Below are 57,305 nucleotides of genomic sequence, written 5' to 3' on the forward strand. Positions count from 1 at the left end.
TTCAGGCCGGGCTTGAGGGTGTTGGTGTAGCGTCCGAAACGTTCGACGGTCCATTGGTAGCCCTGGGGCACCACTTTGAAACCCATGAACAGGATGGCGATGGCCAAGCCCACAAAAAGAAGCAGTACGGTTCCGATCTGCATAGCGATTCCTTATCTGAAGATGTCAGTGAACGACGTTGGGCCGATTGTAGCGGTCTGGTCACCGATAAGGACGGTTTCACGGCCCGACAAACAAAGGATTTGTTTCTGAATCCCCAGGCGTGACCCGTAATATTTCCGTCATCGTGGTCACGCCGGCGTTCACTTTATCGATGCCGGCCATGCGCAAGCTGTTCATGCCCTGCGCGAGCGCCTCACGGCGTAGCGCCTGTATGTCCGTACCGGGAGTCACCAGCGCCTTGAGCGCTGGGTCTAACGGCATGATTTCATACAGCCCGGCTCGGCCTCGATAACCGCTGTCACGGCATTCCACACAACCGACGGCCTCGTAGCAGCCTATGTTCTCCACACCCGTCACACGCTTGCAGTGGGTGCACAAAACCCTCACCAGACGCTGCGCCATGACGCCTATGAGTGTGGCCTTGATCAAATAATGAGCAATGCCAAGCTCCTGCAGTCGGCTGATGGCGCTGGGCGCATCGTTGGTATGCAGGGTCGAGAACACCAGGTGCCCGGTCAGTGCGGCCTGTATGGCCATCTCGGCGGTTTCCCGGTCACGGATTTCACCGATCATGATGATGTCCGGGTCCTGGCGCAGCAGGGCGCGGACGCCGCTGGCAAAGCTGAGGTCGATGTTGTGTTGGACCTGCATCTGATTGAACGCCGGCTCGACCATTTCAATCGGGTCTTCTACCGTGCACAGGTTGACCTCTCGGGTCGCCAGTTGCTTGAGGGTGGTGTAGAGGGTGCTGGTCTTGCCCGAGCCGGTCGGGCCTGTGACCAGGATGATGCCATTGGCTTGCCGAGTCATGGCGTGCCAGCGCTGCTGATCGGCGCTCGACAAGCCCAGCTGGTCGAAGTCCTTGAGCAGCACCTGAGGGTCAAAAATCCGCATCACCAGCTTTTCGCCAAACGCGGTCGGCAGGGTCGAAAGGCGCAATTCCACTTCCGCGCCTGCCGGGTTCCTGGTCTTGACGCGACCATCCTGGGGTTTGCGTTTCTCGGCCACATTCATTCGCCCAAGACTTTTCAAGCGGCTGACCACTGCGGTGGTGACCTGAGGCGGAAATTGATAGACGTCATGCAACAGCCCGTCGATGCGAAAACGCACCCGGCCCTGATCGCGACAGGGTTCGATATGAATATCGCTGGCCCGTTGGGCAAAGGCGTATTGCAACAGCCAGTCGACGATATTGACGATATGCGCGTCATTGGCATCGGGCTCCTTGTCGCTGGCGCCGAGGCTGAGCAGTTCGACGTTGCCGGGTATCGCCATTTTCTGATCGGCGCCGCTGACTGACTTGGCCAAGCGGTAAAACTCGTGGAGGCAGCGCTGGATATCGCGGGGGTTGGCCACCACGCGCTTGATGGTGCGTTTGAGCACTTGAGCGAGCCCGGCTTCCCAGGCGCTGATGTACGGCTGGGCGCTGGCGATCGTGACGCTTTGGGCATCCACGGCGACCGCAAGAATGCCGTGGCGCTGGGCGAAGGCATGGGACATCAACGGCACCACGCTCGCCACGTCGATCTTCAACGGGTCGATGCGCAGGTAAGGCTGACCTGCATGTTGTGCCAGCCATTGGGTCAGGGTCTCAAGACAAGGGCCTTGGGCTGCGATGCATTCCAGGGGATGTTGAGTGCAAGATGCTGCCTGAATGCTATGGGCCGCCTGTGCGGTAATCAGCCCTTGCTCGATCAATGCCGGCAATAATTGTTGCAGTTCCAAGGGTTGGTCGAGGGAGGCAGCGGTCATGCAGGTTTCCTGGGCGGTTTGGGGTGTAATCCCAGACTAGTCAGCCGCTGGAAATCCTCGTTCCCAGGTGTATTGCAGGTTTTTACCGCGCCGTCGCCGCCAGTGCCTGAGGCCGCTCGGCATCAGCCGGCCACAACTCCAGGTCGCAGACACTGATCAGGTTTCGAATCTTTTCACCGATGACTTGGGCACGGTGCCAGCTAAGGCCGTCGATCACGATATCGATATTCAGCAGGTCGGCGTCCCGGCTCATATTGACGTGGGCTGGCGTCAGGAACTGCAGCGCAAAGTAGTTCAGCACCCGGCACAGCACGTCGGGCTCAGCCTCGGCGACGATCCGATAGTGCGCCTGACAGTGGGCGCTGTTGACGGCCCACGCATCGACGCGGGTGACAGGGTGGGCGGTTTCGACGGCGTGCATACTGACTCTCCAAAATCGACTGGAGGAATTTTCACATTCGCCTAGGGAGATTTCTTATCTAAGATGAGCCTTATTGGCGCATTATCGAATCAATCAATTCAAAAAATACACTTTCATAGGTATTTCTATGCACAGCGAGTTGGACGTCTACGATCGCCGCATTCTGGCCCTGCTGCAAGAGGACGCCTCGCTCTCCAGCGCACAGATCGCCGAGCAGGTCGGCCTGTCGCAGTCTCCGTGCTGGCGACGCATTCAGCGGCTCAAGGAAGAGGGCGTGATCCGGGGCCAGGTCACCCTCTTGGACCGCAAGAAAATCGGGCTCAACACGCAGATTTTCGCCGAGATCAAACTCAACGCTCACGGCCGCTCCAACTTCACTGAGTTCACCGAAGCGATTCGCGGATTTGCGGAGGTGTTGGAGTGTTATGTGCTGATGGGGTCGGTGGATTTTCTGCTGCGCATCGTCACTTCGGACATCGAGGCGTATGAGCGGTTTTTCTTCGAGAAGTTATCGATGGTGCCGGGGATCCAGGAGGTCAACTCCATCGTGGCGTTGTCGGAGATCAAGTCCACTACCAGCCTGCCAGTATTGCGCTGACAGGGCGGGCCTCATCGGGAGCAAGCCCCCTCCCACACGATGTGGGAGGGGGCTTGCTCCCGATGGCGATTTTACAGGCGCAGGAGGGTCTTCCAGGCCCGGTTCTGATACACCGCAATCGCCTGGTGCATACGCGCATCCAGCGATTCATCGGTGATCGGCTGGTTAGCCAGTTGCGCAAGCTTGTTCAGCTCGCCATACAAACGGTCCAGTTCCGCAATGTCTACTACATGGCGCGCATGGTGCAGCCAGGCCTGGATGCGTTCGATGCGCGGCAGTTGCTCGGCCAGGTCTTCGGGCTGTTGCTGGTAGCGCGGCAGTTGCAGGGCGACGGCGTCGTCGGCCAGCAGGCGTGGCAGCCAGTTGGTGATTTGCGCAGCGCCCTGGCGGTTGCCGCGCACGTTACGCTCAGCGGTCCAGGTGCGAGCCAGCAGCCAGCGCGAGGTATTCAGTGAGAACAGGCCCCAGCGTACATCTTGCAATTCTTCGATGAACTGCTCCGGCGCGGCTTTGCGAATGTCTTCATCGTCGTCACCGGCCTGGACCAGCGGGCGCCAGTCTTCCAGCAGTGCATCCAGGGCGCTGCGCAGTTCGCTGGTGGATTGGCGCGGCGCGGCCTGGCCGAGGCTGCCGATCAGCGCGCGCAACTCACCCAGGTTCTCGACCCAGTCCTGCAGCAAGCGCCAGTGGCCGTTGAAACGGTATTGCTCGGCCAGGCGCTGGCTGCTGCCCAACAGGTGCCACATGATTGCGGCGAAAGCATCATCCAAAGGCATTTCGGCGTGGATCTGCGGTGCCGGCAGGCTCAATGAGTAGCTGCTCGCGTCATACAGGCGGTAGCCGCGCTCGGCTTTGCTGATGTCACAGGGCATCAGCGCCAGGGTCGTAGCCAGTTCGGCGGCCAGCTCCAGCAGGGCGGCGGGTTCGCCTTCGCGCAATTCCAGTTCCAGCTCGCAGATTTCTTCCTTCTGCTTGCCAACCACCACATGGCCCAGGTCCAGGGCGGCTTCGATCACCACCTTGGCCTTGCCACGGCCCCAGGCGATTTCGGCGCGTTCACGCACGAAGTCGGTGGTGAAGATCGGCTTGAGGGTCTTTTTGTCCAACTCGGCCAGTTGCTCGGGCCAGCACTCGCCGTCGAGTTTCTTCACATCGAGCTTGGCTTTGGGCAGGTCCCAGTTGTACTCGTTGCGTTCCGACAAGCCAGCGACGCTTTGGCCACGGGTCTTGAGGGTCTGAATGATGTCGTCACCGTCCTTGCGCAGGCGCAGGGCGACCTTGGCCTGCGCCAGGTCGCGCTCGGGGGTGTCGAAGTACTGATTCATCAACTCACGGCGTTCCCAGCCACTTTTGTTGCGTTTTTTCAGTAGCGGGTGCTCACGTAGCGCGGCGAGTGTTTCGCGGCTGACGCGGAGCTTGATTTCGGTTTCTTTCTGCATGGCCGGAAAATCCAGGATCGGGAGCGCAGCCGGGGAAAAGTGTGGCTGCCAAGGTCGTGCAGTGTACAGGACTGAGCCCGGCAACGTGCCGCAACGGTTTATTGTGTTGGGCAGATGCCTCTATAGTGAGGTTCATCCGGGAAGTTGGGAGACCGCGCATGCCGTTACCGTCCATGAAAGAGCAGTTCGCCGCCTTGATCGCCGCGCCGTCGGTGAGTTGCACCCAAGCGTCTCTCGACCAGACCAACCGCCCGGTGATCGATCTGCTCGCCGCGTGGCTGGGCGACCTGGGTTTCGCTATCGACATCCAGCAAGTCAGCCCTGGCAAGTTCAACCTGCTCGCCAGTTTCGGCAGCGGCCCCGGTGGCTTGGTGTTGGCGGGCCATAGCGATACGGTTCCTTATGATGCGGCACTGTGGAAGACCGATCCGCTCAAGCTGACGGAAGTCGATGGTCGTTGGGTGGGGCTGGGCAGTTGCGACATGAAAGGATTTTTTGCCCTGGCCATTGAAGCGGTGTTGCCGTTGCTCGACCAGCCGTTCAAGCAGCCGCTGCTGATCCTCGCCACCTGTGACGAGGAAAGCTCCATGTCCGGCGCGCGTGCGCTGGCCGAGGCGGGGAGGCCGCTGGGACGGGCGGCGGTGATCGGTGAGCCAACTGGGCTCAAGCCGATCCGCCTGCACAAAGGCGTGATGATGGAACGTATCGACATCCTTGGCCGCAGCGGCCACTCGTCGGACCCAAGCCTGGGCCACAGCGCCCTCGAAGCCATGCACGATGCCATCGGCGAACTGCGCGGCCTGCGCCTGGCCTGGCAGCGCGAATACCGCAACGCGCAATTCAGCGTGCCGCAGCCGACCATGAATTTCGGCTGTATCCACGGCGGCGACAACCCTAATCGCATCTGCGGCCAGTGCTCCCTGGAGTTCGACCTGCGACCCTTGCCGGGCATGGACCCTGAAGTGCTGCGTGCGGCGATCCGGCAGAAGCTCGAACCCTTGGCCGAGCGTCATAAGGTCAAGATCGACTACGCGCCGCTATTCCCCGAAGTGCCGCCTTTCGAGCAGCCCGAAGACACCGAGTTGGTGCGGGTGGCGGAACGTTTGACCGGTCATCGTGCCGAAGCAGTAGCGTTCGGCACCGAAGCGCCTTATCTTCAGCGCCTTGGTTGTGAAACCCTGGTGCTTGGCCCCGGCGACATCGCCTGCGCCCACCAGCCGGGCGAGTACCTCGAAATGTCACGCTTGACGCCTACAGTGCGTCTATTGCGGGAACTGATCGAACATTACTGCCTGAAACCTGCATAAATTAACCCTTGCCCATTCGTACATAAGGAGAGCGAGCGTGTCGCCAAGCCTGTTCCGACGATAACCATCAGCCCGCTGTGCGTTTTTGCGACTCATCCTTTTTCGGCTGCTTTTTATTACAGGCCCAGGTGTTATGCCCGAATACGTTAATTGGCTTCGTCACGCTTCGCCCTATATCAACGCCCACCGCGACTGCACCTTTGTGGTCATGCTGCCTGGCGACGGTGTGGAACATCCCAACTTCGGCAATATCGTCCACGACCTGGTGCTGCTCCACAGCCTGGGTGTGCGGCTGGTGCTGGTGCACGGTTCGCGTCCGCAGATTGAAACCCGCCTTGAAGCACGCGGCCTGACCCCGGCTTACCACGAAGGCTTGCGCATCACCGATGCGGCGACGCTGGAGTGCGTGATCGACGCTGTCGGCCATCTGCGTATCGCCATCGAAGCGCGCCTGTCCATGGACATGGCCTCGTCGCCCATGCAGGGCTCGCGCCTGCGCGTGGCCAGCGGCAACCTGGTGACGGCGCGCCCGATTGGCGTGCTTGAGGGCGTTGACTATCACCACACCGGCGAAGTCCGCCGGGTCGACCGCAAAGGCATCAACCGCCTGCTGGACGAGCGCTCTATCGTGCTGTTGTCGCCGTTGGGCTACTCGCCTACCGGTGAAATCTTCAACCTGGCCTGCGAAGATGTCGCCACCCGTGCCGCCATCGACCTGGGTGCCGACAAATTGCTGCTGTTCGGTGCCGATCCCGGCCTGATCGATGAGAACGGCCGTCTGGTACGTGAATTGCGCCCGCAGCAAGTGCCTGCGCACCTGCAACGCCTGGGCAGCAACTATCAGGCCGAGCTGCTCGATGCCGCTGCCGAAGCCTGTCGGGGTGGAGTAGGGCGCAGCCATATCGTCAGCTACGCCGAAGACGGCGCCTTGCTCACCGAGCTGTTTACCCGCGACGGCGGCGGTACGCTGGTGGCCCAGGAGCAATTCGAACTGGTGCGCGAAGCGGCGATTGAAGACGTCGGCGGTTTGCTGGACCTGATCAGCCCGCTGGAAGAGCAGGGCATTCTGGTGCGTCGTTCGCGGGAAGTGCTGGAGCGGGAAATCGAACAGTTCAGCGTGGTCGAGCGCGAAGGAATGATCATCGCGTGCGCAGCGCTGTATCAGATTGCGGATTCGGATGCGGGCGAGCTGGCGTGCCTGGCGGTGAACCCGGAGTACCGCCACGGCGCACGCGGCGATGTGTTGCTCGAACGCATCCAGACCCGTGCACGTGCGCAGGGGTTGAAGACCTTGTTCGTGCTCACCACGCGCACGGCCCACTGGTTCCGTGAGCGCGGTTTTGTGCCGAGCAGCGTGGACCGCCTGCCGTCGGCGCGTGCGTCGCTGTACAACTATCAGCGCAACTCCAAGATCTTTGAAAAGGCCCTGTAAAAGAGTACGGCTCTGTGTGGGAGCTGGCTTGCCTGCGATAGCAGCGCCTCGGTTTATCTGAACGACCGAGATGCTGGCATCGCAGGCAAGCCAGCTCCCACCGAAGACTGTATTTATTGTGTGATGAATTTGTCGGTCACATAGGCCGAATAGTCCGGCAACACCGTCTCCACCTTGCCTTGCTCCTTCAAGAACTTCGCCGTCTCCCCAATCGCCTTCGCCGTGCCGCCCTTGAGCAGCGCTTCGGTCTGTTGTGCCTGCGCATCGGGAAACGTCGTGCCCGCCAGCAACTCTGGAATATCGTCGGCATTGGAGCCTGTCAATTTGGCGATCTTCTGCACCGGTTCCGAATCCACCGTCCAACTGTCTTTATGCGCGGCATAGTCGGCGAATGAATCGAGGGTGACCTTGGCAAACCTGGCCACTACCTCAGGATGTTTTTCGGCGAAATCCTTGCGTGCTACCCACACTTCAAACGTCGGTGCGCCCCATTGGTCCACCTGCGCCGCATCGGTCAGGGTTTTGCCGGTCTTGCGGATTTCGCCCAGGGCCGGTGACCACACGAATGCGCCGTCGATATCGCCGCGCTTCCAGGCGGCGGCGATTTCGGCCGGTTGCAGGTTCACCACTTTGACTTGTTTAGTGTCCAGCCCCCAATGCTTCAGGGCGCCGAGCAGGCTGTAATGGGAGGTTGAGACGAAGGGTGTGGCGATGGTTTTGCCGATCAGGTCTTCGGGTTTGTCGATGCCACTGCCATTACGCACTACCAGGGCTTCAGAAGCGTTGATCTGTGCCGATACGATAAACGCGACGATGGGTAGATTGCGCGAAGCGGCTGCGGCGAGGGGGCTGGAACCGAGGTTGCCGATTTGTACATCACCCGAGGCAATGGCCGTGACCACCTCCGGGCCACTGTTGAACCGGCGCCAGGCGATTTTCTCACCAATGGTTTTTTCGTAGAGGCCGTCAGCCTGGGGGACTTTGCTGGGATCGATGCCGGTCTGGTAGCCGACCGTCAAATCGGCCGCGCTGACACCAAAAGAAAGTAATACCGATACAAAAACTGTAACAAATTGACGGGAGGATGTGCGTTTGGCCATGATGGCGTCGCCTTTTTGATCGTGAGTGACGTATGCAACCGTACGGTCACACTAATCGATCTAAAAAAGCACTGGTAAATACCCTTTAGGAATTAGCTTATGGAGCGGTTCGTGTCACTCGACCCACCCGCTTCACGCATCCGCTTATTCCCGAATCGTATGAAAAAGAATGAAACAATTCTTTTTGGGTGTATGAAAAACTCATTACCCTGCAGGGACCAAATCAACTGCGATTAGACGAAGGTAGTAGACACACAAGGTTACGATTGACTTGCTAGTCACTATCTGGCGCTAATCGCGCATCTGTGGATCCAGGGCGTCAGACCCGGGGCCAAAGAAATACAAAAATTAGAAACGAGAGGAGCGGTACATGAAGAAGTCCACCTTGGCTGTGGCTGTAGCTTTGGGCGCAATCGCCCAGCAAGCAGGCGCCGCCGGTTTCATCGAAGACAGCAAGGCCACACTGGGCCTGCGTAACTTCTACATCAACACCGACAACCGTGAAGGTGCTGGTGCGAACAAGAACGAAGAGTGGGGCCAAGGCTTCGATCTGCGTTTCATCTCCGGTTACACCCAAGGCACCGTCGGCTTCGGTCTTGACGCTATCGGCCTGCTGGGTGTTCGCCTGGATTCCGGCGGCGGCACCAACGGCGCGACCGCCAGCTCGTATGGCGGCACCATCTTCCCGAGCAAGTCCAATGGCGAAGCCGTTGATAACTACTCCAGCCTGGGCCTGACCGCCAAAGCGAAGATCTCCCAGACCGAACTGAAGCTGGGTACCTTGCAACCCAAGCTGCCGGTCATCGTCACCAACGATGGTCGTATGCTGCCGCAGACCTTCCAGGGTGGCCAGATCACCTCCAGCGACATCAAGGACCTGACCCTGGTTGCCGGCCAGATCGAAAAAGCCAAGGGCCGTAACTCCAGCAACAACGAAAGCCTGTCCATCTCCGGCGCCAACAGCCGTGGCGTGAACTGGCGTTCGAGCAACAAGTTCTACTACGCCGGTGGTGACTACAAGATCACCAAGGACCTGACCGCCCAGTACTACTACGGCAACCTGGAAGATTTCTACAAGCAACACTTCCTGGGCCTGACCCACAACTGGGCTATCGGCCCTGGCGTGCTGAAGTCTGATCTGCGTTACTTCAACAGCTCCGACGACGGTAACAACGGCAACCAGTCTGCCTACTTCTCCACAGGCAACTACGGTGGCGTCAACTCCGGTCGTGGCAAAGTCGACAACAACCTGTACAGCGGCCTGTTCCTGTACTCGGTTGCCGGCCACACCTTCGGTGGCGGTTACCAGGTCAGCAACGGCAGCAGCGACTTCCCTTGGTTGAACCAGGGTGACGGCTCGTCGGCTTACATCACCACCGACATGCAGATCCAGAAGTTCGCCCGTGCCGGCGAGCGCACTTGGCAAGCTCGCTACTCCTACGACTTCGCCAAGGTGGGCGTACCTGGCCTGACCGCTGGTGTGGTTTACCTGAAGGGTGATCATATCGACACCGTTGCCAGCAACCGTGCCGAGTTCACCGGCCAGTCCGAGTGGGAACGTGACATCACTGTTGCCTACGTCGTACCGGAAGGTCCGCTGAAAAACGTCGGCGTGGCGTGGAAAAACGCTATGTGGCGCAGCGACATCGCCAACGCACGTAACCAGGACGAAAACCGCCTGATCGTCAGCTACTCGATCCCGCTGTTGTAAGACTGTAAAGCCTTGCCCGGCGCAATGCCGGGCAAGGTGTACTGCTTTCAAGTCGGGCTCAACCCCCGCAAGCCCTTCCTGAAACCCTCTTTACTACAGCGACTCAAGGCCTTCTCGAACCTTGAAAACAATGTTGATCTTCGCCTGTGCCCAAGTCCAATGAACACATTTTTAATATTCCTTTATCGTCTAGATAAATCGATATTTATTCTTTTTAAATAAATCCAAATCCATGCACAGTGGGCTCCATAAGCACTCATCAGGAGCCACACCATGAGCCTAAGACTGGGCGACATCGCCCCCGACTTCGAACAGGATTCCAGCGCCGGCAAGATTCGCTTCCACGAATGGCTGGGCGACAGCTGGGGTGTGTTGTTTTCCCACCCGGCAGACTTCACCCCGGTGTGCACCACCGAGCTGGGCTTCACCGCCAAGCTCAAGGACGAATTCGCAAAACGTGGCGTCAAGGCCATCGCCCTGTCGGTAGACCCGGTGGACTCGCATCACAAGTGGATTGAAGACATCAATGAGACCCAGAACACCGTGGTCAACTTCCCGATCCTGGCCGACGCCGACCGCAAGGTCTCGGACCTCTACGACCTGATCCACCCCAACGCCAGTGACACCCTCACCGTGCGCTCTTTGTTCGTGATCGACCCGAACAAGAAGATCCGCCTGACTATCACCTACCCGGCCAGTACCGGGCGCAACTTCCATGAAATCCTGCGGGTGATCGACTCGCTGCAACTGACCGACAACCACAAGGTCGCCACGCCGGCCAACTGGCAGGATGGGGATGAGGTGGTGATCGTGCCGTCGCTCAAGGACGAGGAAGAGATCAAGAAGCGCTTTCCCAAGGGCTATCGCGCGGTGAAGCCGTACCTGCGGCTTACCCCACAACCCAATCGTTAAGGCGGATATCGCCATCGCAGGCAAGCCCGGCTCCCACAGTTGACCGCATTCCCCTGTGGGAGCCGGGCTTGCCCGCGATGGCGGCCTCATGAACAGCAAAGGCATCAAGTTGCAAACCGTCTCACACAGCAGGGGTTTTCAGGCCGTTTTCACGGCCTTTTTTTTCGCCTGGCGATTGATAAACGGCTTATGTATTTATGGAATAAACAAATGAATAAATAAGATTTATAGATATATAAATCTGCTGATAAGGTCTATCCCATCTTGGCGCCATCGCCGCACAGCGAACCGCCGACACTTGCTCAAGGAATCTCCTGCATGCTGGTCGTAACACTTGGAGGCAGTCCCAGCCAGCGTTCGCGCTCCGGGGTGTTGCTGGATAAAACCCGTCAATGGCTGCAACAGCAGGGCGTGGAAGTGGTGAGTTACCAGATACGTGACTTCCCGGCTGAAGACTTGCTGCACGCACGGTTCGACAGCCCCAAGGTCATCGACCTGTTGCAACAGGTGGCCAATGCCGACGGCCTGGTGATCGCCACGCCGGTGTACAAGGCATCGTTCTCCGGTGCGCTGAAAACCGTGCTGGACCTGCTGCCCGAACGTGCCTTGGCCCATAAGGTGGTATTGCCGATGGCTACCGGCGGCAGCATCGCCCACATGCTGGCGGTGGACTACGCCCTGAAGCCGGTGCTGTCGGCTCTCAAGGCCCAGGAATTGCTCCACGGCATTTTCGCCGAAGACAGCCAGATCGCCTATGGCGAAGGCAGCGTCCAGGCGCAACTGGTGCCGGTACTTGAACGACGCTTGCACGAAGCCCTGGAGCAGCTCTACAGCGCCATGGCCCGGCGCCCCAAGCCGCTGGACCCCGATGTGTTGAATGAACGCTTGTTGAGTGCTCGCTGGAGCATCTGAGCCTTACCCCCGAATCGAGAAACACTCACCTTACTCAGCCGCCAACGGCCAAGCAGGTGCAGCCAAAACCCTAATCGCAACTGTGGAGAGAGCGCCATGCGCACTGTCATCTTGCGTCGTGGTCTGGTCGCACTGTTTGCTGCGGCTGTGTCCTTCGGCGCCATTGTTCAAGCCCAAGCCGCCGAGACCCTGCGGATCGGTTATCAGAAGTACGGCACCCTGGTGCTGCTCAAGGCCAAGGGCACGCTGGAAAAACGCCTGGCCGCCCAAGGCGTGCAGGTGCAGTGGACCGAGTTTCCCGGCGGCCCGCAGTTGCTTGAGGGCCTGAATGTCGGCTCCATCGACTTTGGCGTCACCGGTGAAACGCCACCGGTGTTTGCTCAGGCGGCCGGCGCCGACTTGCTTTACGTCGCCTACGAACCGCCTGCGCCTACCAGTGAAGCGATCCTGGTGCCCAAAGACTCACCGATCAAATCGGTCGCCGAGCTCAAAGGCAAAAAGGTTGTGCTCAACAAAGGCTCCAACGTGCATTACCTGCTGGTGCGAGCCCTGGAAGATGCCGGCCTCAACTACACCGACGTGAAAACCGTATTCCTGCCACCTGCCGATGCCCGTGCCGCCTTCGAGCGCGGCAGTGTGGATGCCTGGGTGATCTGGGACCCGTACCAGGCCGCCGCCGAGAAACAACTGCAAGCCCGTACCCTGCGTGACGGCACCGGCATTGCCGACAACCATCAGTTCTACCTGGCCACCAAACCCTACGCCGAGCAACACCCTGAAGTGATCAGGGCGCTGGTGGAAGAAGTGCGCGCGGTGGGCGAGTGGTCCAAGGCCAACCCGCAGGAAGTCACCGAACAAGTCGCACCGCTGCTGGGCCTGCCCGCCGACATCACCCTGACCTCGGTGAAACGCCAGGGCTACGGTGCGCTGTTCCTGACCCCGGAAGTGGTCGCGGCCCAGCAGAAAATCGCCGACAGCTTCTACCAGCTCAAACTGATCCCCAAGCCCTTGAGCATCAAGGACGTGATCTGGACGCCACCCGCCGCGGTTGCCAAAGCGCCGTAATCCGATTCCTTCAGGAGACAACTCCATGAGCCTCAATATTTTCTGGTTCCTGCCTACCCACGGCGACGGCCATTACCTTGGCACCGCCGAAGGCGCCCGCGCCGTCGATCACGGTTATTTGCAACAAGTGGCCCAGGCCGCTGACCGCCTGGGTTTCGGCGGGGTGTTGATCCCTACCGGTCGCTCCTGCGAAGACTCGTGGCTGGTGGCTGCCTCGCTGATTCCAGTGACCCAGCGTTTGAAATTCCTGGTTGCTCTGCGCCCCGGGATCATTTCCCCGACGGTGGCCGCACGCCAGGCCGCCACCCTGGACCGGTTGTCCGGTGGTCGTGCGTTATTCAACCTGGTGACTGGCGGTGACCCGGAAGAGTTGGCTGGCGATGGCTTGTTCCTCAGCCACGAAGAACGCTATCAGGCATCGGTGGAGTTCACGCGCATCTGGCGCCGCGTGCTCGAAGGCGAAACCGTGGACTACGACGGCGAGCACATCAGCGTCAAAGGCGCCAAGCTGCTCTACCCACCGGTCCAGCAACCGCGCCCGCCGCTGTACTTCGGCGGTTCCTCCGAAGCGGCCCAGGACCTGGCGGCCGAGCAGGTGGAAATGGTCCTGACCTGGGGCGAGCCGCCGGCTGCTGTCGCGGAAAAAATCGCCCAGGTTCGCGCCAAGGCCGAGAAACTCGGGCGTACCCTGCGCTTCGGCATTCGCCTGCATGTGATTGTGCGCGAGACCAACGAAGAGGCCTGGAAAGCCGCCGACAAACTCATCTCCCATCTGGACGACGACACCATTGCCCGCGCCCAGGCGTCGCTGGCGCGTTTCGATTCGGTCGGTCAGCAACGCATGGCCGCTTTGCATGGCGGCAGCCGTGACAACCTGGAGGTCAGCCCCAACCTGTGGGCCGGCGTCGGCCTGGTGCGTGGCGGGGCAGGCACGGCGCTGGTCGGCGATGGCCCAACGGTTGCGGCGCGGGTCAAGGAATACGCGGACCTGGGTATCGACACCTTTATCTTCTCCGGTTATCCACACCTGGAAGAGTCGTATCGGGTCGCCGAACTGTTGTTTCCGCATCTGGATATCGAACGTCCCGAGTTGCCGAAAAGCGCCGGTTACGTCAGCCCGTTTGGCGAGATGGTCGCCAACGACATCCTTCCCAAAGCTGCGTCACAGAGTTGAGGCGCCGTTATGGACTTTGAAAAATTCAGCCATCGCGTGGCGCCCTGGGTGCTGCCGATCTTGTTGCTGGCGGTGTGGCAGTTGTCGGTGTCGGCGGGGTGGTTGTCGACGCGCATTTTGCCGGCGCCCAGTGCGGTGATCGAAGCCGGAGTCAACCTGGTGGTCAGCGGCGAAATCTGGACACACCTGGCCATCAGTGGCTGGCGTGCTGGCCTGGGCTTTGTGATCGGCGGCAGCATTGGTTTGGCCCTGGGCTTTATCACCGGGTTGTCGAAGTGGGGCGAGCGCTTGCTGGACAGCTCTGTGCAGATGATTCGTAACGTGCCGCACCTGGCGCTGATTCCACTGGTGATCCTGTGGTTCGGCATTGACGAGACCGCGAAGATTTTCCTGGTGGCACTCGGCACGTTGTTCCCGATCTACCTGAACACCTATCACGGTATCCGCAACGTCGACCCGGCGCTGGTGGAAATGTCGCGCAGCTATGGCCTGTCGGGGTTCAGCCTGTTCTGGCAAGTCATCCTGCCTGGCGCGCTGCCGTCGATCCTGGTGGGCGTGCGCTTTGCCCTGGGCTTTATGTGGCTGACGCTGATCGTGGCGGAAACCATCTCGGCCAGTTCCGGCATCGGTTACCTGGCGATGAATGCCCGTGAGTTCCTGCAAACCGATGTGGTGGTGCTGGCCATCGTGATGTACGCGATCCTCGGCAAACTCGCCGACCTGGCGGCGCGTGGCCTGGAACGGGTATGGCTGCGCTGGCACCCGGCGTATCAAGTCAAAGGAGGTGCGGCATGACAGCTCAACAACCCCCGCGCCTGCTCAAGGGCATTCCCCTGGCGGTGCGCAAGTTGCGCAAATCCTTCGGCACTCGCGAAGTGCTCAAGGACATCGACCTGCATATTCCGGCCGGTCAATTCGTGGCCGTGGTAGGTCGCAGCGGCTGCGGCAAGAGTACCTTGTTGCGCTTGCTGGCGGGGCTGGACAAGGCCAGTGGCGGCGAGCTGCTGGCCGGCTCCGCGCCGCTGCACGAGGCGATTGAAGACACACGATTGATGTTCCAGGAAGCGCGTTTGCTGCCGTGGAAAAAGATCATCGACAACGTCGGCCTCGGCCTTACGGGCAACTGGCGCCCCAGGGCGCTGGAGGCCCTGGAAGCGGTGGGCCTGGCCGAGCGCGCCAATGAATGGCCGGCGGCCTTGTCCGGTGGCCAGAAGCAGCGTGTGGCATTGGCGCGCGCGTTGATTCACCAACCGCGCCTGTTGCTGCTCGATGAGCCGCTGGGCGCACTGGACGCCCTGACCCGCATCGAGATGCAGCAACTGATCGAGAACCTCTGGCGCAAGCACGGTTTCACTGTGTTGCTGGTGACCCACGATGTCAGCGAAGCCGTGGCGATTGCCGACCGGGTGATTCTGATCGAAGACGGCGAAATCGGTCTCGACCTCGCCGTCGACCTGCCACGCCCACGGGCCCGTGGTTCACACCGCCTGGCCGCGTTGGAGGCCGAGGTGCTCAACCGCGTGCTGTCGCTGCCCGGTTCACCGCCGGAACCCGAACCTGTTTCACCGCTGCCGACGCAATTGCGTTGGGCTCAATAACCCACACAGGAAAAACATCATGACTATTAAAGCCATCAACGTGCGTAACCAGTTCAAAGGCACCATCAAGGAAATCGTGGTCGGTGACGTGCTGTCGGAAATCGACGTACAGACTGCGTCCGGCATCGTTACTTCGGTGATCACTACGCGTTCGGTCAAAGAGCTGGAGCTGGTGATTGGCAGTGAAGTGATTGCCTTTGTGAAATCCACTGAGGTGTCGATTGCCAAGTTGTGATTGCTTGAGATCGCTATCGGGGGCAAGCCCCCTCCCACACTAGACCGCGTTTATTCAGGAACAATAAGGTCAAAATGTGGGAGGGGGCTTGCCCCCGATAGGGCCGGCCCAGCCAACACAAGGCTTACCGCTTGGGCAGATACGCCGGCAAATAAAGCCCCACATAGGCATCAAACACGCGCATCCCTTCTTGCGCCATACGCGGCGTGATCAGCCCATGCTGATGCACTGAGCGCGCATACACGCGGTCGCTCAACTCCAGCGCCAGGGCAAATACATCCACATCCTTGGGCAAGCTCGGCACTTCGAAATGGCGGTTGAACACTTCCAGCATCAAGTCCCCCAATTCCAGATCATGCTGACGATCGGCCTGGGTCACCTCAGTCAACCCGTGCTGTGCCAGGATCAACTGACGTGCTGCAGCGTCTTGGTCGTAAACGTTGAGCATGCGCTGTTCAACGATGTAGGACAGGTCGCGCCAATGCTTGAGTGAGTCATGTTCGATGGGCGCCTGGATGGCGGCGCGGAAGGCGGCGTGTACCTGGGCGGTCAACGCCTCCAGCAAAGCCGGCACGCTGGCGAAGAAGTGATACACCGACGACGGTGGAATCTGCGCCCGGTCGGCCACGCTGTAGATCGACAAACTCGCCACGCCTTCGGTGGCCAGCAAGGTGCGGGCGGCGTCGAGGATCGCGTCGATCCGCGCCTGGCTGCGGGCGCGGGGTTTGCGAGGGGCGGCGGGGCGGGTGGTCATGGAAGTCTCCTACAAGGCAGCGGGCATTGTATGAGCAGGGAGGTGTGTTGTCTTCCAGACCGCCATCGGGAGCAAGCCCCCTCCCACAGTTGACCCCATTCCAAATCTGGAACTCGGTCAGTGTGTGAGGGGGCTTGCTCCCGATGAGACCAATTCGGTCTCCCGGAATAAGCCCATAAAAAAACGCCACAGACCCTAAGCCTGTGGCGCTTCTTCAATGCCGCAACCGCTTACACGGTATGCAGGTACCAGTTGTACTCAAGGTCGGAGATGGAGTGTTCAAACTCTTCCAGCTCACTTTCCTTACAGGCAACAAAGATATCGATGTATTTAGGATCGATGTACTTGGCCATCACCTCGCTGTCGTCCAACTCGCGCAGGGCATCGCGCAGGTTGTTCGGCAGGCTTTGCTCGTTCTGCTCGTAGCTGTTGCCTTCCACCGGAGCGCCCGGTTCGATCTTGTTGGTCAGACCGTGGTGTACACCCGCCAGGACCGAAGCCATCAGCAGATAAGGGTTGGCATCGGCACCGGCCACGCGGTGTTCGATACGCACGGCATCGGAAGAGCCGGTGGGTACGCGAATCGCTACGGTGCGGTTGTCCAGGCCCCAGCACGGCGAGTTCGGCACATAGAACTGTGCGCCGAAACGACGGTAGGAGTTGACGTTGGGGCACAGGAACGCCATTTGGGCGGGCAGGGTCTCCAGCACACCGCCGATCGCGTGACGCAATGCGGCGTTCTGCTCGGGATCCTCGCTGGCAAAGATGTTCTTGCCGTCCTTGTCCAGAATGGAGATGTGTACGTGCAACCCGTTGCCTGCCTGCCCTGGGTAAGGCTTGGCCATGAAGGTGGTGTCCATCTCATGGTCGTAGGCGATGTTCTTGATCAGGCGCTTGAGCAGTACTGCGTAGTCGCAGGCCTTGATCGGGTCGGCCACGTGGTGCAGGTTCACTTCGAACTGCGCCGGGGCACTTTCCTTGACGATGGCATCGGCCGGAATGCCTTGCTCCTTGGCACCTTCCAGAATGTCCTGGAGGCAGTCGACGTATTCGTCGAGGTCGTCGATCAGGTAGACCTGTGTCGAGTGCGGGCGTTTGCCGGAGATCGGCGAGCGGGGCGGTTGTGGGCGGCCGTTCACGTTCTCCTGGTCGATCAGGTAGAACTCAAGCTCGAAGGCGGCGCAGATGGTCAGACCGAGGTCGTCAAACTTGCTTACAACTTGGCGGAGCACTTCGCGCGGGTCGGCGAAGAAAGGTTCACCTTCAAGTTCGTGCATGGTCATCAGCAATTGCGCGGTAGGGCGCTTTTGCCAGGGTTCATTGCACAGGGTGTCGGGGATTGGATAACAGATTCGGTCAGCATCACCGATGTCCAGGCCCAGGCCGGTGCTTTCCACCGTCGAGCCATTGATATCCAGGGCAAATAAAGAGGCAGGCAGGTTAATGCCCTTCTCGTAAACCTTGTGGAGGCTGGTGCGTTCGATGCGCTTGCCGCGCACCACACCATTCATATCCGCAATTAGAAGGTCTACGTACAGAACCTCAGGATGATCCTTAAGGAACGCGTTCGCTTCGTTAAGCTGAACGGCACGCGGGGGTACCGACATGATGCAACACCTTTGTTGTTAAAAATATCAATCATTGATCTTTTCTGGTTTCAGTCAACCCGAACGGCTTGCCGAAGTCAAGCGAGGCATTTTTTGCCCTAAAAAAGCGCCATGAAGCCTTTTTTGGGGCTTTTTGGGGCGGTTTTTTGGGTTTAAAGGTCTTTGGACCTGCAGGCTTGAGCGGGCCGTGTTGTATTTTTTACGGGGGTGTTGTGTAAAAAAATGAACAAGGCTAAGCTCGATTCAAACCCATAACAGCAATAATACCGGGGTGCTTCATGTTTCACCTGCCGCCATTCGGCGTCTCTGCGTGCTTGCGCCACACATTGTGCGCAGTCCGTTCGTCCCGCGTGAATGCTCACGCACCGGCCAATATTCTTGACGGCCCGTCCGACCTCCTCTTTACCAACGCCTGCGCCACCCACCCGCCCATATTCGCCGTGCCGATCATGATTCTGCACAACTTTGGCGTGAGGAATGCAACCCTTGGGCAAATGGCAGGTAAGCTCCTACCCTGAATGAACAAACGACGCGGATGCTGCGTCAACCAACGCCTGGCTTTTAACGGATGCCAGGAAACCCAGCCCAGAGGCATTTATGAGTAACAACCTCGACCAGCTCACCGATTGGTTGAAAGACCACAAGATCACAGAAGTCGAATGCATGATTGGCGACCTCACCGGTATTACCCGGGGCAAGATCTCGCCGACCAACAAGTTCATCGCCGAAAAAGGCATGCGCCTGCCCGAAAGCGTTCTGTTGCAGACCGTGACCGGCGACTATGTCGAAGACGACATCTATTACGAATTGCTCGACCCGGCCGACATCGACATGATCTGCCGCCCCGACCAGAACGCGGTATTCCTGGTGCCCTGGGCCATCGAGCCCACTGCTCAGGTGATCCACGACACCTACGACAAGCAAGGCAACCCGATCGAGCTGTCGCCGCGCAACGTGCTCAAGAAAGTCCTCAAACTCTACTCCGACCGCGGCTGGCAGCCCATCGTGGCGCCGGAGATGGAGTTCTACCTGACCAAGCGTTGCGAAGACCCGGACTTTCCGCTGCAACCGCCGATTGGCCGTTCCGGGCGCCCGGAGACTGGCCGCCAGTCTTTCTCTATAGAAGCGGCCAACGAATTCGACCCGCTGTTCGAAGACGTCTACGACTGGTGCGAACTGCAGGAGCTGGACCTCGACACCCTGATCCACGAAGACGGCACCGCGCAGATGGAAATCAACTTCCGTCACGGCGATGCCCTGTCCCTGGCCGACCAGATCCTGGTGTTCAAGCGCACCATGCGTGAAGCCGCGCTCAAGCACGACGTGGCTGCCACCTTTATGGCCAAGCCGATGACCGGCGAGCCCGGCAGCGCGATGCACCTGCACCAGAGCATCATCGACATCGCCACCGGCAAGAACGTCTTCTCCAATGAAGACGGGACCATGAGCCAGCTGTTTCTCAACCACATTGGTGGCCTGCAGAAGTTCATCCCTGAATTGCTGCCGCTGTTCGCCCCGAACGTGAACTCGTTCCGCCGCTTCCTGCCCGACACCTCGGCGCCGGTGAACGTGGAGTGGGGCGAAGAGAACCGCACCGTCGGCCTGCGCGTTCCAGATGCCGGCCCACAGAACCGCCGCGTGGAGAACCGCCTGCCGGGCGCCGATGCCAACCCCTACCTGGCGATTGCCGCCAGCCTGCTGTGCGGCTACATCGGCATGGTCGAAGGCCACAACCCGAGCGCGCCAGTAGTCGGCCGTGGTTACGAGCGCCGCAATCTGCGTCTGCCGTTGACCATCGAAGATGCCCTTGAGCGTATGGAAAACAGCAAGACCATCGAGAAATACCTGGGGCAAAAGTTCATCACAGGCTACGTCGCGGTCAAGCGGGCCGAGCATGAAAACTTCAAGCGCGTGATCAGTTCGTGGGAGCGGGAATTCCTGCTCTTCGCCGTCTGATGCGCCGGGCGCGTCCTTCAAACGGCGCGCCCTTCACTGAAAAGTCTAGGAGATTGGTATGTCCAGCAACAACCCGCAAACCCGTGAATGGCAAGCCTTGAGCAATGATCACCACCTGGCGCCGTTCAGCGATTTCAAGCAATTGAAAGAGAAAGGCCCAAGGATCATCACCAAAGCCCACGGTGTTTACCTGTGGGACAGCGAAGGCAACAAGATCCTCGACGGCATGGCCGGCCTGTGGTGCGTGGCGATCGGCTATGGTCGCGACGAACTGGCTGACGCCGCCGCCAAACAGATGAAAGAGCTGCCGTACTACAACCTGTTCTTCCAGACCGCACACCCGCCGGTGCTTGAACTGGCCAAAGTCATTTCCGAAGTCGCGCCCGCCGGCATGAACCATGTGTTCTTCACCGGCTCCGGCTCCGAAGGCAACGACACCATGTTGCGCATGGTCCGCCACTACTGGGCGATCAAGGGCCAGCCGAACAAGAAAACCATCATTGCCCGCAAGAACGGCTACCACGGTTCCACCGTGGCCGGCGCCAGCCTGGGTGGCATGACTTATATGCATGAGCAGGGCGACCTGCCTATCCCGGGCATCACCCACATCGCTCAACCCTACTGGTTTGGCGAAGGCGGCGACATGAGCCCTGAAGAATTCGGGATCTGGGCCGCCAACCAGCTGGAAGAGAAGATTCTGGAGTTGGGCGTGGACAACGTCGGCGCCTTTATCGCCGAGCCGATCCAGGGAGCTGGTGGTGTGATCGTGCCACCCGCCACCTACTGGCCGCGCATCAAGGAAATTCTCGCCAAGTACGACATCCTGTTTGTCGCCGACGAAGTGATCTGCGGTTTCGGCCGTACCGGTGAGTGGTTCGGTAGCGATTTCTACGACCTCAAGCCACACATGATGACCATCGCCAAGGGCCTGACCTCAGGCTACGTGCCCATGGGCGGCCTGATCGTGCGCGACGAAGTGGTGGCGGTGCTCAACGAAGGGGGCGATTTCAACCACGGTTTTACCTACTCCGGCCACCCGGTCGCAGCGGCCGTGGCCCTGGAAAACATCCGTATCCTGCGCGATGAAAAAATCGTCAGCCGTGTACACGACGAAACGGCACCGTATTTGCAGAAACGTCTGAGGGAACTGGCTGACCACCCGCTGGTGGGCGAAGTGCGCGGCGTGGGTATGCTCGGTGCGATCGAGCTGGTGCAGGACAAGGTCACGCGCAAGCGTCATGAAGGCAAGGGCGCCGGCATGATCTGCCGAACCTTCTGCTTCGAGAATGGCCTGATCATGCGCGCCGTGGGCGACACCATGATCATTTCACCGCCGCTGGTGATCAGCCAGGCAGAAATCGACGAGCTGGTGACCAAGGCCCGTCATTGCCTGGACCTGACGTTGGCGGCATTGCAGGGCTGAGTAGATAAATGCGGGGGCCGGTTGAAAGCGGGCCCCTGAACTTGCCAGACTGTCGTCCTGTTTTGTTGCCCTTTGGCTGGGCCCGAAACATAAACAATGTGCGGCCCAAAAAAGAAAAATCGGAGCATCACCCAATGAAGGCATTAGGTTTGAAAAACGCTGGCAAGACCCTCCTCGCCTTGTCCCTGATGGGCGCAATGGCGGGCGCGGCCCAGGCAGACAATAAAGTGCTGCACGTGTACAACTGGTCTGACTACATTGCACCGGACACCATCGCCAACTTTGAAAAAGAGTCGGGCATCAAGGTGGTGTACGACGTGTTCGACAGCAACGAGACCCTGGAAGCCAAGTTGCTGGCAGGCAAGTCCGGCTACGACATCGTCGTGCCGTCGAACAACTTCCTGGCCAAGCAGATCAAGGCCGGCGTGTATCAGGAGCTGGACACGTCCAAGCTGCCTAACTACAGCAACCTGAACAAATCCCTGCTCAAGGCCGTGTCGGTCAGCGACCCGGACAACAAGCACGCGTTCCCGTACATGTGGGGTTCGATCGGCATCGGTTACAACCCGGAGAAGGTCAAGGCCGCGCTGGGCGTGGACAAGATCGATTCGTGGGATGTGCTGATGAAGCCGGAAAACATCGCCAAGCTGAAAAGCTGCGGCGTGAGCTTCCTCGACTCGCCAACCGAAATGCTGCCAATCGCGCTGCATTACCTGGGCCTGCCGACCGACAGCCAGAAGAAAGCCGATCTCAAGCAGGCTGAAGACCTGTTCTTGAAGATCCGTCCTTCGATCGGTTACTTCCACTCGTCCAAGTACATTTCCGACCTCGCCAACGGCAACATCTGCGTGGCCGTGGGTTACTCGGGTGACATCCAGCAGGCCAAGTCCCGTGCGGCTGAAGCCGGTGGCAAAGTCAAAGTCGCCTACGACATTCCGAAAGAAGGCGCCGGCAGCTTCTTCGACATGGTCGCTATCCCCAAGGATGCCGAAAACGTCGAGGCCGCCTACACCTTCATGAACTACCTGCTCAAGCCGGAAGTGATGGCGAGCATCACCAACAGCGTGCGCTTCCCGAACGGTAACGAGAAGGCCACCGCACTGGTAGACAAAGACATCACCAGCGACCCGGGCATCTACCCGTCGGCGGACGTGCAGGCCAAGCTCTACGCGATTGCCGACTTGCCGGCCGCGACCCAGCGTGAAATGACCCGTAGCTGGACCAAGATCAAGTCGGGCAAGTAAGCCCTGGCAGCTGTGGGAGGGGGGTAAGCCCCTCTCCCACAAATTAGATCAAAGAAAGTTTTGCCGGATCGGTTTATCGAGGGTAAGTTGCGCGCCGGTTTTGTTGCCGGGCAACAACTTTGGGCCCAACTATTTAAGAGGACCTCCACTTGCCAATTTCTTTATTTCGCAAAGCCTTGCTGGTGGGTGCAGGTATCACGCTGGCTGTCAGCGTGCAGGCCGCATCGACGGTGCATGTTTATAACTGGTCGGACTACATCGGCCCCGACACCCTGGCCAACTTTGAAAAGGCCACCGGCATCAAGCCCGTGTATGACGTGTTTGATTCCAACGAAACCCTGGAAGGCAAGTTGCTCGCCGGGCGTACCGGCTATGACGTGGTCGTGCCGTCCAACCATTTCCTCGGCAAGCAGATCAAGGCCGGGGCGTTCCAGAAGCTCGACAAGTCACTGCTGACAAACTACGCCAACCTCGACCCGGCCCTGCTCAAGCGCCTGGAAAAGAACGACCCGGGCAACCAGTACGCGGTGCCGTACCTGTGGGGCACCAATGGCATTGGCTACAACGTCGATAAGGTCAAGGAAGTGCTGGGCGTCGACCATATCGATTCCTGGGCGGTGTTGTTCGAACCGGAAAACATGAAGAAGCTCGCCACCTGCGGTGTGTCGTTCATGGATTCGGCCGATGAAATGCTGCCGGCAGTGCTCAACTACATGGGCCTGGACCCTAACAGCACCAACCCGGCCGACTACAAGAAGGCCGAAGAGAAGCTGCTCAAAGTGCGGCCCTACGTGACTTACTTCCACTCCTCCAAATACATCTCGGACCTGGCCAACGGCAACATCTGCGTGGCTGCCGGTTTCTCCGGTGATGTGTTCCAGGCCAAGGCCCGCGCGGCCGAGGCGGGCAAGGGCGTGAACATCGCCTACGCAATTCCCAAGGAAGGCGGCAACCTCTGGTTTGACGTACTGGCGATCCCCAAGGATGCGAGCAACGTTAAAGAGGCTCATGCCTTCATCAACTATTTGCTGCAACCTGAGGTGATCGCCCAGGTCAGTGATTACGTCGGTTACGCCAACCCTAACCCCGGGGCGGACAAGCTGATGGAACAATCGATACGCACCGACGCAGCGGTTTACCCACCGCAGGCGGTTCTCGAGCGGACATTCGTCAACTTCGAGCTACCCCCGAAAGTGCAGCGTTTAATGACCCGTAGCTGGACCAAGGTCAAGACGGGCAAGTAAGGCTCAAACTATCCAAGGCTGGCCCGTATTGGGCGAGCTGCACTCTTTTTTTGGGAGTTTCGTAAATGGCAGTTGCCTCCGGCGCCTATAAGAAAGCCCTCGAGGGCGACCAGACACCGAAAAAGGTGCTGGTCAAAATCGACCGGGTCACGAAGAAGTTCGACGAGACGATTGCGGTGGACGATGTGTCCCTGGAAATCAAGAAAGGCGAGATTTTCGCCTTGCTCGGCGGTTCGGGTTCGGGCAAGTCCACCTTGCTGCGTATGCTCGCAGGTTTCGAGCGCCCAACCGAAGGCCGTATCTACCTGGACGGCGTGGACATTACCGACATGCCGCCCTACGAGCGGCCGATCAACATGATGTTCCAGTCCTATGCGCTGTTCCCGCACATGACCGTGGCGCAGAACATCGCGTTCGGCCTGCAGCAGGACAAGATCCCCAAGGCCGAAGTCGACGCCCGCGTGGCCGAGATGCTCAAGCTGGTGCAGATGAGCCAATACGCCAAGCGCAAGCCGCACCAGCTGTCCGGCGGCCAGCGCCAGCGTGTAGCCCTGGCCCGTTCCCTGGCCAAGCGCCCCAAACTCTTGCTGCTCGATGAGCCAATGGGCGCCCTGGACAAGAAGCTGCGCTCGCAGATGCAGCTTGAGCTTGTAGAGATCATCGAGCGCGTCGGCGTGACGTGCGTGATGGTGACCCACGACCAGGAAGAGGCCATGACCATGGCCGAGCGTATTGCGATCATGCACCTGGGCTGGATCGCCCAGATCGGCAGCCCGATCGACATCTACGAAACCCCAACCAGCCGCCTGGTGTGCGAGTTCATCGGCAACGTGAACATCTTCGACACCCAGGTGGTGGACGACGCCGAAGGCCATGCGGTGCTCAAGTGCCCGGACCTGGATCGCGACATCTACGTGGGCTACGGCATCGCTACTTCGGTGGAAGACAAGTCGGTGACCTACGCGATTCGCCCGGAAAAACTGCTGGTCACCACCGAAATGCCAACCTGCGAGCACAACTGGTCCAGCGGCAAGGTGCACGATATCGCCTACCTGGGCGGTCACTCGGTGTTCTATGTGGAGCTGCCGAGTGGCAAGCTGGTGCAGTCCTTCGTCGCCAACGCCGAACGCCGTGGCCAGCGCCCAACCTGGGGTGATCAGGTTTACGTGTGGTGGGAAGACGACAGCGGCGTGGTACTTCGCTCATGAACATGAAGAAATTCAAGCGGCGCTTGGATCGCATAATCCCCAATGGCAAGCAGGTGGTCATCGGGATTCCATTCCTCTGGCTGTTTCTGTTTTTCGCACTGCCGTTTTTCATCGTATTGAAAATCAGCTTTGCCGAAGCCGATGTGGCGATCCCGCCCTATACCGAGATCTACACCTACGTTGAGCAAAAGCTGCAAGTGGTGCTGAACCTGGCCAACTACAGCCTGTTGGCGGGCGACGAGTTGTACATCGCCGCCTACCTGGGCTCGTTGAAGATGGCGTTCTTCAGCACGCTGCTGTGCCTGCTGATCGGCTACCCGATGGCCTACGCCATCGCCACGGCGCGCAAAGAGATGCAGACCGTGCTGGTGCTGCTGATCATGATGCCGACCTGGACCGCGATCCTGATCCGCGTGTATGCGTGGATGGGCATCCTCAGCAACAACGGTTTGCTCAACGGCTTCCTGATGTCCATGGGGCTGATCAGTGAACCGTTGCAGATCCTCAACACCAACATCGCGGTGTATATCGGCGTGGTCTACTCGTACCTGCCGTTCATGATCCTGCCGCTGTACGCAAATCTGGTCAAACACGACCAGAGCCTGCTCGAAGCTGCCTCCGACCTCGGTTCGAGCACCTTCAACAGCTTCTGGAAAATCACCGTGCCGCTGTCCAAGAACGGCATCATCGCCGGCTGCATGTTGGTGTTTATCCCAGTGGTGGGCGAGTTCGTGATCCCGGAACTGCTCGGCGGCCCGGAAACCCTGATGATCGGTAAAGTGTTGTGGCAGGAATTCTTCAACAACCGTGACTGGCCGGTGGCTTCTGCCTTGGCCGTGGTGATGCTGGCGATCCTGATCGTGCCGATCATTCTGTTCAACCGCAGCCAGGCCAAAGAGCTGGAGGGCAAGATATGAAGCGCTTTCGTTTCTCCAGCTTCATGCTGGTCGCAGGCTTGTTGTTTATCTACCTGCCGATGTTGATCCTGGTGATCTACTCGTTCAACGAATCCAAGCTGGTGACGGTGTGGGGCGGTTGGTCGATCAAGTGGTACGTGGGCCTGCTGGACAACACCCAGTTGATGGGCTCGGTGGCCCGTTCCCTGGAAATCGCCTGCTACACGGCGGTGGCCGCGGTGGCGCTGGGCACGTTGGCGGCATTTGTGCTCACGCGTATCAGCCAGTTCAAGGGCCGTACGCTGTTCGGCGGCCTGGTGACGGCGCCGTTGGTCATGCCTGAAGTGATCACCGGCCTGTCGCTGTTGCTGCTGTTCGTGGCCATGGCGCAGATGATCGGCTGGCCCCAGGAACGTGGCATCGTCACCATCTGGATCGCCCACACGACGTTCTGTGCGGCGTATGTGGCGGTGGTGGTGTCGGCGCGCTTGCGTGAGCTGGATTTGTCGATCGAAGAAGCCGCGATGGATTTGGGCGCGCGGCCGTGGAAGGTGTTCTTCCTGATCACCATCCCGATGATCGCGCCGTCGCTGGCGGCGGGCGGCATGATGTCGTTTGCGCTGTCCCTGGATGACCTGGTACTGGCCAGCTTTGTATCGGGCCCGGGTTCCACCACCTTGCCGATGGAAGTGTTCTCGGCGGTGCGCCTTGGGGTTAAACCCGAGATCAACGCGGTGGCGAGTCTGATCCTGTTGGCGGTGTCGTTGGTGACCTTCCTGGTGTGGTTCTTCAGCCGTCGGGCCGAAGAGCATCGCAAGAAGGCCATCCAGCAAGCCATCGAAGAAGCTGCAGCGGATGGCTGGCAACAACCGGACAAGCGCCGCGCTCCAGCCCCGGTTTAACTGCCGGAACTGGGCCAAAAATGTGGGAGGGGGCTTGCCCCCGATAGCGGTGTATCAGTATCAGATTTGCTGACTGACACACCGCCATCGGGGGCAAGCCCCCTCCCACATTTGATCGCATTTCAACTCAGCTACGCCAACCACGGCGACGTGCGAATCACCTCGACAAAATTCATCGGCCTGAACCCCGGCTCCTGATCCACCAGCACATCCGTCTTCACGTTGCCAAACGTGGTCTGCGGGCGATGGCGCAAGCCGTCGGCAAACGCGCAGATGATGCACTCCTTGAACCCTTCACCGCGTGGATGCGCATGCACCACCGCTTCGCGCTGCACCGTGGAAAATGCGGCGTAGTCCATGCCCAGCACGTCCATCTCCACCCCGGCGGTCACCAGCGCCACGGTGGGGCGCAGGTGTTGCGGCACACCCGGTGTGGTGTGCAGGGCGATGGACAACCACACTTGTTCGATATCGTCATCGCTCAGCCCGTAAGGCTTGAGGAACGCGGCGGCGGCATTGGCACCGTCCACTTCGAAACGCTGGTCGTCACTGCGATGACCTTCCACCAGGCCCAGGTCGTGGAACATTGCGCCGACATACAGCAGCTCCGGGTTGTAGGCCAGTTGCTTGCGCTCTCCGCTCAAGGCGCCGAACAGAAATACCCGGCGCGAGTGGTGGTACAGCAGGTCGGATTCGATGTCGCGGATGTATTCAGTGGTGGCTTTGGCCAAGGCGCTGTCGGGGATTTTGATGCCGGCGATGGTGGTGTTCATGGTGGTGCTCCTCTGGAAAGCATCCAGTCTGTTCGCGCTTGGGCGACGCAGCTATCGAGACGAGGGCGCGTTTTCGGCCAATGTGCTGCCACATCGCGCCAAGGCTGCGCGCGATCTAATGTGGGAGTTGGCTTGCCTGCGTTAGCATCACCTCGGTATACCTGATGAGCCCAGGTGTCTGCATCGCAGGCAAGCCAGCTCCCACAGGGTTTTGCGTCAGCCCAGAGATAAAGGTCTCCCATGCACAAAACCGTCGCGATCCTGATCTTCCCCGGCGTCCAGTCACTGGACGTGACCGGGCCCATGGATGTGTTCTGCGAGGCCAACCGCTTCCTGGCGCCTGACGATCACTACCGCCTGGAGGTGATCGGTTTCGGCCACGGCACTCTGGCTGCCTCCAATGGCCTGTCATTGCAGGCGCACAAGCACTACAGCGAAGCCCGGCAGCCCTACGACCTGTTGCTGGTAGCGGGCGGCCCGCAACTGCCTTTCGAAGATTTCGGCCCTCAGTTTGATGAGTGGCTGCGCGATGCCGCTGCCAGGGCACAGCGCTTCGGCTCGATCTGCAACGGCGCCTTCATGCTGGCCCGCGCCGGTCTGCTGGACGGTAAAACCGTCACTACCCACTGGAATGACGCCGCCAGCCTGGCGCGCCTGTGCCCTTCTGCCCAGGTCGAGGCCGACCGTCTCTATGTGCAGGACGGCAACCTCTACACCTCGGCCGGGGTCACGGCGGGTATCGATCTTTCGCTGTACCTGCTGGCCCAGGATCACGGCCCGGAAGTGGCGCTGAGCGTGGCCAAGCGCCTGGTGGTGTTCACCCAACGCTCGGGCGGGCAATCGCAGTTCAGCCCGTTTCTCACTCCCCATGCCGAGGCCACTTCGGCGGTGGCGCTGGTGCAGTTGTACGTGCTGGCCAACCTGACCGGGGATTTGACCATTGCCGATTTGGCCAGGGCGGCCAATATGAGTGCGCGCAATTTCTCCCGGGTGTTCGCCCGTGAAGCGCGGATCACGCCGGCGGAATTTGTCGAGAGAGCGCGGGTGGATGCGGCGCGGGTGATGCTCGAAAGCAGCCCGGCGCCACTCAAGACGGTGGCCTATCAATGCGGATTTCGCGACGCCCAGCACATGCGCAGCGTGTTCAATCGCCGCCTGGGCGTCACGCCGCAACAGTTCAGGCTTAACTTTGCGGCGCCGGTGTAGCGATAAACAGCTATCTGGCAGGCAACAGTTTCAAGGTGCCTCGGGTATTGGCCGTCACTTCCTCATCACTGAAATGCGCCTGCTCATACCCGCCTTCGATATAGCTTTGCGCCTGATCACCATAGTGAGCATCAAACGGTACGCCGCTTTGCCCCACTGGGTTGATGGTCAGTGCGTGGGCAGGGTCGGCGAAGTCGATCAGGCGCCGTGTCGAAGGCCCATAGGTCACTGGCCATGGCGCCGGGCCGATCGCGGCGGTCTGGTTATTCGGCACTTCGTGGCTGCCCGGTGCGGCGAACGGGCCGACGTTGAAGAGCTTATCCAGCGGTTTCTGCATGCCCAGCGGATGACCATGGGTCAAGGTGTGCGCCTTGCCCCACTGCCACTGCGCCGGGTCGTCGCCGAAGGTCGTCTTGAGGTGGGCCAGGCTGTTGTCCCAGGCGAGCTTGACGATATCCGCGCGCTTGCCATCCCACCAGGGTGAGTCCGCCGAGGCTGCCAGGCGTGGCAACGCGGCGTCGATAACACGGGTGGTGATCAGGGTCTTGAACAGTGCATCGCCCAGCTTCGGGTGGAAGGTCGCGTCGGCAAGGTTGAACAGGAACTGGTTGAACAGCGTGGCGCTGGTGGAGTCCAGCGGGTAGTCGCCTTTCCAGCTTGCGAGCTGTTCCACCAGCTTGAGCTGAGCCGGGTCCTTGATCCCTTCGCGCAGCACCGGCAGCAGCGGTGCGAGCAGGCGTGGGCCGTAGGCGGTGGTGGTGCCCAGTTGCAAAGCCTGGCTGTTGCTTACATCCCACTTCACGCTGTTGTCGCTCAACTGCGCGTTCAACTGCTGGCCACGGTCCGCGAGGTTGTAGTAGCCCGGGATCTCCATGCCGGTGGGTGATACCGGTTGGGCGTTGGCGGAGACCACATAGCCACGTGCCGGGTTCTCTTCCTGGGGGTTGGCGCTGAACGGGTAGAAGCCCAACTTGTCGGCCTGGGCGGTGCTGCCATCGAGGATGAACGCCGGGTTGACGCCGGCCGGGCGGATCGGCAACTGCGCTGCCGCCCACCAGCCGATATCGCCCTTGGCATTGGCCCATATGATGTTCAGGCCCGGTGCCGACACCTTGGCGGCCGCGGCACGTGCCTTGGCCAGGGTATCGGCGCGGTTGAGTTGGTAGAAGCCGTCGAGGATCGGGTTTTCGGTGTCCAGGAACGCCCACCACATGGCAATTGGCGTGCTGCCCGCGTTCTCGCCGAGCACGTCATTGATGATCGGGCCGTGGGGCGAACGGCGCAGCGTGAGGGTCACCGGCGCCTGTCCCTTGACCTGGATCTGTTGCTCGCTGCTGGTCATGTCGACCCATTGGCCGTGATACCAGACCTGGTTGGGGTTGTCCGGGTTGACCTTCTCGGCGACCAGATCAAGGTCGTCGTTCTGGAACATGGTCAGGCTCCAGCCGAAGTCCAGGTTGTGCCCCAGGAACGCCACCGGCACCAGCGCGTTGTGATAGCCGTACAGCTCAAAGCCTGGCGCCTGCAACTGCGCCTCGTACCACACCGATGGCACCGAGAAGCGAATATGCGGGTCACCCGCCAGCAACGGCTTGCCGCTTTTGGTATGGCTGCCGCTGACGGCCCAGGCGTTGCTGCCCTCGAACTGCGGCAGGCCGTTGTCGGCCAGGGCCTGCTCACTCAGGGCGGCGATGGCGCCGAGGGTTTGCCAGTCACTGGCCGCCAGGTTGAGCGCACCCTTGGGTTGCCAGTCGAGATCGAACACTTTCAGGTAGTCGCTGCCCAGATGGTCGCGCACGTAAGTCAGCACCGGCTCGGTACGAAAGGCGGCGGCAAAGCTGTAAGCCATGTACCCGGCGACGCTGATGCTGTCCTCGACGGTAAAGCGGCGCTTGGGGATGCCCAGCACGTCGAACTCCATGGGGCTGGCGTGGCTGTCCTGATATTGGTTGATCCCGTCCAGATAGGCTTGCAGGGCTTTGGACGACGCTGAGTCGGGGTCCATGTGCTCTGCGTAGCTCAAGGCGCGCTCACGAATGCGCAGGCTGCGAAACAGCTTGTCGGTCTCAAGCAGTTTGGGCCCCAGCACTTCGGCCAGTTCGCCACGGGCCAGGCGCCGCATGACCTCCATCTGGAACAGCCGGTCCTGGGCATGCACATAGCCCAGGGCGCGGTACAGGTCAGCCTCGTTCTCGGCACGGATATGCGGTACGCCACGGTCGTCGTAGCGCACCGTGACCGAGCTTTGCAGGTGGGCCAGCGGCACTGTGCCCTGACGCGTGGGCTGCTTGCTGTAGACATACCAACCGGCGCCGAGGGCGACCAGCGCAATCAGCACCGCGAAAATCTGCAAGACGCGCTTCATGAACATTCCTTACCAGAGTGGACGGGCTACTGATCCTCAGGCCACGAACAATAGCAGCCTACCGCGAGGGTGTGAGTGGCATTCACTTCGCGTCCGGTTCCAAGGGCCTTGAGAATGGGTTCGATAAAACTGTTGCTGGCATTGCACGTCAGCCCTTCGCTGTAGGGGCCGAAATAGGCCAGTTTGCCTGTGCGGTCCCAGATGCCCACGGCCGGGCTGGCGGGTATGCGATCGGCGCCGGGCAGGGCGTCGAGGATTTTCATGTGGCGCAGGTTGTCGGGCAGGGTGCCGTGGCTACCGGCTTTTTGCAGGGCGTAAAACTCGACCCCTTGGGGCTCGTACTGCTCGATCAGCTCACCCAGGTGTTGCTGGTTGCCGACATTGCACGGGCAGGCCGGGTCCCAGAAGTGCACCAGGCGAATCGGGCCAGGGCCGCTGAGGGCGGCGGGCAGTTGCAGCGCATCGCCGGAGAATACCGCCGTGTGCTCGCTGAAGGCGCGCAGGTAGCGGCCCTGGAACCAGTCATACGCGGCCCACAGCACGCCGGCGCAGATAACCAGGATCAGGCTGGCGAACAGGGCGTTGCGGTAAGGCGGTCGCATTCAAAGGTATCCTCGCAGGTCGCGTAGCTTGCCATGCTTGTCCTGACAGATGAATATCGCAGCTCGATATTCATCTTCACCGCCAGTCTGGAAGCCTTTATGCCCGTCACCTTTGACCCTGATCATCTGCGCGAAAGCTTGCGGCCCCTGGTGGACGCGCAACCGCTTAGCGCCGAGGCAAGGGTCTATCAACGTTTCTATGGGCTTGACCTGGCCGCTCGCAAGGTGCCGGCGGTGAGCCGGTTAGGGCGCCTGGAAGTGGACGGGTTTGAAGTGGTGGCCCAGGTATGGTGGCCGCCTGCGCCGGTGGCAACGATGTTCATGTTCCACGGTTTCTACGACCACATGGGGTTGTACCGCCATGTGGTGGATTGGGCGCTGGATCAGGGCTTTGTGGTGATCGCCTGCGACTTGCCGGGCCACGGCTTGTCCAGCGGCCCGCGCGCCAGCATCGATGAGTTTGCGGTGTACCAGAGCGTGGTGCAGGCGTTGTTCGCTGAGGCCAAGGCGCTGCAATTGCCGCAACCCTGGCACCTGTTCGGGCAAAGCACCGGCGGCGCCATTGTGGTGGATCACTTGCTCAACCACGGCGCCGACAGCCCGGCCCAGGGCAAGACCTTCCTGCTCTCACCGCTGGTGCGGCCGCGTGCCTGGGGATGGTCGCAGGTCAGCTATTACCTGCTGCGCCCGTTCGTCAAAGGCATCGCCCGACGCTTCAGCGATAACTCCAACGACCCTGCGTTCAAACCGTTCCTTGAAGCCGACCCACTGCAGCCGCGCCAATTGCCCACCGCTTGGGTAGGGGCGCTGGCGCGCTGGATCAAACGCATCGAAGCCGCACCCCGCAGCCCACGGCGGCCGGTGATCGTGCAGGGTGAGGAAGATATGACGGTGGATTGGCAACACAATTTGCAGGTGCTACGCGGTAAGTTCGACCGGCCCGAGGTGTTGATGCTGCCGCGGGGCAGGCATCACCTGGCCAATGAGATTCCAGAGATTCGTAATGAGTACTTCAAGTACCTCACCGATCACCTGAACTAACGCATTTTAAATGTGGGAGGGGGCTTGCCCCCGATTGCGGTGTGTCAGTCATATATCTGGTGACTGACACTCTGCTATCGGGAGCAAGCCCCCTCCCACAATTACTGCGTCAGGCTTGAGGTGCTTTGGCCGACAGCCAGCCCTGCGCGAATGGCTGCCAGGGCCGCCTGGTAATACGCCTTACCTTCCGGCGATTCGGCAAACGTAGCGAACTCTTCCAGCTCCGGGTCGGACAAATCCCGGTAGACGTACAACAGCGTGTTGTTCAGGTCCTTGTCGATTTGTTGCATCAACCGTTCGCGCTGCCCATTCAACATACCCTGGGCCTGACCGCCGCCAAGCAAACCGGGGATCATCTGGCTCAAGCTGTCGGCCGCTACACCGGCAATCGCCAGGCTGACTTCTGCACCGGCCTCGCGCGCGGGCAGGGCTTGGGCCAGATGGCCGATGATCAGGCTGCGGGTGGCGTCGGCCTGGATTTTCGGCAAGCCCTGGGCGTTTTTCGCCAACTGGTCGCGGCGCGTGGCCAGCAATTCTGCGGCGACGATCTTGCGGCCCAGGGGCGATTGGAAGAACGCCAGGGCCGGTTTCGGGTTGGCCAGGTGCTTGCGCAGTTGCGCCTCGGCACGCTGATCCATGGCTTGGGCGCCAAAGCGCTTATTGCTGTTGTCCACCAGCGCCTGATACACCACCGGCGGCAGGCTATTGCGGTAGCGTTGCTGGGCGGCACTGAGGGCGTCATTGAAATGCGCACGTTGTTCGGCCCAGCCGGCAACCTTGTATAACTGGTCATGGCCGTCTGCCCAGGCGGGCAAAACGCAGAACATCAACACGGTAAAAAACAAACGACGCATATGGACTCCTGTCAGTCGGCCACTATTGTCCGTGTCGGGCGTAGGATTTGTCGAGAAGTCCTATCAGACAGCTGATTTAAAGTGCATTCGGGCGCTCGACGGCGCTGTCGGATTCTCAGGCGTATGGATACTATGCGCGCCATGCAAATATCCCTCGATGACCCGCTGCTGCAACGTATCGTTGACGACTTGGCCGAAAAAGGCTGGTCGCAGCAGAATGGCTTCCTGCCCCAGGCTCTGACCCTGGAACTGGCGGCTGAGTGCCATAAACGTGCGGCCGAAGGTGAGCTGGCACCGGCGGCAGTCGGGCGCGGGCCGGCCCAGGAGATTCGCGAGGGTATTCGCGGTGATCATATTCAGTGGCTGGAAGAGGGCGACGCGGCGGTTTGCGACACCTATATGGCCGTCATGGACAGCCTGCGCCTGGCAATGAACCGCAGCCTGTTCCTTGGGCTGGAAGATTTCGAAAGCCACTTCGCGATGTACCCGCCCGGTGCGTTTTACCTCAAGCATGTGGACCGCTTTCGTGACGACGACCGGCGCATGGTCTCGGCGGTGATCTACTTGAACGACGCCTGGCTGCCCGATCATGGCGGCCAGTTGCGCATGTACCTCAAGGGCGGCGTCGAATATGACGTGGTGCCCACCGGCGGCTGCCTGGTGGTGTTTTTGTCGGGCGAGGTGCCCCACGAGGTACTGCCGGCCACGCGCGAACGCCTGTCCCTGACCGGCTGGTTTCGCCGGCGGGGCAACGAGCCGTTTTAGGCAGGCAAAGGATTCTAAAGTCTTGCCTTGGACAAAATGTGGGAGGGGGCTTGCTCCCGATAGCGGAGTGTCAGCTACACATTTATCAACTGACCCGCTGCTATCGGGAGCAAGCCCCCTCCCACATTTGATCTACTGTGCCTTGGCTGCCGGTGTGTCGCTGTCGAACCACTTCTGCGCCATCGCCTTCAATCTGCCATCCGCCTTCACCCGCTCTAGGGCCATGTCCAGGCTGCTCTTGAACGCTGGGTTACCTTTCTGGAATGGGATCACAAGGTCCGGCTTCTCGCGATAAGCCGTGCTGTAATCGAACCGATCCTTGAGTTCGGCAGTCATAGCGATATGGTTTATTGCCACGTCGTACTTGCCAGTTTCCACACCTGGCAACAGGTCACTGTCGTCGGTGGTGATAAAAGAAGGGCGTACGTCCATTTCCTTGGCCAGTTGCTCACCCAGTTCCACTTCAAAGCCGGTGAGCTTGTCGCCTTCCTTGAAATTGAACGGCGGGGTGTTGGCTTCCAGGGCTATACGCAGTTCGCCGCGATCATTGACGTCATCGATCAGCTCGGCATGGGCCAATGGGCTCAGAAGGGCAAGCAACAGTAACAGGCCAGGCGAAAAGCGCATGGTCACTCCTAGAGAATTCGAATGGACGAGGCGCTGTTCAGCATCGTTTTGCTATGGTGTCGGGTGCCTTGGACCGCAATTTATCGCGAAGTTGTCATAACCCTACAGATTTCACTGAAAAACTGGAGAAGCGAATGAAAGCCCTTTTGTCCCGTGCAACCCTGGCGTCCCTGCTGCTGGGTGCTTCGATGTTGGCCAGCGCTGCCGACCTGCCGCGCACACCGGCTCCTGCTGGTGCTGAAGTGTTCATTGTCTCGCCCAAAGACGGCGCTACTGTCGACAAAACCTTCACCGTCAAATTTGGCATCAAGGGCCTGGACCTGGAGCCGATCGACAAACAGGTACCGGGCGCCGGCCATCATCACCTGCTGGTAGATCAGGAAGTGGGGGCGCTCAACGCAAACGAAGCGATCCCGGCCACCGCTACCTCGATTCACTTCGGCAAGGCGCAAACCGAGACCGAGCTGACCCTCACGCCAGGCAAGCACACCTTGCAACTGGTGGCTGGCGACAACGTGCATCGCCAGTTCGAGCCTACGGTAGCCTCGAAAGTCATCACGGTTAACGTCAAGTAAGATTTGTTCAGATGCAAAAAAGGGAGCCCCTCGGGGCTCCCTTTTTCGTGGTGCGGTTGAAACCTTAGAACAACACGCGGCTACGGATAGTGCCGTTGATGTGCTGCAGCTTCTCTTGCGCCAGGTCCGAGTACTCGGCGTCGACGTCGATGACCACGTAGCCGACCTTCTCGTTGGTCTGCAGGAACTGACCGGAGATGTTGATGCCGTTTTCCGCGAAGACCTTGTTGATCTCCATCATCACGCCCGGGATGTTCTGGTGGATGTGCAGCAGGCGGTGCTTGCCCGGGTGAGCCGGCAGGGCCACTTCCGGGAAGTTGACCGACGATACCGAGGTACCGTTGTCGCTGTACTTGACCAGTTTTTCCGAGACTTCCAGGCCGATATTGGCTTGGGCTTCAGCAGTGGAGCCGCCGATGTGCGGGGTCAGGATCACGTTGTCCAGGCCACGCAGCGGGCTTTCGAAGATGTCGTCGTTGGAGCGTGGCTCCACCGGGAACACGTCGATGGCGGCGCCGATCAGGTGCTTGTCCTTGATCGCGTCGGCCAGGGCATCGAGCTTGACCACAGTGCCGCGAGCGGCGTTGATCAGGATCCCGCCTTTCTTGATCGCGCGGATTTCCTTCTCGCCGATCATCCACTGGGTCTCGGCGGTTTCCGGAACGTGCAGCGTGACGATATCGGACATGCCCAGCAGCTCGGTCAGGCTGGCGACTTGAGTCGCGTTGCCCAATGGCAGCTTGGTCAGGGTGTCATAGAAGAACACCTGCATACCCAGGCCTTCGGCCAGCACCGACAGTTGAGTGCCGATCGAGCCGTAACCAACGATACCCAGCTTCTTGCCGCGGATCTCGAAGGAGTTGGCCGCGCTTTTGATCCAGCCGCCACGGTGGCAGGAGGCGTTCTTCTCTGGGATACCGCGCAGCAGCAGGATGGCCTCGGCCAATACCAGCTCCGCTACGGAACGGGTGTTGGAGTACGGGGCGTTGAACACCGCGATACCGCGTTCGCGCGCTGCGTTGAGGTCAACCTGGTTGGTGCCGATGCAGAAACAACCGACCGCCACGAGTTTCTTGGCGTGGTCGAAGATCTCTTCGGTCAGCTGAGTGCGGGAGCGAATGCCGATAAAGTGCGCGTCGGCGATCTTTTCCTTGAGCTGGGCTTCCGGCAGAGAACTGGTGATGTACTCAATGCTGGTGTACCCGGCGGCTTTCAGAACGTCGACAGCCGATGGGTGGACGCCTTCCAGAAGAAGGAACTTGATCTTGCTCTTATCGAGAGAAGTCTTGCTCATCTGCGTAAACCTGTATCCCGGAGAAAATTGGCAGGGAGTCGAGCAGCGCAAGCTGACCCGGACGGCAGGAAAGCCGTCACCGCAGAAACGCCCTTTGGGTCTGTCCTGCGGGGGCGGTATGCTAGCATACGCACCCCGCTAAACACCTATTCCTGCGACGTGAAGCGTTCTCAGGATGACCATGAATTGTTCGAGAGTTCTGTCGATGACCCATCCTGCCCTGATTGATGAGCTAAAGACCCTGGTTGAGCCCGGCAAAGTGCTGACCGATGCCGACTCCCTGGAGGCTTACGGCAAGGATTGGACCAAGCACTTCGCCCCCGCGCCCAGCGCTATCGTGTTTCCCAAGACCACCGAGCAGGTGCAGGCCATCGTCCGTTGGGCCAACGAGCACAAGGTAGCACTGGTGCCGTCCGGTGGGCGCACCGGCCTGTCGGCAGCGGCAGTCGCGGCCAATGGCGAAGTGGTGGTGTCGTTCGACTATATGAACCAGATCCTCGACGTGAACCTCACCGATCGCACCGCCGTGTGCCAGCCGGGCGTGGTCACCAAGCAATTGCAGAACGTCGCTGAAGAAAACGGCCTGTACTATCCGGTGGATTTTGCCTCGTCCGGTTCCAGCCAGATTGGCGGTAATATCGGCACCAATGCCGGCGGGATCAAGGTGATTCGCTACGGCATGACCCGCAATTGGGTGGCCGGCATGAAAGTCGTTACCGGCAAGGGCGATGTGCTGGAACTGAACCGCGACCTGATCAAAAACGCCACCGGCTACGACATGCGCCAGCTGTTTATCGGCGCTGAGGGCACCCTGGGGTTTGTGGTCGAAGCCACCATGCGCCTGGACCGTGCCCCGAAAAACCTCACCGCCATGGTACTCGGCACCACCGACTTCGACTCGATCATGCCGGTGCTGCACGCGTTCCAGAGCAAGCTGGACCTGACCGCCTTCGAATTTTTCTCCGACAAGGCCCTGGCCAAAGTCCTCGGCCGTGGCGATGTGCCGGCGCCATTCGAAACCGAGTGCCCGTTCTACGCGCTGCTGGAATTCGAAGCCACCACTGAGGAAGTCGCCAACCATGCGCTGGAAACGTTCGAGCATTGCGTCGAGCAGGGCTGGGTACTGGACGGCGTGATGAGCCAGAGTGAAACCCAGTTGCACAACCTGTGGAAGCTGCGCGAGTACATCTCCGAGACCATCTCCCACTGGACACCGTACAAGAACGATATTTCGGTCACCGTCTCCAAAGTGCCGGCATTCTTGAGCGAAATTGATGCGATCGTCGGTGAACACTACCCGGATTTCGAAATCGTCTGGTTCGGTCATATCGGTGACGGTAACCTGCACTTGAACATCCTCAAGCCCGAAAACCTGAGCAAGGACGAGTTCTTCGCCAAGTGTGCCACTGTGAACAAGTGGGTGTTCGAAACCGTCGCCAAGTACAACGGCTCGATTTCCGCCGAACACGGCGTGGGCATGACCAAGCGTGATTACCTGACCTACAGCCGCTCGCCGGTTGAAATCGAGTACATGAAGGCTGTGAAGGCCGTGTTCGACCCTAACGGGATCATGAACCCTGGCAAAATCTTCGCGGTTTAACCGCACCTGAAGGAGTCGTTCCATGAGCTACCAGCACAAGTATGTCGACGGCACCAACATCCACTTCCCTGTGGGCAAACTGGTGTGCATCGGGCGTAACTACGTCGAACACGCCAAGGAGCTGGATAACCCGGTGCCCACCGAGCCTTTGCTGTTCATCAAGCCCGGTAGCTGCGTGGTGCCGTTGGAAGGTGGTTTTGCGATTCCCACCGAGCGCGGTTCGGTGCATTACGAGGTGGAAATCGCGGTGTTGATCGGCAAGCCGTTGTCGAACAAGCCAAACCGCGAAGAAGTTCTCGACGCCATCTCCGGCTTCGCCCCGGCGCTGGACCTGACCCTGCGCGACAAACAGGCCGAGCTGAAATCCAAGGGCCTGCCGTGGGAAATCGCCAAGTGCTTCGACGGCGCGGCGGTGCTTGCCCCTTTCGTGGTCAGCAGTACCTTTGCGGACGTGACCGACATCGGCATACGCCTGACCATCAACGGCGAAGTGCGCCAGGATGGCAACAGCGCGCAGATGCTCAACCCGATCGTACCGATGATCCAGCACATGGCTGGCTGCTTCTCCCTGCAGGCGGGTGATGTGATTCTCACCGGCACCCCGGCGGGTGTTGGCCCATTGAATGTGGGGGATGAACTGGTGTTGGAGCTGGCGGGTGTGAACCGTTTCGAAAGCGTCGTGCGCTAAGTAACGGCCAGACTGTGGGAGGGGGCTTGCTCCCGATAGCGGTGGGTCAGCTACAAATAAGCTGGCAGACAGACCGCAATCGGGAGCAAGTCGAATCGTCGCACCGCCCCTCCCACATTGGTTTTGTGTATATCCCAAGTATGGGCTTTTGCATTTTTTTCACACGCCATCCGGATAATCCCAGCCTCTTGCGCGCAGGTCGTTGAATCCTGTGCTATCCCATACAGCTGACTTTCCGGAAAAGCGCTCAATGGCCGTGCCTCTACCCACTTCGAAAACCTCGCTTCGCTCGCGCTTGTCCATGCGCTGGTATTCCTGGGTATTTTTGGCCGGTGCCATTCTGTATGGCGTGGCCTGGGCCATGCACTGGGACGATCGCGGTGTGCTGTGGGTGCTGGAGCGCTTCGAGAGCCCGGTTGAACGCCAGGAGAGTGTTTGGCTCCCGGACTATCAGGCGGTCATCGACGCCAAGCTGCTGCCCGGTATGGAGAAGGATGAGGCTTCCGACCTGTCCTACAACCCCCAGACCAAAACACTGTTTTCCGTGATGGGCAAAAACCCGTTTCTCGTGGAGCTGAGCCTGCAAGGCGACGTATTGCGCAAGATGCCGCTCAATGGCTGGAACAATCCTGAGGGCGTGACGGTGATGGAAAACGGCTCGATGGCCGTGGTAGATGAACGCGATCACACCGTGACCGTGGTAAAGGTGGACGCCGGCACCACGGCGCTGAACAAAGCTGATTTCCCAAGCCATGACCTGGGCCCCTCCAAAGACCAGAACAAAGCCTTTGAAGCGATCGCGTGGGACAAGCGCAATCAGCAGCTTGTACTGGGCGAAGAGCGGCCGCCGGCCTTGTTCACGTGGAAGAGCGATGGCAACACGCTGACCGGCGACAAGCAAAAGCTGGCCAGCACCGAACTGGATGTGCGCAACCTTTCGGCCTTGTCCATTGACCCGCGCACTGGGCACTTGCTGGTGCTGTCGGCCGATTCCCACCTGTTGCTGGAACTGGACGAAACAGGCGAGCAAGTCAGCTTCATGACCTTGCTCGGTGGCTTCAACGGCCTGAAAGACACCATCCCGCGCGCCGAAGGGGTGACCCTGGATGAGAGCGGCAACCTGTACATGGTCAGTGAACCCAACTTGTTCTATCGTTTTGAAAAGCAGAAATAACTGACGAATTACGTCAGACTTTTCTTTATAAACGGCATTCGCCAGACAGTTCGGCGCGTTTAAGTTTAAATTCAGGCGACCTTGATATCTATTCGCCAGTTTTTTCACTGAGCCCGCCCCGATGCGTCGACTTGCCCGCCCCAAACCTGCTGTTTTCATCTTGCTGTTGCTTGCCCTGGTTGCCGCCGGGGTCGTTGCGCAGCAGTTTCGTCTGTTCGAGCGTGCCTGGTTCAACTGGCAGGTGTGGCGCCAGCCTGCCGATGAGCGCGCCATTGGCCTGGCAGATTACCGCGTGACCCTGGAAGGCCAGGTGATCGAAGGGCTCGACGATGATGTCTCGGCCCTCACTTACGATCCGGTGCGCAAAAGCCTGTTTACCGTCACCAATAAAAACGCCGAGCTGGTGGAGCTGTCCCTGGAGGGCAAGATCCTGCGACGCATTCCACTGGTGGGGTTTGGCGATGCAGAGGCTGTGGAGTTTATCAGTGACAACATTTACGTCATCAGCGATGAGCGCCAGCAGCGGCTGATCAAGGTGCATGTGGACGACGACACAACCTTCCTCGACGCCGCCGACGCGGAGCAGATGACCCTCGGCGTACATATCGGCAGCAACAAGGGGTTCGAGGGCCTGGCCTATGATTCGGTGGGCAAGCGTCTGTTCGTCGCCAAGGAGCGCGACCCGATGCTGATCTATGAAGTGCATGGCTTCCCGCATTTCAAGGCGGAAAAAACCTACTCGGTGCACGTGATCAACAACCCCAAGCGCGATGCCGGACTGTTTGTGCGCGACCTGTCGAGCCTGCAATACGACGAGCGCAGCGGCCATCTGCTGGCGCTGTCGGATGAATCGTTCCTGGTTTTGGAGCTGGACATCGACGGTCGCCCCTTAAGCAGTTTGTCGTTGCTTAAAGGGCGCCATGGCCTGAGCAAGCGCGTGCCTCAGGCTGAAGGGATTGCCATGGATGACGAGGGCACGCTGTATATGGTCAGCGAGCCGAACCTGTTTTACGTGTTCAAAAAAACCTGATCAGAACATCCATTGCACGCCCAGCGTATAGCCGGTCTGGCTGCCTTCGGCATGACCCAGGCGGCCATTGACCTCGGCATACACCCCCAACTGCGGGGTGATCGCCAATTGGCTGCCGATTTGTGCGCGACCAAAGCTCTTGTCTGCTGAGCCGAGCCGAGCGGTGCGCGCCTGGCCATCGGCGCGGGCTGTCAGTTGCAGGTCATCCAAGCGGCCATCGGCCATTTCCTTGACCCAGGCGATGTCTGCATACGGCATCAGGCTCAGGCTGTAGGGCAGGGCGACAGCGCCACGCACGCGCCAGCCGAGGCTGGCTTGCAGGGAGTCGAAAGACTGCTCTTCATACTGCAGGGCGGTGCGCAGGTTCTGTTTTTCGTGGAACGTGTCGATGCGGTAGTGGCTGTAGTCCAGGCCGGCGAAAGGCCCGCTCTTGAGCGCACCGAAGTCAAAGTCGTAGCCGCCCAGCACCCGCGCGCCCAACGCCAGGGCATCAGTCTCGCCCGTCAGTTGCTGATTGAGCAGGATCGGCCCGCCATTGGCCTGGATGATCAGGTTGCGTTTGGAATCGAAACGCGTGTGGCCGATGCTCAGGTCACCGGCCAGCCAGCTTGGCCCGCCATCATTGAGCAGCGCGTACACGGCTGCCTGCCAGGTGTCGCTGTCCAGTTTGCCGCGATGCTCCAGTTTGTCGCGCCCGTTGAGGTAGCTCAGGCTGGCACCGATATTCAGGCTTGGGGTCAGCTGATAATCGCCAAGGGCGTGCAGGCCCAGGCGTCGGGCTTCGGGGTTGGGGGCCGTGTCGAAACCGCTGTCCGGGCTATATTCGCCGTCCACGCCGATCTCGCCATCAAAGCTGCCCACCTCGCGGCTGGCCGCCTGCAGGGTCAGCCAGCGGCGATCGTGCAGGCGCACCATGGCTTGATGCTGACGTTGCAGGTTGTCCTGCATGTTGCGTGCGACGGCACCGCCGGACGCCGTCGAGGCCATCAGGTCGGCGTTGGTCAGTTCCAGCACCAGGCGGCTGAGCAAGCGTGAATAGTCACGCAGGCGCTGGTCGATGCGCGCCTGGCCGAAGGCGTCGGTGAGTACGCCTTTGTTGTCTTCGCTCGGGTCGTGCCAGGTCGAGCCGCCTGGGATTTTCGGGTTGTCGGTCTGGGTATAACCGTCCAGATCGCCCAGTTCCCAGTTGGTGGCTTCTACATAAAGGATCGGGATATTCAGCGGCTCGAAAGGTTCACCATCACTGCAGCAGCCTGTGCCTTTGGGGTATTGCGGGTCCAGGCCGGGGTTGGTGAATAGCGGGATATTCAACTCCTTGGCGATCTGAAACGTGTGCTCGCGCAATGACGCCAGGGCCGGGTTGTCGGTGCTGTTCTGGCCGGCGTGGGCATACATCATGTCGCCGGTGATCAGGCTGTCGAGATTGATCATCGCAAGCATATTGGCGCGCTGGCTGGCGCTCAGCGAGTCAACAAAGGCCCGGGAGCCGCGCAAACCTTCTTCTTCCGCGCCGAATCCGACGATTTGCAGGCCATTTTCCAATGACAGGCCGCCGAGGTTCTTCGCCACCTCGGTCAGCACGCTGGCACCGGAGCCATTGTCATCCAGGCCTTGCAGGGTCGGGCGGCCGAAGTAGGTGTCGAAATGCGCGCCAATCACCACGTACTGCGGCTTGGTGCCGGCGGCGTAGGCCACCACGTTTTGCGAAGCACGGCTGCCGCTGCTCCAGGTGAAGTCCTGGCGGCTGATGGAATAGGCCGCGCCCATCTGGCTCTGCATCCAATCAGCAGCGCCGGCAAAATTGGCCGTGCCGCGATAACGACCGGGGTAGTCATTGATCAGTTTTTCCAGGGTGGTGTTGGCGTGCTGGCCGTACTCGTAAGCTTGGGCTTGCGCGGACAGCAGGGCACCGGCAACGCTGATGGCGATGGCTAGGGGCTTTATCACAAGGTCTTCCTTGAGGTGATGGGAATGTTCAAAGCCCAGACCCTTTGCACAATGCGCGCCTCATTCCGTGGGCGGCTGCAAATTGACGCATTGTTAAACGCGTGGGTCGCGTGGCTGTAATTTGTATCCGATTGGATACCAGGCGGGACTTGGCGTGCCGTGACCGAGCGCACGGTTTTGGATAGGAGTGCTGCAAATGTGGGAGGGGGCTTGCTCCCGATTGGGTGTATCAGTACCAGATATTCTGACTGACACACTGCTATCGGGAGCAAGTCGAATCGTCGCACCGCCCCTCCCACATTGGAGTTGTGGTGTTGTTAAGCCTTGAGGGTTTTCACGCCTTCCGGGGTGCCCAGCAGCAGCACATCCGCCGGGCGTGCGGCGAACAGGCCGTTGGTGACCACACCGACGATGGCATTGATCTGCGTCTCCAGCTCCACCGGATTGGTGATCTGCATATTGAACACATCAATGATGATGTTGCCGTTGTCGGTCAGTACACCTTCGCGGTACACCGGGTCGCCGCCCAGTTTCACCAGTTCGCGGGCTACGTGGCTGCGAGCCATTGGGATGACTTCCACCGGCAGCGGGAAGGCGCCGAGCACCGGCACCAGCTTGCTGGCATCGGCGATGCAGATAAAGGTCTTGGCCACGGCCGCGACGATTTTCTCGCGGGTCAGGGCTGCGCCGCCGCCCTTGATCAGGTTCAGGTGTTCGTCGCTTTCATCGGCGCCGTCCACGTAGAACTCCAGGTCGCTCACGGTGTTGAGCTCGTACACCGGAATGCCATGGCCTTTAAGGCGGGCGGCGGTGGCTTCGGAACTCGCCACGGCGCCGTCGAACGCGCCCTTGTGCTGGGCCAGCGCGTCGATAAAGCAGTTGGCAGTGGAGCCGGTGCCGACACCGACGATGCTCTTGTCGTCGAGTTTGGGAAGGATTAAATCGACGGCGGCCTGGGCCACTGCCTGTTTGAGTTGATCCTGGGTCATGCGGGCTCCGGAACGGGCGGGGAGTTATCGAGGGGCGCGAGTATAACCCAACAAAACCTCCGGATTCGTGTGGTCGCCCGCCCAAACGCTGGGTTAGACTCCTTGGCCCTGCCCAACTCGTGAAGTAGATGCCTGCCGATGCTTGAAGACTACGTCAAAAAGATCCTCACCTCGCGCGTGTATGACATCGCCGTGGAAACTCCCTTGCAGACTGCCCGCCAGCTCTCCGAGCGGTTGGGCAACAAGGTCTGGCTCAAGCGCGAAGACTTGCAGCCGGTGTTCTCGTTCAAGATTCGCGGCGCCTACAACAAGCTGACCCAATTGAGCAGCGAAGAACGCGCCCGTGGCGTGGTCACGGCATCGGCGGGCAACCATGCCCAGGGCCTGGCCCTGGCGGCCAAGGTTCTGGGGGTCAAGGCCACCATCGTGATGCCCAAGACCACCCCGGAGATCAAGGTCGAAGGCGTGCGCTCGCGGGGCGGCAAAGTGGTGCTGCACGGTGATTCCTTCCCGGAAGCCCTGGCCTATTCGCTCAAGCTGGTCGACGAAAAAGGCTACGTCTACATTCACCCTTACGATGATCCACACACCATTGCCGGGCAGGGCACCGTGGCGATGGAAATCCTGCGCCAGCACCCGGGGCCGCTGGACGCGATTTTCGTACCGGTGGGCGGCGGCGGGCTGATCGCCGGTATTGCGGCGTATGTGAAATACCTGCGTCCGGAAATCAAGATCATCGGCGTCGAGCCGGACGACTCCAACTGCCTGCAAGCCGCCATGGCGGCAGGCGAGCGCGTGGTGCTGCCGACCGTGGGAATCTTTGCCGATGGCGTGGCGGTGGCGCAGATCGGTCAACACACCTTCGACATCTGCAAGGATCATGTGGATGAAGTGATCACCGTCAGCACCGATGAAATCTGCGCGGCGATCAAGGATATCTACGACGACACGCGCTCCATCACCGAGCCGGCAGGCGCGTTGGGCGTGGCCGGGATCAAGAAGTACGTCGAGACTCGCGGCGTCAGCGGCCAGACCTTTGTCGCCATCGACTCTGGCGCCAACGTCAACTTCGATCGCCTGCGCCATGTGGCCGAGCGTGCCGAGCTGGGTGAAGGCCGCGAAGCCATCATCGCGGTAACCATCCCCGAGCAGCCGGGCAGTTTCAAGGCGTTCTGCGAGGCCGTGGGCAAGCGCCAGATCACCGAATTCAATTACCGCTACCACTCTGGCAGCGAAGCGCACATCTTCGTCGGCGTGCAGACCCACCCGGAAAACGATCCGCGCAGCGCACTGATCGCCAGCCTGACCAGCCAGGGTTTCCCCGTGCTGGACCTGACCGAAAACGAACTGGCCAAGTTGCACATTCGCCATATGGTGGGCGGCCATGCGGCCAAAGTCAGCGATGAGGTGGTGTTTCGCTTCGAATTTCCGGAGCGTCCGGGCGCCTTGTTCAACTTCTTGCACAAGCTGGGCGGGCGCTGGAACATTTCGATGTTCCACTATCGCAACCACGGTGCAGCGGACGGCCGTGTGGTCGCCGGGCTGCAAGTGCCGGCGGACGAGCGCCACCTGGTGCCGGCAGCCCTGGCTGAAATCGGCTACCCGTACTGGGATGAAAGCGAAAACCCGGCCTACCAGTTGTTCCTCGGTTGAGCGACTACGCTGACTGAGCGGCCTTTAAGGAATCGAGACCATGGAAACACTGACCACCCTCAAGGTTATCCACATCACCGCCACCGTGTTGCTGCTGCTCAGCGGCCTCGGCCTGGCCGTACTGGCCTGGCGTCAACGCAGTGCCGGCCCGGCGGTCATCGTGCAACGCCCATGGGCGTTCGTGTGGCTGCTGATGGGCATTTGCCTGGTCAGTATGCCGTTCACCGGTTGGTGGCTGGTGCACCTGATCGGCTGGCCCCTGGGGCAAACCTGGATTTTAGGCTCCAGCATCCTCTACACCGTGGCGGCGCTGGCGTGGTTCTGGCTGGTGGCGCGCCTTAATCGCCTGCGCAAGGGTGAGGGCGGCAGCCTGAATTTTACCCTGGTGCTGGCGGTGGTCAGCCTGGTGGGGTTTGTGGCGATTGCAGGGCTGATGGGCGCCAAGCCGGTTTAAAGCGTTAGATCGCGTCGCCTTCATCGCAGGCAAGCCAGCTCCCACAGGGGAATGCATTCCAAATGTGGGAGCTGGCTTGCCTGCGATAGCGTCATCAGCTGCGCAGAGTGATCACCGGCCAGCCCCGCTTCTGCGCTTCAGCGCGCAAATTCGGATCCGGATCCACCGCCACCGGATGCGTCACCTGCTCCAGCAACGGCAAATCATTCATCGAGTCGCTATAGAAGTAGCTGTCTTCCAGGCTGTACCCAGTCTCTTCCAGCCAGCGATTCAAGCGCGTCACTTTGCCTTCTCGAAAGCACGGCACATCAGTGCTGCGCCCGGTGTAGCGGCCGTTTTCCATCTCGCATTCGGTGGCGATCAGGGTGTCAACGCCTAGCCGTGCGGCAATTGGCGCAGTGACGAAGCGGTTGGTGGCGGTGATGATCACCAGCTTGTCGCCGGCGGCGTGGTGCTGGGCCAGCAGTTCCACCGCCTTGGGCAGCACGATCGGCTCGATGCAGTCGCGCATATAGTCGTTGTGCCACTCGTCCAGTTGGGCCATCTCGGTGCGGCCGAGGATTTCCAGGCAGAAGTTCAGGTAAGCGGCGTTATCCAGCTTGCCGGCCAGATAGTCCTGGTAGAACTCGTCGTTGCGGGCCTTGTAGGCCACCGGGTCGAGAATCCCACGCTCACACAGGTAATCGCCCCAGGCGTGATCGCTGTCACCGCCGAGAAGGGTGTTGTCCAAGTCGAATAAAGCCAGGCGCATTGCAGTTACTCGCTGAAAAGTCTGTAAAAAGGCGTCCAGAATACGGTCTTTTCACAAGAGTGCACATAAGGTAAGAAGCCTCGTTGCCGCTGGAACAATCTTTGTGGAACAATGCGGCGACATGCGTTTGCGAGGTTGTTGCCGTGATCGACCCCGATGGTTTCCGTCCTAATGTCGGGATTATTCTTACGAATGATGCCGGACAGGTGCTATGGGCTCGCCGAATCAACCAAGATGCCTGGCAGTTTCCTCAAGGTGGGATAAACCCCGACGAAACCCCTGAAGACGCCTTGTACCGTGAGTTGAACGAAGAAGTCGGCCTTGAGCGTGAAGATGTGCAGATTCTGGCCTGTACCCGTGGCTGGTTGCGCTATCGTTTGCCGCAACGCCTGGTGCGTACCCACAGCCAACCGCTGTGCATCGGCCAGAAGCAGAAATGGTTTCTTTTGCGCCTGATCTCCAACGAGCAGCGGGTGCGGATGGATTTGACCGGTAAACCGGAGTTCGATGGCTGGCGCTGGGTCAGCTATTGGTACCCGTTGGGCCAGGTGGTGACATTCAAGCGCGAGGTTTACCGCCGCGCTCTCAAAGAGCTTGCCCCGCGCCTTTTAGCGCGCGACTGACGACGGAGTTCGACCCCGAGCCATGCTCAATACGCTGCGCAAGATCGTCCAGGAAGTTAACTCCGCCAAGGATCTCAAGGCGGCGTTGGGGATTATTGTGTTGCGCGTCAAGGAAGCCATGGGCAGCCAGGTCTGCTCGGTTTACCTGCTGGACCCCGAGACCAACCGTTTTGTGCTGATGGCCACGGAGGGCTTGAACAAGCGCTCCATCGGCAAGGTCAGCATGGCGCCCAATGAAGGTCTGGTGGGCCTGGTGGGGACGCGTGAAGAACCCCTGAACCTCGAACATGCGGCCGACCACCCGCGTTATCGCTACTTCGCCGAAACCGGTGAAGAGCGCTACGCCTCGTTCCTGGGGGCGCCGATCATCCACCACCGCCGCGTTGTCGGCGTGTTGGTCATCCAGCAAAAAGAACGCCGCCAGTTCGATGAAGGTGAAGAAGCCTTCCTGGTGACCATGAGCGCGCAGTTGGCCGGGGTTATCGCCCACGCCGAAGCCACCGGCTCGATCCGCGGCCTGGGGCGCCAGGGCAAGGGCATCCAGGAAGCCAAGTTCGTCGGCGTGCCCGGTTCGCCGGGTGCTGCGGTGGGTACGGCGGTGGTCATGCTGCCGCCGGCCGACCTCGATGTGGTGCCGGACAAGACCGTCCACGACATCGAAGCCGAAATCAAACTGTTCAAGACCGCCCTGGAAGGCGTGCGCGCCGACATGCGCAACCTGTCGAACAAGCTGGCCACCCAGCTGCGCCCTGAAGAGCGTGCGCTGTTCGACGTGTACCAGATGATGCTCGACGACGCGTCCCTGGGTAACGAAGTCAAAACCGTGATCAAGACCGGCCAGTGGGCCCAGGGCGCGTTGCGCCAGGTGGTCACCGATCACGTCAACCGTTTCGAAATGATGGACGACGCCTACCTGCGTGAGCGGGCTTCGGATGTGCGCGACCTGGGTCGCCGCCTGCTGGCGTACCTGCAGGAAGACCGCAGCACCAACATGGTCTTCCCCGATAACACCATCCTGGTCAGCGAAGAGCTGACGGCCACTCAGCTCGGCGAAGTGCCTGAGGGCAAGCTGGTGGGCCTGGTCTCGGTATTGGGCTCGGGTAACTCCCACGTCGCGATCCTGGCCCGGGCCATGGGTATCCCGACGGTGATGGGCCTGGTGGACCTGCCGTACTCCAAGGTCGACGGCATCGACATGATCGTCGATGGGCATCGCGGCGAGGTATTTACCAACCCCAGCGACGTGCTGCGCAAGCAATACGCCGAAGTGGTGGAAGAAGAGAAGCAACTGGCCCAGGGCCTCGATTCGTTGCGCGAGCTGCCGTGCGTCACCCTCGACGGCCACCGCGTGCCGCTGCTGGTCAACACCGGCCTGCTGGCGGATGTAGCGCGTGCGCAGCAACGAGGCGCTGAGGGGGTGGGGCTGTACCGCACCGAAGTGCCGTTCATGATCAACCAGCGTTTTCCGAGCGAGAAGGAGCAGCTGGCGATTTATCGCGAGCAACTGCAGGCCTTCCACCCGCTACCGGTGACGATGCGCAGCCTGGACATTGGCGGCGACAAGTCACTGTCGTATTTCCCCATCAAGGAAGACAACCCCTTCCTTGGCTGGCGTGGCATTCGCGTTACCCTCGACCATCCTGAAATCTTCCTCGTCCAGACCCGCGCCATGCTCAAGGCCAGCGAGGGGTTGAACAACCTGCGTATCCTGCTGCCGATGATCTCCGGCACCCATGAGCTGGAAGAAGCCCTGCACCTGATCCACCGCGCCTGGGGCGAAGTACGCGACGAAGGCGCCGACGTACCGATGCCGCCGATTGGCGTGATGATCGAAATTCCCGCAGCGGTATACCAGGCCAAGGAGTTGGCGCGGCAGGTGGATTTCCTCTCGGTGGGCTCCAACGACCTGACCCAGTACCTGCTGGCGGTGGACCGTAACAACCCACGGGTGGCCGACCTCTACGACTACCTGCACCCGGCGGTGTTGCAAGCGTTGCAACACGTGGTGCGCGACGCCCATGCCGAAGGCAAGCCGGTGAGTATCTGCGGTGAGATGGCTGGCGACCCGGCCGCTGCGGTGTTGCTGATGGCGATGGGCTTTGACAGCCTGTCGATGAACGCCACCAACTTGCCGAAGGTGAAGTGGATGTTGCGCCAGGTTGACCTGGGCATGGCCAAGGATTTGCTCGCGCAGTTGATGACCATCGACAACCCGCAAGTTATCCACAGCTCGTTGCAGTTGGCGCTGAAGAACCTCGGGCTGACCCGGATGATCAACCCGGCCTCGGCGAAAACCCTCTAGACCGAGGCGCCTTCATCGCAGGCAAGCCAGCTCCCACAGGGAACTGCATTCCAAATGTGGGAGCTGGCTTGCCTGCGATGACGTCAGTCCAAGCGCCGTCAGATTTCCAGTTCGACCTCGCCCAGCCGCCCGCCGTGTGGGCCAAAGCTACGCTCCAGCATCCTGCGCGTCCCATCGGCATTCACAATCAGCGCCGTGCTGGCCCGTGTCCCATAACTGGGGCTGGCGATAAACACGCTCGATAGCAGGTTTTCGGTCGCCAGGCCTACGCCGGTGTCCGGCAGTTCAGCAAACGGGGCGGTCTGCGGGTCGCTGAGAATTCCCAGCAGTGCCTTAGGCTTGGGGTTCTCCAGTACTGCGCTGAACGCCGCCTTGGCCTTCACCAACTTAGGCCAGGGCGTATCCAGCCCGGCATTGGATAACCCGTAAACCCCAGCCTTCAGCAGCGTAGGCTCGGTATCATTGGCGTTGTAATGCCACAGCTCATCCCGCGTACCCACCAGCAGGTTAAACCCGGAATATTCAATCGAACGTCTGTTAACGTCGGCTAAATAGTCATCAATGGGCAGCGATCCACTTAGAAAGCGCGCCACCAGCTCGCCCCGCGACTTGCGTGCCGGTGGCTGGTGCGGGTCGCGGATATTGGTCAGCGCAGCAAAACGCCCATCCGCGTTTACACCCAACCAAGTGCCCCCGGCCTCCTGATCGCGGCCAGCATAGACCTGCGGCGCATCCAGCCACTGGGCCAGCGGCAGGCTGGGGCGGGCATAGAACTCATCGCGGTTGGCCGCGACGATCAGCGGTTGGGCATGGCCTGGTCGCCAGGCGAAAACAATCAGGCACATCGGGTGACCCCTTTTGTGTTTTTGCCACTCTACCCACAGATGTGCAGGCGTTCCATCGTAACGAAGTTGGGCCGTTCACCTTCCATCCGTTAACATGCCGGGCTATTTGGCGTGTATGTGAACTTCTTAATTTGATCTCGCCGCTGTAACGCAGGCTTAATCGCACATCGGCATGGTCCGGTGCGTCATGACTAAATGTTTTAACGAGGAGTCGCAATGCTGCCTTACCCGCAGATCGACCCGGTGGCCCTGGCCATTGGTCCGCTGAAAATCCATTGGTACGGGTTGATGTACCTGATCGGCATCGGCGGTGCCTGGCTGTTGGCTTCCCGGCGCCTGAACCGTTTCGACCCGACCTGGACCAAGGAGAAGCTCTCCGACATGGTGTTCTGGATGTCGATGGGGGTGATCGTCGGCGGGCGCCTGGGGTATGTGCTGTTCTACGACCTGTCTGCGTATATCGCCAACCCGACGCTGATTTTCGAAGTGTGGAAGGGCGGCATGGCATTCCACGGCGGGTTTGTCGGCGTGATGATCGCTGCCTGGTGGTTCGGGCGCCGCAACGGCAAGTCGTTCTTCCAGTTGATGGATTTTGTGGCGCCGTTCGTGCCGATCGGCCTGGGTGCCGGGCGCATTGGCAACTTTATCAACGCCGAGTTGTGGGGCAAGCCAACCGACGTGCCGTGGGCCATGGTGTTCCCGCCGTTCAGCGACCCGGCGCAACTGCCGCGCCACCCGTCGCAGCTGTATCAGTTCGCGTTGGAAGGTGTGGCGCTGTTCCTTATTCTTTACCTCTTCTCGCGCAAGCCACGCCCTACCATGGCCGTGTCGGGCATGTTCGCGCTGTTCTACGGGATTTTCCGCTTTATCGTCGAGTTCGTTCGGGTGCCGGATGCGCAGTTGGGCTACCTGGCGTGGGGCTGGCTGACCATGGGTCAGGTGCTCAGCCTGCCGATGATCCTGGCGGGCCTGGGCATGTTGTGGTGGGCTTACAACCGCCCGCAGCCGCTGAAGAACGCCGCGCTTTAAATTCGAACGCCGAGGTTTGCCCGCCTCGGCTTCAACGATACAGGTACTCACATGAAGCAATATCTCGAACTGCTGCACGACGTCGTGACCAATGGCCTGACCAAGGGCGACCGCACCGGCACCGGCACCAAGGCCGTGTTCGCCCGTCAGTATCGGCATAACCTGGCCGACGGCTTCCCGCTGCTGACTACCAAGAAACTGCACTTCAAAAGCATCGCCAACGAACTGATCTGGATGTTGAGCGGCAACACCAACATCAAATGGCTCAACGAAAATGGCGTGAAGATCTGGGATGAGTGGGCCACCGAAGACGGTGACCTGGGCCCGGTGTATGGTGAGCAGTGGACCGCCTGGCCTACCAAGGACGGCGGCACGATCAACCAGATCGACTACATGGTGCACACGCTCAAGACCAACCCCAACAGCCGCCGCATCCTGTTCCACGGCTGGAACGTCGAGTACCTGCCGGACGAAACCCAGAGCCCGCAGGAAAACGCGCGCAACGGCAAGCAAGCCCTGCCGCCGTGCCACTTGCTGTATCAGGCGTTCGTGCATGACGGCCATCTGTCGATGCAGCTGTATATCCGCAGCTCCGACGTATTCCTGGGGCTGCCGTATAACACCGCCGCGCTGGCGTTGCTGACCCATATGCTGGCCCAGCAATGCGACCTGATCCCTCACGAGATCATTGTCACCACTGGCGACACCCACGCTTACAGCAACCACATGGAACAGATCCAGACCCAGTTGGCGCGCACGCCGAAAAAGCTGCCGGAGCTGGTGATCAAGCGCAAGCCTGCTTCGATCTACGACTACAAGTTCGAAGACTTCGAGATCGTGGGCTACGACGCGGACCCAAGCATCAAGGCCGACGTGGCTATCTAACGGCCCAACGCGGTAAAAAACTGTGGGAGCTGGCTTGCCTGCGATAGCGGAGTGTCAGGCGACATCAATGTCGCGGGCCCACCGCTATCGCAGGCAAGCCAGCTCCCACATGGGTTGCGTGTTCGCTTGAGTTTAGTGGCCGTGGCTTCTGCCCACATGCGAAGGCTCGGCCTCACTGGCCGCAATCCCGCCGCTGACTTCCAACTGCTGCAAGATCCCGCACTGGTTCCCACCGCCGCAACGTTGGCGCAGGTCCAGCAGTTGTTCCTGCAAGGCCAACAATCCGTCGATCCGCGCTTTCACGTGGTGGATATGTTCGTCGATCAACGCATTCACGCTTTCGCACTGGTCCTGGGGGCTGTCGCGCAGCCCTAACAGGCTGCGGATTTCTTCGAGGGTCATGTCCAGGCTGCGGCAGTTGCGGATAAAGATCAGCCGCTCGGTGTGCGCCTGGGTATAGACCCGGTAGTTGCCCTCAGTGCGCGCAGGCGGTGGCAGCAGGCTTTCCTTCTCGTAATAACGGATGGTTTCCACCGGGCAGTCGGTGAGTTTGGCCAGTTCGCCGATCTTCATCGCAGCAATCTCCAAATGGGTGCTTGACCCTATAGTGGCTACAGGGTCTTTACTTGGCAACAGGCACCTTTACGGACGCGACCTGATGAGCCACTCCATTCACACCCCGCACAAGCACGACCACAAGCACGATCATGACCATGCTCATGACCACCCGCACGATCATGGTCACGATCACCCACATGATCACGCCCCGGCAAAACTCACGCCGGTGGATAGCCACGGCCACTCAGGCTCCTGCTGTTCCGGCGCTGCCGGGCCTGCCGTGGTGACCCTGAGCGAAGCGCCCACCGCCGGCTCGCGCCTGAGCACTTTCCGCATCGAAGCCATGGACTGCCCCACCGAGCAGACGCTGATCCAGAACAAACTGGGCAAGCTCGCCGGCGTGCAGCAACTGGAATTCAACCTGATCAACCGCATCCTCGGTGTCACCCATGACCTGCCGAGCACGGCGCCGATCATTGCGGCGATCAAGTCCATCGGTATGCAGGCCGACCCTATCGAGGAAGGCAGCCCCACCGCCGCGCCGCCGGCCAAGAAGCATTGGTGGCCATTGGCAGTGTCGGGCGTGGGCGCCCTGGGTGCCGAAGTGCTGCACTTCACCGGTGTGGCACCGACTTGGGTGATCGCACTGGTGGCGCTGGTGTCGATCCTCAGCGGCGGCTTGACCACCTACAAAAAGGGCTGGATTGCCCTGAAAAACCTCAACCTGAACATCAACGCGCTGATGAGCATCGCGGTGACCGGCGCCATCCTGATTGGTCAGTGGCCGGAAGCGGCGATGGTGATGTTCCTGTTTACAGTGGCCGAGTTGATTGAGGCCAAGTCCCTGGACCGGGCGCGCAATGCCATCAGCGGCTTGATGCAGATGACCCCGGAGCAGGCCACCGTGCGCCAGGCTGACGGTTCATGGATGGAACAAGAGGTCAAAAGCATTGAGCTTGGTGCGATCGTTCGAGTAAAACCCGGCGAGCGTATCGGCCTGGACGGTGAAGTCACTGCCGGTCAATCCACCATCGATCAGGCACCGATCACCGGGGAAAGCCTGCCGATTGAAAAGACCATCGGCGATAAAGTCTTCGCCGGCACCATCAACCAGGCCGGTTCCCTGGAATACAAAGTCACTGCGGCGGCCAACAACTCGACCCTGGCGCGAATCATCCACGCCGTGGAACAGGCCCAAGGCGCACGGGCGCCGACCCAGCGCTTTGTCGACAGTTTTTCCAAGGTCTACACCCCGGCGGTGTTCCTGTTTGCCCTGGGCGTGGCGGTGATTCCGCCGCTGTTCATGGCGGGCGTGTGGTTCGACTGGATCTATCGCGCCCTCGTGCTGCTGGTGGTGGCATGCCCGTGTGCCTTGGTGATCTCCACACCGGTGACCATCGTCAGCGGCCTGGCCGCCGCAGCGCGCAAAGGCATCCTGATCAAGGGCGGCGTGTACCTGGAGGGCGGTTACAAGCTCGACTACCTGGCGCTCGACAAGACCGGCACCATCACCCACGGCAAACCGGTGCAAACCGATTACCTGCCGCTGTTCCCGAATCTTGAAGACAGCGCCCCGGCCCTGGCCGCCAGTTTGGCCGGGCGTTCCGACCACCCGGTGTCCCTGGCGATCGCCAACGCAGCTGTGGATAAAAACCTGGCGCTTCACGTTGTGGATAACTTCGAGGCTCTGGCCGGGCGCGGTGTGCGCGGCGACATCAACGGCCAGACCTATCACTTGGGCAACCACCGCCTGGTGGAAGACCTCGGCCTGTGCTCAGAGGCGCTGGAAGAAAAACTCTTCGCCCTGGAAAAACAAGGCAAGTCCGTCGTGCTACTGCTGGACAAGTCCGGCCCCCTGGCGCTTTTCGCCGTGGCCGACACGGTCAAGGACAGTAGCCGCGAAGCCATCCAGCAACTTCACGACCTGGGCATCAAAACCCTGATGCTTACCGGCGACAACACCCACACCGCCCAGGCGATTGCGACCCAAGTCGGCATCGACCAGGCCCAGGGTGACCTGTTGCCCACCGACAAGCTGCAAGCCATCGAAACCCTCTACGGCCAAGGCCATCGGGTGGGCATGGTCGGCGATGGCATCAACGATGCTCCAGCCCTGGCGCGGGCCGAGATCGGCTTTGCCATGGCAGCGGCGGGCACTGACACGGCTATCGAGACTGCTGACGTGGCGCTGATGGATGATGACCTGCGCAAGATTCCGGCTTTCATTCGGCTGTCGCGGCAAACGTCGAGTATCCTCAAGCAGAACATCGCCCTGGCGCTGGTGATCAAGGCAATTTTCCTGGCCGTGACCTTCATGGGCATGGCGACCATGTGGATGGCGGTCTTCGCCGACATGGGCGTGAGTTTGCTGGTGGTGTTCAATGGCCTGCGCCTGTTGCGCAAATAGAGGATGAGAGGGTGGTGTGCTGAGTGCTGAGTTAAAGGCGTTTTTCATGGTCGCCCGCCTGGGCAGTATCACCCAGGCGGCGAAAAAACTCGGCCTGAGCCAGCCCACGGTGACCACTCAGATTCGCAACCTGGAAAGCCAATACGGCGTTGAGCTGTTCTATCGCGGCGGCCGTCGCCTGACGGTCAGCGACGAAGGTGCGCGGCTGTTGCCGATGGTCAAGACGCTGTTGCAGCAGGAAGCGGATATCGAGTTTTTCCTGCGCAACAATGGTCAGGTCCAGGGCGCGCTGCGGATTGCCGCGACGGCGCCGTATTACATTCTCGACCTGGTCAAAGCCTTTCGTGAACGCCTGCCGCACGTGGAAGTGTCGGTGGAAATCGGCAACTCCCAGCAGGTACTCGAAGCGCTGGATGATTACCGCGTCGACGTTGCGGCCTCTTCGCAATTGCTGGACGACCCGCGCCTGATCCGCCGCGTGCTGGGCACCGACCCGCTGGTGCTGGCGGTACATCGCAATCACCCGTTGGCCAAGCTTGAGCATGTGTCGTTGAGCGCGCTGGCCGGGCACACGCTGTTGATGCGTGAAGCCGGCTCCACCACCCGCAGGCTGACCGAAGAACTGTTGAAAAGCGGCGGCGTGGGGTATGGGCCGTTGCTGGAGATTGGCAGCCGTGAGTCGATTCGCGAGGCGGTGCTGCGCAATATCGGCATCAGCATCATCGCTCGCCAGGAAGTGCCCCATGATCCGCAATTGCGTGTGCTGACCATCGAGAATGCGCCGCAGATTCCGGAGTATCTGTATTGCCTCAAAGAGCGTAAAGGTGCACGGCTGCCGGCGGCATTCCTTGGCCTGGCTCAGGAAATGTCGCCAATTTAAGTTCTGCGGCTGGCTTGAGGGCCAATCGGGAGCAAGCCCCCTCCCACATTTTGACCGCATTCTCATGTTGGAACCCGGTCAACTGTGGGAGGGGGCTTGCTCCCGATTGCGGTAGGCCAGGCAACTCATCTCCATGAGTCCTACACAAATCCACCAATACCACTATCACCCCGTTTTGCCTTTCTGCCACACCAACTACGTATTGCCTCCCTAGCATGGCCTTCATCCGTTCGATGAGGTGCCTTGCATGAACACAGCCCTGACCCAACCCGGCGCGCCCATGAAGGTGCGCGGGATCCAGAAACGCTTTGGCGCTTTCACCGCGCTGGACAACGT

At 60.2% G+C, this 57,305-nt stretch carries 53 protein-coding genes (2 of these 53 only partly in view); 35 read left to right on the forward strand and 18 right to left on the reverse strand.

All coding sequences use genetic code 11. The annotated features are described in order from the left end of the window. The 3 genes from JH25_RS11625 to JH25_RS11615 all read right to left on the reverse strand — a co-directional run. Positions 1-143, reverse strand: the 5' portion of a protein-coding gene (locus JH25_RS11625; protein ID WP_003195285.1) for an SPFH domain-containing protein. Its footprint begins 778 nt before the window's first position; only the first 143 of its 921 coding nucleotides appear in the window; its start codon is at positions 141-143; its stop codon lies off the left edge, out of view. Between the two features lie 76 nt (positions 144-219). Beyond that, positions 220-1,914, reverse strand: coding sequence for a GspE/PulE family protein (locus JH25_RS11620; RefSeq protein WP_032878842.1), 1,695 nt, complete (start codon positions 1,912-1,914; stop codon positions 220-222). An 82-nt stretch (positions 1,915-1,996) separates the two neighbouring features. Next, on the reverse strand, positions 1,997-2,335 hold the full coding sequence (locus JH25_RS11615) for a hypothetical protein (protein ID WP_032878844.1): 339 nt from the start codon (positions 2,333-2,335) through the stop codon (positions 1,997-1,999). 127 nt (positions 2,336-2,462) lie between these two features. Between JH25_RS11615 and JH25_RS11610 the strand changes: the two genes are divergently transcribed. Next, positions 2,463-2,933, forward strand: a complete 471-nt coding sequence (locus tag JH25_RS11610) for an Lrp/AsnC family transcriptional regulator (protein WP_005792372.1) — start codon at positions 2,463-2,465, stop codon at positions 2,931-2,933. A gap of 71 nt (positions 2,934-3,004) precedes the next feature. On the opposite strand, the gene JH25_RS11605 is transcribed toward JH25_RS11610, so the two are convergent. After that, positions 3,005-4,372: a CYTH domain-containing protein gene (locus tag JH25_RS11605; protein WP_032878845.1), complete on the reverse strand. Its 1,368-nt coding sequence runs from the start codon at positions 4,370-4,372 to the stop codon at positions 3,005-3,007. Between the two features lie 158 nt (positions 4,373-4,530). Here JH25_RS11605 and argE point away from each other — a divergent pair, with 158 nt between their 5' ends. Beyond that, complete coding sequence (gene argE, locus JH25_RS11600; protein ID WP_005792369.1) at positions 4,531-5,679, forward strand: acetylornithine deacetylase; 1,149 nt, start codon at positions 4,531-4,533, stop codon at positions 5,677-5,679. Between the two features lie 133 nt (positions 5,680-5,812). Beyond that, the gene (gene argA, locus JH25_RS11595) at positions 5,813-7,111 is read left to right on the forward strand and encodes an amino-acid N-acetyltransferase (protein ID WP_005792368.1); all 1,299 of its coding nucleotides are present in this window, start codon (positions 5,813-5,815) and stop codon (positions 7,109-7,111) included. Between the two features lie 113 nt (positions 7,112-7,224). Here argA and tauA read toward each other — a convergent pair whose 3' ends face one another. Next, the gene (gene tauA, locus JH25_RS11590; protein ID WP_032878848.1) at positions 7,225-8,211 is read right to left on the reverse strand and encodes a taurine ABC transporter substrate-binding protein; all 987 of its coding nucleotides are present in this window, start codon (positions 8,209-8,211) and stop codon (positions 7,225-7,227) included. A gap of 370 nt (positions 8,212-8,581) precedes the next feature. Here tauA and JH25_RS11585 point away from each other — a divergent pair, with 370 nt between their 5' ends. The 8 genes from JH25_RS11585 (at position 8,582) to JH25_RS11550 (ending at position 15,818) form a co-directional block, all read left to right on the forward strand. After that, positions 8,582-9,922 carry an OprD family porin gene (locus tag JH25_RS11585; RefSeq protein WP_032878849.1) on the forward strand — a complete coding sequence of 447 codons (1,341 nt, stop codon included), beginning with the start codon at positions 8,582-8,584 and terminating at the stop codon, positions 9,920-9,922. Positions 9,923-10,195: 273 nt separating this feature from the next. Next, on the forward strand, positions 10,196-10,834 hold the full coding sequence (locus tag JH25_RS11580; RefSeq protein WP_003195267.1) for a peroxiredoxin: 639 nt from the start codon (positions 10,196-10,198) through the stop codon (positions 10,832-10,834). 318 nt (positions 10,835-11,152) lie between these two features. Beyond that, positions 11,153-11,746 (forward strand): NADPH-dependent FMN reductase, encoded by a 594-nt coding sequence (gene ssuE, locus JH25_RS11575; RefSeq protein WP_032878851.1) that lies wholly within the window; start codon positions 11,153-11,155, stop codon positions 11,744-11,746. A 96-nt stretch (positions 11,747-11,842) separates the two neighbouring features. Beyond that, positions 11,843-12,811, forward strand: a complete 969-nt coding sequence (locus JH25_RS11570; protein ID WP_032878852.1) for a sulfonate ABC transporter substrate-binding protein — start codon at positions 11,843-11,845, stop codon at positions 12,809-12,811. Between the two features lie 25 nt (positions 12,812-12,836). Next, positions 12,837-13,985: an FMNH2-dependent alkanesulfonate monooxygenase gene (gene ssuD, locus JH25_RS11565; protein WP_005792361.1), complete on the forward strand. Its 1,149-nt coding sequence runs from the start codon at positions 12,837-12,839 to the stop codon at positions 13,983-13,985. Positions 13,986-13,994: 9 nt separating this feature from the next. Beyond that, the gene (gene ssuC, locus JH25_RS11560) at positions 13,995-14,780 is read left to right on the forward strand and encodes an aliphatic sulfonate ABC transporter permease SsuC (RefSeq protein ID WP_032878854.1); all 786 of its coding nucleotides are present in this window, start codon (positions 13,995-13,997) and stop codon (positions 14,778-14,780) included. Beyond that, complete coding sequence (gene ssuB, locus JH25_RS11555) at positions 14,777-15,583, forward strand: aliphatic sulfonates ABC transporter ATP-binding protein (RefSeq protein ID WP_005792359.1); 807 nt, start codon at positions 14,777-14,779, stop codon at positions 15,581-15,583. Before ssuC ends, ssuB begins: the two co-directional genes overlap by 4 nt. 19 nt (positions 15,584-15,602) lie before the next feature. After that, the gene (locus JH25_RS11550; protein ID WP_003176783.1) at positions 15,603-15,818 is read left to right on the forward strand and encodes a TOBE domain-containing protein; all 216 of its coding nucleotides are present in this window, start codon (positions 15,603-15,605) and stop codon (positions 15,816-15,818) included. Between the two features lie 124 nt (positions 15,819-15,942). Here the strand turns inward: JH25_RS11550 and JH25_RS11545 are convergent, their stop codons facing one another. Together JH25_RS11545 and JH25_RS11540 are read right to left on the reverse strand one after the other, a co-directional pair. Then, positions 15,943-16,572, reverse strand: coding sequence for a TetR/AcrR family transcriptional regulator (locus tag JH25_RS11545; RefSeq protein WP_032878856.1), 630 nt, complete (start codon positions 16,570-16,572; stop codon positions 15,943-15,945). A gap of 230 nt (positions 16,573-16,802) precedes the next feature. After that, the gene (locus tag JH25_RS11540; protein ID WP_003213894.1) at positions 16,803-18,179 is read right to left on the reverse strand and encodes a glutamine synthetase family protein; all 1,377 of its coding nucleotides are present in this window, start codon (positions 18,177-18,179) and stop codon (positions 16,803-16,805) included. A 597-nt stretch (positions 18,180-18,776) separates the two neighbouring features. On the opposite strand from JH25_RS11540, the gene JH25_RS11535 reads away from it, so the two are divergent. The 7 genes from JH25_RS11535 (at position 18,777) to JH25_RS11505 (ending at position 27,052) form a co-directional block, all read left to right on the forward strand. Beyond that, the gene (locus tag JH25_RS11535; protein WP_003195249.1) at positions 18,777-20,135 is read left to right on the forward strand and encodes a glutamine synthetase family protein; all 1,359 of its coding nucleotides are present in this window, start codon (positions 18,777-18,779) and stop codon (positions 20,133-20,135) included. Positions 20,136-20,193: 58 nt separating this feature from the next. Continuing rightward, on the forward strand, positions 20,194-21,558 hold the full coding sequence (locus JH25_RS11530; protein WP_032878858.1) for an aspartate aminotransferase family protein: 1,365 nt from the start codon (positions 20,194-20,196) through the stop codon (positions 21,556-21,558). Positions 21,559-21,707: 149 nt separating this feature from the next. Further along, the gene (locus JH25_RS11525) at positions 21,708-22,802 is read left to right on the forward strand and encodes a polyamine ABC transporter substrate-binding protein (protein WP_032803992.1); all 1,095 of its coding nucleotides are present in this window, start codon (positions 21,708-21,710) and stop codon (positions 22,800-22,802) included. Positions 22,803-22,951: 149 nt separating this feature from the next. Beyond that, positions 22,952-24,046, forward strand: a complete 1,095-nt coding sequence (locus JH25_RS11520; protein WP_005792355.1) for a polyamine ABC transporter substrate-binding protein — start codon at positions 22,952-22,954, stop codon at positions 24,044-24,046. Positions 24,047-24,111: 65 nt separating this feature from the next. Beyond that, on the forward strand, positions 24,112-25,254 hold the full coding sequence (locus JH25_RS11515; RefSeq protein WP_003195240.1) for an ABC transporter ATP-binding protein: 1,143 nt from the start codon (positions 24,112-24,114) through the stop codon (positions 25,252-25,254). Further along, positions 25,251-26,171 carry an ABC transporter permease subunit gene (locus JH25_RS11510; protein WP_005792353.1) on the forward strand — a complete coding sequence of 307 codons (921 nt, stop codon included), beginning with the start codon at positions 25,251-25,253 and terminating at the stop codon, positions 26,169-26,171. The genes JH25_RS11515 and JH25_RS11510 overlap by 4 nt, the downstream gene beginning before the upstream one ends. After that, positions 26,168-27,052, forward strand: coding sequence for an ABC transporter permease subunit (locus tag JH25_RS11505; RefSeq protein WP_003195236.1), 885 nt, complete (start codon positions 26,168-26,170; stop codon positions 27,050-27,052). The genes JH25_RS11510 and JH25_RS11505 overlap by 4 nt, the downstream gene beginning before the upstream one ends. 131 nt (positions 27,053-27,183) lie before the next feature. On the opposite strand, the gene JH25_RS11500 is transcribed toward JH25_RS11505, so the two are convergent. Beyond that, positions 27,184-27,825: an HD domain-containing protein gene (locus JH25_RS11500; RefSeq protein ID WP_032878860.1), complete on the reverse strand. Its 642-nt coding sequence runs from the start codon at positions 27,823-27,825 to the stop codon at positions 27,184-27,186. A gap of 240 nt (positions 27,826-28,065) precedes the next feature. Between JH25_RS11500 and JH25_RS11495 the strand changes: the two genes are divergently transcribed. After that, positions 28,066-29,031: a GlxA family transcriptional regulator gene (locus tag JH25_RS11495; protein WP_032878862.1), complete on the forward strand. Its 966-nt coding sequence runs from the start codon at positions 28,066-28,068 to the stop codon at positions 29,029-29,031. A gap of 10 nt (positions 29,032-29,041) precedes the next feature. On the opposite strand, the gene JH25_RS11490 is transcribed toward JH25_RS11495, so the two are convergent. Next, entirely contained in the window at positions 29,042-31,396 is a 2,355-nt protein-coding gene (locus JH25_RS11490; protein WP_032878863.1) for a penicillin acylase family protein, read from the reverse strand. Between the two features lie 26 nt (positions 31,397-31,422). Further along, positions 31,423-31,998: a DUF6436 domain-containing protein gene (locus tag JH25_RS11485; protein WP_032878865.1), complete on the reverse strand. Its 576-nt coding sequence runs from the start codon at positions 31,996-31,998 to the stop codon at positions 31,423-31,425. 99 nt (positions 31,999-32,097) lie between these two features. Between JH25_RS11485 and JH25_RS11480 the strand changes: the two genes are divergently transcribed. Then, positions 32,098-33,039, forward strand: a complete 942-nt coding sequence (locus tag JH25_RS11480) for an alpha/beta hydrolase (RefSeq protein ID WP_032881182.1) — start codon at positions 32,098-32,100, stop codon at positions 33,037-33,039. Between the two features lie 101 nt (positions 33,040-33,140). On the opposite strand, the gene JH25_RS11475 is transcribed toward JH25_RS11480, so the two are convergent. After that, entirely contained in the window at positions 33,141-33,893 is a 753-nt protein-coding gene (locus JH25_RS11475; RefSeq protein ID WP_032878866.1) for a DUF2059 domain-containing protein, read from the reverse strand. Between the two features lie 132 nt (positions 33,894-34,025). Between JH25_RS11475 and JH25_RS11470 the strand changes: the two genes are divergently transcribed. Beyond that, the gene (locus tag JH25_RS11470) at positions 34,026-34,658 is read left to right on the forward strand and encodes a 2OG-Fe(II) oxygenase (protein WP_032878867.1); all 633 of its coding nucleotides are present in this window, start codon (positions 34,026-34,028) and stop codon (positions 34,656-34,658) included. A 132-nt stretch (positions 34,659-34,790) separates the two neighbouring features. Here the strand turns inward: JH25_RS11470 and JH25_RS11465 are convergent, their stop codons facing one another. Then, positions 34,791-35,285: a transporter substrate-binding domain-containing protein gene (locus JH25_RS11465; RefSeq protein WP_032878868.1), complete on the reverse strand. Its 495-nt coding sequence runs from the start codon at positions 35,283-35,285 to the stop codon at positions 34,791-34,793. Positions 35,286-35,419: 134 nt separating this feature from the next. On the opposite strand from JH25_RS11465, the gene JH25_RS11460 reads away from it, so the two are divergent. Continuing rightward, positions 35,420-35,860, forward strand: coding sequence for a DUF4399 domain-containing protein (locus JH25_RS11460; RefSeq protein ID WP_032878870.1), 441 nt, complete (start codon positions 35,420-35,422; stop codon positions 35,858-35,860). 64 nt (positions 35,861-35,924) lie between these two features. Here JH25_RS11460 and serA read toward each other — a convergent pair whose 3' ends face one another. Next, positions 35,925-37,154, reverse strand: a complete 1,230-nt coding sequence (gene serA / locus JH25_RS11455; RefSeq protein WP_005792342.1) for a phosphoglycerate dehydrogenase — start codon at positions 37,152-37,154, stop codon at positions 35,925-35,927. A 205-nt stretch (positions 37,155-37,359) separates the two neighbouring features. Here serA and JH25_RS11450 point away from each other — a divergent pair, with 205 nt between their 5' ends. The 4 genes from JH25_RS11450 (at position 37,360) to JH25_RS11435 (ending at position 41,646) form a co-directional block, all read left to right on the forward strand. Beyond that, positions 37,360-38,754: an FAD-binding oxidoreductase gene (locus tag JH25_RS11450; protein ID WP_005792341.1), complete on the forward strand. Its 1,395-nt coding sequence runs from the start codon at positions 37,360-37,362 to the stop codon at positions 38,752-38,754. A 22-nt stretch (positions 38,755-38,776) separates the two neighbouring features. After that, a complete protein-coding gene (locus tag JH25_RS11445; protein WP_032878871.1) occupies positions 38,777-39,442 on the forward strand; it encodes a fumarylacetoacetate hydrolase family protein in 666 nt (221 codons plus the stop codon). A 250-nt stretch (positions 39,443-39,692) separates the two neighbouring features. Next, entirely contained in the window at positions 39,693-40,616 is a 924-nt protein-coding gene (locus JH25_RS11440; RefSeq protein WP_005792339.1) for an SdiA-regulated domain-containing protein, read from the forward strand. 121 nt (positions 40,617-40,737) lie between these two features. After that, positions 40,738-41,646, forward strand: a complete 909-nt coding sequence (locus tag JH25_RS11435) for an SdiA-regulated domain-containing protein (RefSeq protein ID WP_032878873.1) — start codon at positions 40,738-40,740, stop codon at positions 41,644-41,646. Here JH25_RS11435 and JH25_RS11430 read toward each other — a convergent pair whose 3' ends face one another. Together JH25_RS11430 and rpiA are read right to left on the reverse strand one after the other, a co-directional pair. After that, positions 41,647-43,593, reverse strand: coding sequence for an autotransporter domain-containing protein (locus tag JH25_RS11430; protein WP_032878875.1), 1,947 nt, complete (start codon positions 43,591-43,593; stop codon positions 41,647-41,649). It lies immediately after the preceding gene. A 317-nt stretch (positions 43,594-43,910) separates the two neighbouring features. Further along, entirely contained in the window at positions 43,911-44,582 is a 672-nt protein-coding gene (gene rpiA / locus JH25_RS11425) for a ribose-5-phosphate isomerase RpiA (protein ID WP_032878877.1), read from the reverse strand. Between the two features lie 138 nt (positions 44,583-44,720). Here rpiA and ilvA point away from each other — a divergent pair, with 138 nt between their 5' ends. Together ilvA and JH25_RS11415 are read left to right on the forward strand one after the other, a co-directional pair. After that, positions 44,721-46,235: a threonine ammonia-lyase, biosynthetic gene (gene ilvA, locus JH25_RS11420; RefSeq protein WP_032878878.1), complete on the forward strand. Its 1,515-nt coding sequence runs from the start codon at positions 44,721-44,723 to the stop codon at positions 46,233-46,235. A gap of 40 nt (positions 46,236-46,275) precedes the next feature. Continuing rightward, positions 46,276-46,689, forward strand: a complete 414-nt coding sequence (locus JH25_RS11415; RefSeq protein WP_032878879.1) for a DUF2269 family protein — start codon at positions 46,276-46,278, stop codon at positions 46,687-46,689. A gap of 94 nt (positions 46,690-46,783) precedes the next feature. Here JH25_RS11415 and JH25_RS11410 read toward each other — a convergent pair whose 3' ends face one another. Beyond that, positions 46,784-47,440 carry an HAD family hydrolase gene (locus JH25_RS11410; protein WP_032878883.1) on the reverse strand — a complete coding sequence of 219 codons (657 nt, stop codon included), beginning with the start codon at positions 47,438-47,440 and terminating at the stop codon, positions 46,784-46,786. Positions 47,441-47,583: 143 nt separating this feature from the next. Between JH25_RS11410 and JH25_RS11405 the strand changes: the two genes are divergently transcribed. Further along, entirely contained in the window at positions 47,584-48,063 is a 480-nt protein-coding gene (locus tag JH25_RS11405) for an RNA pyrophosphohydrolase (protein WP_003176750.1), read from the forward strand. Between the two features lie 22 nt (positions 48,064-48,085). Beyond that, positions 48,086-50,365: a phosphoenolpyruvate--protein phosphotransferase gene (gene ptsP / locus JH25_RS11400; RefSeq protein WP_005792331.1), complete on the forward strand. Its 2,280-nt coding sequence runs from the start codon at positions 48,086-48,088 to the stop codon at positions 50,363-50,365. A gap of 98 nt (positions 50,366-50,463) precedes the next feature. Here ptsP and JH25_RS11395 read toward each other — a convergent pair whose 3' ends face one another. Beyond that, positions 50,464-51,210 (reverse strand): NRDE family protein, encoded by a 747-nt coding sequence (locus JH25_RS11395; RefSeq protein WP_032878885.1) that lies wholly within the window; start codon positions 51,208-51,210, stop codon positions 50,464-50,466. A 216-nt stretch (positions 51,211-51,426) separates the two neighbouring features. Here JH25_RS11395 and lgt point away from each other — a divergent pair, with 216 nt between their 5' ends. After that, positions 51,427-52,239, forward strand: a complete 813-nt coding sequence (gene lgt / locus JH25_RS11390) for a prolipoprotein diacylglyceryl transferase (protein WP_005792329.1) — start codon at positions 51,427-51,429, stop codon at positions 52,237-52,239. A gap of 51 nt (positions 52,240-52,290) precedes the next feature. Beyond that, on the forward strand, positions 52,291-53,124 hold the full coding sequence (locus JH25_RS11385) for a thymidylate synthase (RefSeq protein ID WP_005792328.1): 834 nt from the start codon (positions 52,291-52,293) through the stop codon (positions 53,122-53,124). A gap of 132 nt (positions 53,125-53,256) precedes the next feature. Here the strand turns inward: JH25_RS11385 and cadR are convergent, their stop codons facing one another. Then, positions 53,257-53,697: a Cd(II)/Pb(II)-responsive transcriptional regulator gene (cadR, locus tag JH25_RS11380; RefSeq protein ID WP_005792326.1), complete on the reverse strand. Its 441-nt coding sequence runs from the start codon at positions 53,695-53,697 to the stop codon at positions 53,257-53,259. An 85-nt stretch (positions 53,698-53,782) separates the two neighbouring features. On the opposite strand from cadR, the gene JH25_RS11375 reads away from it, so the two are divergent. The 3 genes from JH25_RS11375 to JH25_RS11365 all read left to right on the forward strand — a co-directional run. Further along, on the forward strand, positions 53,783-56,089 hold the full coding sequence (locus JH25_RS11375; RefSeq protein ID WP_032878887.1) for a heavy metal translocating P-type ATPase: 2,307 nt from the start codon (positions 53,783-53,785) through the stop codon (positions 56,087-56,089). 16 nt (positions 56,090-56,105) lie between these two features. Further along, complete coding sequence (locus tag JH25_RS11370) at positions 56,106-56,969, forward strand: LysR family transcriptional regulator (protein WP_005792324.1); 864 nt, start codon at positions 56,106-56,108, stop codon at positions 56,967-56,969. 247 nt (positions 56,970-57,216) lie between these two features. Next, positions 57,217-57,305, forward strand: the beginning of a protein-coding gene (locus JH25_RS11365) for a putative 2-aminoethylphosphonate ABC transporter ATP-binding protein (RefSeq protein WP_032878888.1). It continues 976 nt past the right edge of the window; 89 of the gene's 1,065 nt are visible here — the first part of the coding sequence; its start codon is at positions 57,217-57,219; its stop codon lies beyond the right edge, outside the window.

Origin of the sequence: Pseudomonas sp. BRG-100 (assembly GCF_000737955.1) — a bacterium.
Taxonomy (GTDB): domain Bacteria; phylum Pseudomonadota; class Gammaproteobacteria; order Pseudomonadales; family Pseudomonadaceae; genus Aquipseudomonas; species Aquipseudomonas synxantha_A.

Coding starts and splice junctions, on each gene's coding strand:
- JH25_RS11620 (WP_032878842.1), bottom strand. CDS start 1,914: ATGACCGCTGCCTCCCTCGACCAACCCTTGGAACTGCAACAATTATTG.
- ptsP (WP_005792331.1), top strand. CDS start 48,086: ATGCTCAATACGCTGCGCAAGATCGTCCAGGAAGTTAACTCCGCCAAG.
- JH25_RS11410 (WP_032878883.1), bottom strand. CDS start 47,440: ATGCGCCTGGCTTTATTCGACTTGGACAACACCCTTCTCGGCGGTGAC.
- argE (WP_005792369.1), top strand. CDS start 4,531: ATGCCGTTACCGTCCATGAAAGAGCAGTTCGCCGCCTTGATCGCCGCG.
- JH25_RS11505 (WP_003195236.1), top strand. CDS start 26,168: ATGAAGCGCTTTCGTTTCTCCAGCTTCATGCTGGTCGCAGGCTTGTTG.
- JH25_RS11540 (WP_003213894.1), bottom strand. CDS start 18,179: ATGTCGGTACCCCCGCGTGCCGTTCAGCTTAACGAAGCGAACGCGTTC.
- JH25_RS11530 (WP_032878858.1), top strand. CDS start 20,194: ATGTCCAGCAACAACCCGCAAACCCGTGAATGGCAAGCCTTGAGCAAT.
- JH25_RS11550 (WP_003176783.1), top strand. CDS start 15,603: ATGACTATTAAAGCCATCAACGTGCGTAACCAGTTCAAAGGCACCATC.
- JH25_RS11485 (WP_032878865.1), bottom strand. CDS start 31,998: ATGCGACCGCCTTACCGCAACGCCCTGTTCGCCAGCCTGATCCTGGTT.
- ssuD (WP_005792361.1), top strand. CDS start 12,837: ATGAGCCTCAATATTTTCTGGTTCCTGCCTACCCACGGCGACGGCCAT.
- JH25_RS11500 (WP_032878860.1), bottom strand. CDS start 27,825: ATGAACACCACCATCGCCGGCATCAAAATCCCCGACAGCGCCTTGGCC.
- rpiA (WP_032878877.1), bottom strand. CDS start 44,582: ATGACCCAGGATCAACTCAAACAGGCAGTGGCCCAGGCCGCCGTCGAT.
- JH25_RS11545 (WP_032878856.1), bottom strand. CDS start 16,572: ATGACCACCCGCCCCGCCGCCCCTCGCAAACCCCGCGCCCGCAGCCAG.
- JH25_RS11480 (WP_032881182.1), top strand. CDS start 32,098: ATGCCCGTCACCTTTGACCCTGATCATCTGCGCGAAAGCTTGCGGCCC.
- JH25_RS11375 (WP_032878887.1), top strand. CDS start 53,783: ATGAGCCACTCCATTCACACCCCGCACAAGCACGACCACAAGCACGAT.
- JH25_RS11470 (WP_032878867.1), top strand. CDS start 34,026: ATGCGCGCCATGCAAATATCCCTCGATGACCCGCTGCTGCAACGTATC.
- JH25_RS11440 (WP_005792339.1), top strand. CDS start 39,693: ATGGCCGTGCCTCTACCCACTTCGAAAACCTCGCTTCGCTCGCGCTTG.
- JH25_RS11615 (WP_032878844.1), bottom strand. CDS start 2,335: ATGCACGCCGTCGAAACCGCCCACCCTGTCACCCGCGTCGATGCGTGG.
- JH25_RS11515 (WP_003195240.1), top strand. CDS start 24,112: ATGGCAGTTGCCTCCGGCGCCTATAAGAAAGCCCTCGAGGGCGACCAG.
- serA (WP_005792342.1), bottom strand. CDS start 37,154: ATGAGCAAGACTTCTCTCGATAAGAGCAAGATCAAGTTCCTTCTTCTG.
- JH25_RS11385 (WP_005792328.1), top strand. CDS start 52,291: ATGAAGCAATATCTCGAACTGCTGCACGACGTCGTGACCAATGGCCTG.
- cadR (WP_005792326.1), bottom strand. CDS start 53,697: ATGAAGATCGGCGAACTGGCCAAACTCACCGACTGCCCGGTGGAAACC.
- JH25_RS11395 (WP_032878885.1), bottom strand. CDS start 51,210: ATGTGCCTGATTGTTTTCGCCTGGCGACCAGGCCATGCCCAACCGCTG.
- JH25_RS11510 (WP_005792353.1), top strand. CDS start 25,251: ATGAACATGAAGAAATTCAAGCGGCGCTTGGATCGCATAATCCCCAAT.
- ilvA (WP_032878878.1), top strand. CDS start 44,721: ATGCTTGAAGACTACGTCAAAAAGATCCTCACCTCGCGCGTGTATGAC.
- ssuC (WP_032878854.1), top strand. CDS start 13,995: ATGGACTTTGAAAAATTCAGCCATCGCGTGGCGCCCTGGGTGCTGCCG.
- JH25_RS11580 (WP_003195267.1), top strand. CDS start 10,196: ATGAGCCTAAGACTGGGCGACATCGCCCCCGACTTCGAACAGGATTCC.
- JH25_RS11460 (WP_032878870.1), top strand. CDS start 35,420: ATGAAAGCCCTTTTGTCCCGTGCAACCCTGGCGTCCCTGCTGCTGGGT.
- argA (WP_005792368.1), top strand. CDS start 5,813: ATGCCCGAATACGTTAATTGGCTTCGTCACGCTTCGCCCTATATCAAC.
- lgt (WP_005792329.1), top strand. CDS start 51,427: ATGCTGCCTTACCCGCAGATCGACCCGGTGGCCCTGGCCATTGGTCCG.
- ssuB (WP_005792359.1), top strand. CDS start 14,777: ATGACAGCTCAACAACCCCCGCGCCTGCTCAAGGGCATTCCCCTGGCG.
- JH25_RS11585 (WP_032878849.1), top strand. CDS start 8,582: ATGAAGAAGTCCACCTTGGCTGTGGCTGTAGCTTTGGGCGCAATCGCC.
- JH25_RS11605 (WP_032878845.1), bottom strand. CDS start 4,372: ATGCAGAAAGAAACCGAAATCAAGCTCCGCGTCAGCCGCGAAACACTC.
- JH25_RS11475 (WP_032878866.1), bottom strand. CDS start 33,893: ATGCGTCGTTTGTTTTTTACCGTGTTGATGTTCTGCGTTTTGCCCGCC.
- JH25_RS11450 (WP_005792341.1), top strand. CDS start 37,360: ATGACCCATCCTGCCCTGATTGATGAGCTAAAGACCCTGGTTGAGCCC.
- JH25_RS11445 (WP_032878871.1), top strand. CDS start 38,777: ATGAGCTACCAGCACAAGTATGTCGACGGCACCAACATCCACTTCCCT.
- JH25_RS11435 (WP_032878873.1), top strand. CDS start 40,738: ATGCGTCGACTTGCCCGCCCCAAACCTGCTGTTTTCATCTTGCTGTTG.
- JH25_RS11535 (WP_003195249.1), top strand. CDS start 18,777: ATGAGTAACAACCTCGACCAGCTCACCGATTGGTTGAAAGACCACAAG.
- JH25_RS11465 (WP_032878868.1), bottom strand. CDS start 35,285: ATGCGCTTTTCGCCTGGCCTGTTACTGTTGCTTGCCCTTCTGAGCCCA.
- ssuE (WP_032878851.1), top strand. CDS start 11,153: ATGCTGGTCGTAACACTTGGAGGCAGTCCCAGCCAGCGTTCGCGCTCC.
- JH25_RS11610 (WP_005792372.1), top strand. CDS start 2,463: ATGCACAGCGAGTTGGACGTCTACGATCGCCGCATTCTGGCCCTGCTG.
- JH25_RS11570 (WP_032878852.1), top strand. CDS start 11,843: ATGCGCACTGTCATCTTGCGTCGTGGTCTGGTCGCACTGTTTGCTGCG.
- tauA (WP_032878848.1), bottom strand. CDS start 8,211: ATGGCCAAACGCACATCCTCCCGTCAATTTGTTACAGTTTTTGTATCG.
- JH25_RS11490 (WP_032878863.1), bottom strand. CDS start 31,396: ATGAAGCGCGTCTTGCAGATTTTCGCGGTGCTGATTGCGCTGGTCGCC.
- JH25_RS11415 (WP_032878879.1), top strand. CDS start 46,276: ATGGAAACACTGACCACCCTCAAGGTTATCCACATCACCGCCACCGTG.
- JH25_RS11495 (WP_032878862.1), top strand. CDS start 28,066: ATGCACAAAACCGTCGCGATCCTGATCTTCCCCGGCGTCCAGTCACTG.